Here is a 44,309-nt window from a genome sequence, read left to right as displayed (position 1 = left end):
GGGGGGGGGGCTGCCGCAAGTGACGCACCACGGCTGTGCCCAACCTGAAACGACCCCCCACCCCCACCCTCTCCCCGCAAGCGGGGAGAGGGAGGAATGCGCCATATGCGATCGCTCTGCCCGGAGGGGGAAGGAAGGGCCGGGGTGCCGGCGATGACACGCACGACACAATTCGGCTGGTGCGAGGACACGGCCACGGCATCGGGCGCTGCCATGCTGCGGCCCAGCCAAAGACATGGAGAGACCCATGGCCATCGACAACGTCCTCGACTCCCTGGCGACCAAGCTCGCCACCGTGCCCTCGGCCCAGGTCCTGCAGCCGATCATCGACCAGCTCGCGGCGGCGGCCACCGATGCGGGCATGCGCAGCCGCGTCGCCGGCATGGCGGCGGCGGCGAACCGCAGCGCGATCGAGGACCGGGTGCTCAATGTCATGGCTGCCGGCGCGCTGGGCGTGCTGCCGGGCGGCGCGAGCCTGAAGCCGGTGCTCGAGCCGATCCATGGCTGGCGCGTCAACTCGTTCCTGTCCGCGCTGCGCCACGCCATGGTCAACAGCAAGCCGCTGCAGGCGACGATGAAGCAGCGCGCCGGCCAGTTCATCTTCTATCCCGAGTTCTATCACGAGTACCCGGACTCGGTGGACGAGCGCATCGCCGCCGTGGCGCGCGCGCATTGCGGCATGGGCCCGTCGAGCCCCGACCTGCCGGCGCTCTACACCCTGGGCGGGCTGTTCGACGGCGCCGCGTCGCTGACCCAGCTCAAGGCGATGGGCCAGGGCGGCGGCGGCACCAGCTGCGTGATGACGGCGCGCGCCATCTATCACGCCGCCGGCTGCGACATGATCGACGGCAGCCCGCTGACGCTGAACACGCCCAACGGCCCGGTGATCGACCTCGGCACGCCGACGCGCAAGACGTACAAGCAGAGCGGCAAACCCTATCTGGATCCCCGTCGCATCCGCGCCGACCTGGCCGATGACGGCAAGCCCTTCAAGGACACCGACGTGACCATCCGCCCGCATCTGACGATCGGCGACATCTACTATGTCGAGGGCACCGGCGATCATCTCTACCTGGCGCGTGGCGGCGGCGCGCTCGCCGTGCATGTCGGCATCATCGTCGGCCACAGCGGCGACACGTACTACACCGTCGACGGCGGACAGGGCAGAGGCGCGGATGTCGGGCTGAGCGGGCTGCGCAAGATGACGTTCAAGCAGGGCGGCGGCTGGTGCTTCGCCGATCTGGACGACAGGGGCAACTGGACCTACACCAAGGCCACGCGCAGCTACAACAACGGCGAGATCCAGGTCATCAACAAGGCCGGCAGCGATCTCAGCGGGGACGACCAGATCCGTGCACGCCTCAACAGCGACAAGGCCTTCGCCGCGCACAAGCCGGGCTACGAGAAGGCGTACGCCGACTTCATCCGCGCCATCGGCACCAATCGCGAGAAGTTCTTTGAGGGGCAGCTGAACATCCAGCGCGAGAACGTGCGCCGGCTGGCCCGGATGATCGCCGGCGGCAGGATCGGCGAGGTGCGTACCATCCACGGCTGGTGGGAGTCGGAGTCCTACAACCAGCTGGCCTGGGCCGGGCCGAAGCAGATCGCCGAGCTGCTGCACTGATCAGTCGACATCGGGGCCGGGCGTGTACAGGGTCGCGGCCCACCGGTAACATCGCGGCGCATGCCGATCCGGTGGACCGCCTCCCCTGCCGAACGTCTGGTGACCGCCGCGGTGTCCGGCGAGGCGACGCGCGAGGAGTTCGAGCGCTACCTCGCCGAAGTCCACGCCGCCGGCGCCATGCCCTTCCGCAAGATCCTCGACCTGAGCTTCGCGCCGATGTCGCTGCGCGCGGCCGACATCAAGGCGCTGGGCCGCGTCATGGCCGAGTACGCCAAGGACGGGCCGCTGGGCCCGCTGGCCATCGTCGTCGACGCCGACTCGACCCGCGAGGCCAGCGCCCTGTACGGCCAGGCGGCCTCCGTCGACCGGCCCTTCGCCATTTTCGGCAGGCCGGCCGAGGCCCGGGAATGGCTGGACAATGTGGCGCCGCTGCCGCCCGGCTGACGACGTCCGGTTGACAGGGCGGGCCCCCATCCGTATGGTCCGCGCCGCTTCGAATTTCCCCCGGTCGCCCGGGGGTTTGTTTTTGGGAACTGGGCCATGAAGATCCGCTCGTCGCTCAAGACGATCAAGACCCGCCACAAGGCCTGCCGCGTCGTGCGCCGCAAGGGTCGGGTCTACGTCATCAACAAGACCAACCCGCGCTTCAAGGCGCGCGCCGGCTGATTTCGGCCTGAATCCGACAGTCTGACCGGGCGGCGGGAGCGCAAGCTTCCGCCGCCCGTCGTTTGTGCGCGGGCCGGGATGATTCCGTCCGATCCGGCACAGAAGCTGCGCTCGACAGCGCGCGGCCGGCGGCTTCCAACCGGCAGGTTTTTGGAGTGTAGTGGCCGGTATCATGCAGATGCCGCCGCTCGACCCCGGGATCCTCGCGCGCCGCTCGCAGATCGTCGCGGCGCTGCGCGCCATCGTGCCGGGCGAGGGCGTGATCGACGATGCCGAGGGCATGAAGCCCTACGAGTGCGACGCGCTCAGTGCCTATCGCCAGATGCCATTGGTCGTCGTGCTGCCCGAGACGGTCGAGCAGGTCGCGCGCGTCCTGCGCTACTGCCAGGATTCGGGCGTGAAGGTGGTGCCGCGCGGCGCCGGCACGTCGCTCTCGGGCGGCTCGATGCCGGTGGGCGACGCGATCCTGTTGGGCATGGCCAAGTTCAACCGCGTGCTCGAGATCGACATCGCCAATCGCTGCGCGCGCGTGCAGCCGGGTGTCACCAATCTCGGCATCAGCCAGGCGGTGGCGCATGAGGGCTTCTACTACGCGCCCGATCCCAGCTCGCAGATCGCCTGCTCGATCGGCGGCAACGTGGCGGAGAACTCCGGCGGCGTGCATTGCCTGAAGTATGGGCTGACGACCAACAACCTGCTGGGCCTCGAGATCGTGCTGATGAGCGGCGAGGTGGTGCGGCTGGGCGGCAAGCATCTCGACGCCGAGGGCTACGACCTGATGGGGCTGATGACCGGCAGCGAGGGCCTGCTCGGCGTGGTCACCGAGGTCACGGTGCGCCTGCTGCGCAAGCCGGACACCGCGCGCGCCGTGCTGCTGGGCTTCCCCACCGAGTCGGGCGCCGCCGAATGCGTCGCCGCCATCATCGCCGCGGGCATCATCCCCGGCGGCATGGAGATGATGGACAGGGACGCCGTGCAATGCGCCGAGAACTATGTCGGTGCCGGCTATCCGCTCGACGTCGAGGGCCTGCTGATCGTCGAGCTCGACGGGCCGGGTGTCGAGGTCGACTACCTGATCGAGCGTGTCGCCGGGTTGGCGCGCGAGCGCGGCGCCACCACGATCCGCGTCAGCGCGGACGAAGCCGAGCGCGTGCTGTTCTGGGCCGGGCGCAAGGCGGCCTTCCCGGCGGTCGGCCAGATCTCGCCCGACTACATGTGCCTCGACGGCTCGGTGCCGCGCGCCAAGCTGGTCGAGGTGCTGGGCCGCATGCGCGAGATGTCGAAGACGCACCGCCTGCGCGTGGTCAACGTCTTCCACGCCGGCGACGGCAACCTGCATCCGCTGATCCTGTTCGACGCCAACGACCCCGATGAGCTCAGGCGCTGCGAGGAATTCGGCGCCGATATCCTGCGGCTGTGCGTCGAGGTCGGCGGCGTGCTGACCGGCGAGCACGGCGTCGGCATCGAGAAGCGCGACCTGATGGGCGTGCAGTTCACCCAGGTCGATCTCGACCAGCAGATGCGCGTGAAGTGCGCCTTCGATCCCGACCACCTGCTCAACCCGGGCAAGGTCTTCCCGCAGCTGCGCCGCTGCGCCGAGCTCGGCCGCCTCGTCGTCCACAAGGGCCAGATCCCCTTCCCCGACCTGCCGAGGTTCTGATGGGTGCCGTGTCCCTTACCTTCCCCCGGAGGGGGAAGGTGCCCGAAGGGCGGATGGGGGATGTCGAAGACGGACTCCTCCGTTCGTCTTCGACATCCCCCATCCGTCAGCGCTGCGCGCTGCCACCTTCCCCCTCCGGGGGAAGGTAAGTGTCTTCTCTTCAACCCCGCACGCCCGACGAACTGCGCGCGGCGGTCGGGTGGGCGTTGAACGAGGGGGTGACGCTCGCCATCGAGGGACGCGGCAGCAAGCGTGCCTATGGGCCGCCGATGAAGGTCGACCACAGGCTGTCGCTGGCGAACATCAGCGGCGTCGTCGACTACCAGCCCGAGGAGCTGGTGATCACGGTGAAGGCCGGCACGCCGATCCGCGAGGTCGAGGCATTGCTGGCGCAGCGCAAGCAGATGCTGGCCTTCGAGCCGCCCGATCTCGGCGCCATGCTGGGCGGCGCTTCGGGCGAGGGCACCCTGGCCGGCGCGCTGATGTGCAACCTCGCCGGCCCGCGGCGCGTCAGCCACGGCGCGGCGCGCGATCACTTCCTCGGCTTCCAGGGCGTCAACGGCCGCGGCGAGCTCTTCAAGTCGGGCGGCCGCGTGGTGAAGAACGTCACCGGCTACGATCTTTCCAAGCTGCTTGCCGGCTCGCGCGGCTCGCTCGCGGCGCTGCACGAGATCACGGTGAAGGTCGTGCCGGCGGCCGAGAAGTTGCGCACGCTGATGCTGGTCGGCCTCGACGACGCCACCGCGGTGCAAGCGATGTGCGCCGCCATGGGCAGCCCCAACGAGGTCAGCGGCGCGGCGCATCTGCCGGCGGAAATCGCCGCGCGAAGCAGCGTCGACCTCGTCACGAAGCAGGGCGGCGCCATCACCGCGCTGCGTATTGAAGGCGTGGCACCGTCTGCCGATGCACGCATGATGGCACTGCGCCAGCAGTTCGCCGGCGTGGCACCGCAGATGGAGGAGCTGCACTCCATGCGCTCGCGCCTGTTCTGGACCGAGCTGCGCGATGCGAAGCCGCTGGCCAACGACGCCGAGCGCCTGCTGTGGAAGCTCTCCTGCCCGCCGAGCGACGGCGCCGCGGTGGTCGCCGCGATCCGCGCCCGCCTGCCCGAAGCACGCGCGCAGTACGACTGGTCCGGCGGCCTGGTCTGGCTCACCACGCGCGAGGCCACCGCCGACATCGTGCGCGATGCGCTGCGTGCGACCGGCGGCCACGCCACGCTGGTCCGCGCTCCCGACTCGATCCGCGCCGCCGTGCCGGTCTTCCACCCGCAACCCGACGCGCTCGCCGCGCTGTCGCGCCGGGTGAAGGAGAGCTTCGATCCGCGATCGATCTTCGCCGGCGGCTGACAATGCAGACCAACTTCACCCTCGCCCAGCTCGCCGATCCCGACATCGATCGCGCCAACGCGATCCTGCGCAAATGCGTGCATTGCGGCTTCTGTACCGCGACCTGCCCGACCTTCGTCACGCTGGGCGACGAGCGCGACAGCCCGCGCGGGCGCATCTACCTGATCAAGGACATGCTGGAGCGCGATGCGCCGGCCAGCCAGATCGTCGCGCGCCATATCGACCGCTGCCTGTCGTGCCTGGCCTGCATGACGACCTGCCCGTCGGGCGTGCACTACATGCACCTGGTCGATCACGCGCGCGCGCATATCGAGGAGACCTACCGGCGGCCCTTGGCCGACCGGCTGCTGCGTGGCGTGCTCAACCGGCTGATGCCGAACCCGCGCCTGTTCCGCTGGACCATGGTGCTGGGCCGCTTCGCCCGACCGGTCGCCGCGCTGTTGCCCGCGACCTCGCCCGATCCCGGCGGCGCCACGTTCTGGCGCCGCCTGCGCGCCATGCTCGATGCGGTGCCGGCGCGATTGCACCCGCCCTCGCCGGTCGACCGGCCGCAGACCTTCGCCGCCCAAGGCGCGCGCGCCCAACGTGTCGCGCTGATGAACGGCTGCGGCCAGCAGGTGCTGGCGCCCGAGGTCAACGAGGCCACGGTGCGCCTGCTGACGCGGCATGGCATCGAGGTGGTGATTGCCGAAGGCGCGGGCTGCTGCGGCTCCTCGGTGCTGCACACCGGCCAGCGCGCGGCGGCGCGCGATCTGGCGCGGGCCAACATCGCGGCCTGGATCGACCAGCTCGACGGCCCGCTCGACGCCATCGTCGCCAACGCCTCGGGCTGCGGCACGACCTTGAAGGACTACGGCCACCTGCTGGCCGAGGACGAGCAGTGGCGCGGCGGCGCCGAGGCGGTGGCAAAGCTGGCGCGCGACGTCAGCGAGGTGCTGGCGCCCGAGGCGCTGCGGCCGGTCGGCAGGCCGGTGCGCGCGGACGGTGCACCCATGGTGATCGCCTACCACGCCGCCTGCTCGATGCAGCACGGCCAGAAGCTCACCGAGCCACCGAAAGCGCTGCTGCGCGCCGCGGGCTTCGTCGTCAAGGACGTGCCCGAGGGCCATCTGTGCTGCGGCTGGGCCGGCACCTACCAGGTGCTGCAGCCGACGCTGTCGCGCCGCCTGCGCGACCGCAAGCTCGCCAATATCGAGAGCCTGCGGCCCGACGCGATCGCGGCGGGCAATTTCGGCTGCATCGGCCAGATCGGCTCGGGCAGCACTCTGCCCATCGCGCACACCGTGGAACTGCTAGACTGGGTGACGGGCGGACCGATGCCGGCGAAGTTCGAGGGCCGGTTCCGCCTGGCGTGAGGCGGCGATGAGGCGAGGCCCTGGGATCGCGATGCTGCTGCTGGCGCTCGGCGTCTCGCCGTCGCTGGCGCAGGATCGTGCCCGCGACTGGCAGCGCTGCGAGGGCGTCGAGGATGCCAGCCTGCGCGAATCGATCGAGAGCTGCACGCGGCTGATCGATGCGGGGGCCGAGAGCGAGCAGGGGCTGGCGGTCATCTTCTACAATCGCGGCGTGGCGCATCACTGGCTGGGCGACGACGATCGCGCGATCGCCGATCTGTCCGAGTCGATCCGCCTCAATCCCTGGTTCGCCGATGCCTGGCGCTGGCGCGGCCAGGCGTGGTTCGGCAAGGACGAGCACGCGCGCGCGATCGACGACTACGACCGCATGGTGGCGCTCGACCCGGCCAACGCCTTCGCCCATTTCCTGCGCGGCACGCTCCATACCTGGATGCGGCGCTGGGAGCCGGCGATCGGCGATTTCGGCGAGGCGATCCGGCTCGACGAGAGCTTCGCCCGGGCATGGTACGAGCGCGCCAAGGCCTGGGAGGCGCTGGGCGAGGAGGAGCGCGGCCGGCTCGATCGCGAGGCGGGACGGCGCATCGATCCCGATCACTGGGCGCGCGCCTGCCTGCAGGCCTCGCGCGCCGGGCGCACGGCGGAGGCACTGGCGATGTGCGACGAGGCGCTGCGCCTGCAGCCGCATTTCGCGCTCGCCGCCCGGCTGCGCGCCATCCTGCATCTTGACGCCGGCCGGCTGGACGCGGCCATCGCCGATTTCGACCTGGCGCTGCGGGTCGAGCCCGACAAGCCCGAATTGCGCCGCGACCGCGGCATCGCCCATCTGCGTACCGGCCAGCTCGACGCCGCCATCGCCGATTTCGACGCGGCGTTGCGCCAGCAACGCTACGACGCGCTCACCCTCTACGGCCGCGGCCTCGCGCGGCAGCGCAAGGGCGATGCGGGAGGCGGCGCCGACGATATCGCCGAAGCCAGGAAGCTCGACCGCCGCATCGACACGCGCCTGGCGGAGTACGGCCTGCGATGAGGCGGTGGGCAGCGCTTGTCGCTCTGCTGCTGGCGCTGCCGTGGAGCGAGGGAAGGGCGCAGGATCGGGCCGAGCAGTGGCGGCGCTGCGAGGGCTTGGCCGAGGTGGATCGCGAGATTGCCGTTGCTGCCTGCACGGCATTGATCGAGTCCGGGCACGAGGCGGAACAGAGCCTGGCCGCTGCCTTCTACCATCGCGGCCATTTGCGCGGATTTCAAGAAGCGGATCAGGCCGTCGACGACCTCACGCAGGCAATCCGGCTCAATCCCTGGTTTCCTGCTGCCTATCTCGAGCGTGGCAATGTTCGCGCGGGCAAGCGCGACTACGAGTCGGCGATTGCGGATTTCACTGCGGCGATCCGGCTGGATCCTTCGGATGCGTTCGCATTCCTGCGTCGCGGCCAGGCCTACCTCGCCAGGAACCTGCCCGCGGATGCTCTCAATGACTTCGAGGAGGCTATCCGCCTCAACCCATACAGCGCCACCGCCTATCAGGGGCGCAGCAAAGCCTATGAGGACTTGGGCCAGCATGAGAAGGCAAAGCAGAACAATCCTAATCCTTGGACCTATATCTGCGGCTATGGCGTGTTGTATCAGGAGTTCGATGAGGCAATGGCAGCCTGCAATAGGGCGCTGGCGATCGCTCCCGACTACCCGGTAGCGCTGCGATGGCGAGCGATGATGTTGCTGATGGGCGGACGGCGCGACGCGGCGCTCGCCGATCTTGATCGCGCGCTGCGAATCGAACCGTCGTCGAGTCTGGGACGCGAGTTGCGCGGTATCGCCCACTTGCTGGGTGGGAATCTGGACGCAGCAATCGCCGACCTCGACATCGCCGTGCAATGGGATACGAAGCGCCTGGGCTCTATGGCTCTCTACGCCCGCGGCCTCGCTCGCCAACGCCGGGGTGACCAGGCCGGCGGCGCAGCCGACATCGAGCGGGCGAAGTCGCGCAATTCGAGGATCGAGGCGCGCGCTGCGGAAGAGTACGGCCTGAAATAGCCCATGCTACACTCCATCGCCCGCGATGGAGGCGATGATGCCCAGGCCACGATGGTTCGCGCCGCTGCTGGCGATGTTCCTGATGAGCGCGGAGGCGGCGATGGCGACGCAGAAGGATCCGGCGCTCGACGGGCTGTTCCAGCGCCTGGCCACGATCGACGATCCGGTGGCGGCGGCGGCGCTGCAGCAGGCGATCTGGGAGACCTGGATCAAGGCCGACTCAGCCGAGCTCGACGCGCTGATGCGCCAGGGCATGCTGCAGATGGCGGCGCAGAAGCTCGACGAGGCGGTCGAGACCTTCAGCCGGCTGATCGAGAGGGCGCCGGACTTCGCCGAGGCGTGGAACAAGCGGGCCACGGTGCATTTCCTGCGCGGCGACATGGCCGCCTCGGTGGCCGACATCCAGCGCACCGTGGCCCTGGAGCCGCGGCATTTCGGCGCCTGGTCGGGGCTGGGCATGATCATGGCGGAGCTCGGACGGCCGGCCGACGCGGTGAAGGCCTACGAGGAGGCGCTGAAGCACAACCGGCACATCGAGGGCCTGCGCGAGCACATCGAGAAGCTCCGGGCGGCGTCGGGGGAGCGCAAGACCTGAGGGATCGCAGGCGCCGGTGCCTTCCCTTCCCCCGGAGGGGGAAGGTGGCAGCGCGCAGCGCTGACGGAAGGGGGATGTCGAAGACGAACACGGGCGTCCGTCTTCGACATCCCCCTTCCGCCCTTCGGGCACCTTCCCCCTCCGGGGGAAGGGACGGCAGCCGGCGAGACGCCGGCGGTCCCATGTGACAGTATGCGCGCCAACCGCATCTCCAGAGGTTTGAGAGTACCCATGCCCACGCTTTACATCGGCGGCCGCCTGTTCGACGGCGAGCGCTCCCTCGACAACCATGGCCTGCTGGAGGAGGGCGGGCGCATCAAGCGCATCGCGCCCGCGGGCGAGTTCGCCGGCTACAGCGGGCCGCGCGTCGACACCGCGGGCGGCACGGTGGTGCCCGGCCTGATCGACTGCCACATCCATTCGCTGCTCGGCGCCGAGGGCAATCCCGGCCTGGTGCAGGACCGCATGACGCCGGCCCAGCTCGCCGTGCGCGGCATGGAGTTCATGCGCGCCACGCTCGAGGGCGGCGTCACCGCGGTGCGCGACTGCGGCGGCAAGGACTACATCGAGTTCGCGCTGCGCGACGCCTACAACGCCGGCCGCTTCCTCGGGCCCACCATGCGCTGCGCCGGACGGCTGATCTGCATGACCGGCGGCCACGGCAACCGCAACGGCCGCATCGCCGACGGCGTCGACGACGTGGTGCGCGCCGTGCGCGAGCAGATCCATGCCGGCTCCGACCTGGTGAAGATCATGGCCACCGGCGGCGTCATGACGCCGGGCGTCAATCCCGAGGACGCGCATTACAGCGCCGAGGAGATGCGTGCCGGCATCGCCGAGGCCACGCGCTTCCACAAGACCACGGCGAGCCATGCCCAGGGCACCGAGGGCATCCTCAACGCCGTGCGGGGCGGCGTGACCTCGATCGAGCACGGCATCTTCATGACCGACGAGGCGATCGGCGAGATGCGCACGCGCGGCACCTGGCTGGTGCCGACGCTCGCGGCGCTGGTGCACATCCTGCGCGGCGCCGATGCCGGCGATGCCAGCATCCCGCCCTACGTGATCGAGAAGTCGCGCCGCATGGCCGAGCGTCACGTGCAGTCGGTGAAGATGTACTACGAGGCCGGCTGCAAGATCGCCATGGGCACCGACGCCGGCACACCGTACAACCGCCATGGCGACAACGCCCTGGAGCTCGAGTTCATGTGCGATATCGGCATCAGCAATCGCGACTCGATCTTCTTCGCCACCGCGAGCGCCGCCGACCTGATGCGGCTCTCCGACCACGGCCGGCTGAAGGACGGCAACGTCGCCGACCTGGTGGTCACCAACGGCGATCCGCTGGGCGACATCCGAATGGTGGCGCGAAGGGAGAACCATCGCCTGGTGATCAAGCGCGGCGAGGTCGCCCGCGACAACCGCGCGGCGTTCGACAGCGCGCTGCGCGTCGCGGCGCAGTGAGGATGTCGCGCATGCGCAACTCTTCCTTCCCCCGGAGGGGGAAGGTAGAGCGTTCCCATGGACGGCCTCTGGATCCTCCTCGTCCTGATCGTTGGCGTCGTCGCGCTCGGCACGCCGGTCATGGCGCTGATCGCCTTCCTGCGCAGCGGCGAGACGCGGCGCTCGATCGAGGCGCTGCAGGGCCAGATCCGCGAGCTGCGCGCCGAGCTCGCCCAGCGCGGGCCGAGGCCGGCGGTCGAGCCGCAGGCCGAGGCGCCGCCGGCGACGCCGGCACCGCCGCAGGATGACCTGCCGCCGGCGATCGCGCCGGCGGCGGCAGCGCCGCCGCCGGCACCGCCGTCCTGGCAGCCCGCGCCACCGCTGGTCGCGCCGGCAGCCGACTCGCTGCCGCCGCTGCTGACGCCGGGCCCTGTGCCGGCGGCTTCCGTCGCGCGCAAGCCGGCGCCGAGCCTCGAGCAGTGGCTGGGCGCGCGCGCCTTCGTCTGGGGCGGCGGCGTCGTGCTGGCGCTCGCGGCGATCTTCCTGGTGCGCTACTCGATCGAGCAGGGCTATCTCTCGCCGACGGTGCGCGTGATCCTCGCGGCGCTGTTCGGCGCCGGGCTGATCGTCGGCGGCGACCGCCTGCGCGGACGCGACGATCGCGTCGCCCAGGCGCTGACCGCCGCCGGCGCCGCCGCGCTCTACGGCGCGCTGTTCTCCGCCGTGGCGCTCTACGAGATGGTGCCGCGCTTCATGGGTGGCGTGCTGGCCCTGGCGCTGACGGCGGGCTGCATCGTGCTGTCGCTACGCCACGGCATCTTTGTCGCGGTACTCGCCTTCGTCGGCGGCTTCGTCTCGCCGCTGGTGATCGGCGGCGAGACGCCCAACATCCTCGCGCTGTTCGGCTACCTGCTGGCCACCGCCGCCGGCACCCTGGCGGTGATCCGCCATCGCGGCTGGTGGGTGCTGGGCTGGGGCGTGCTCGCCGGCACCAGCCTGTGGAGCCTGTTCTGGATGGTGCTGCGCGCAGACGATCCCGTGCGCTACGGCGCCGATGGGCAGATCTGGGTCGGCCTGTTCCTGGTCGGCGTCGCCGCGCTCTTCGTCTGGGCGACCTGGCAACGCGTGCGCGAGCAGGGACAGCCCACCGATCACGTCGTTGGGCAGGTCTGGGCCGCCACCCTGATCACCGGCGGGCTGCTGGTCGGCATCGCCGTCGGCGATCCGCTGCGCACCGCCGGCTGGCTGTGCCTGGGCCTCTACGGCGCGGGCATCTATGCCCTGGCGCGCTACGTGCCGCGCTTCCAGTACCTCGCCGGCCTGCCGCCGCTCCTGTCGCTGTCGGCGCTCGCCATCTGGTGGTTCGTGCATTTCTGGGGCGGCCCGACCGCGGAGGAGGTCGACGCCTTCGGCCCGACCCTGCTGGTCATGGGCGGCGGCTTCGCCATCGCCGCCTTCGCGCTCATGTGGAACGCCGGCCGCCCGGGCTTCTGGGCCGGCGTCACGGTGGGCGCCACGCTGCTGCACTTCCTGCTCGGCTGGTACACCTTGCGCGGCAAGTTCCCGGCGATGCCGTGGTCGCTGCTCAGCCTCGGCCTGGCGCTGCCATTCCTCGCCGCCGCCGACCGGCTGGCGCGCTGGCGCGGCAGCATGCCGGGCGCCACCGAAGCGCTGGGCGTGATGGCCGCCGGCGTGACGTTCTTCGTCGCCGCGGCGATCCCGCTGGAGCTGCGGCGCGAATGGATCACCGTCGCCTACGCCTTCCAGCTCACCGCCATCGCCTGGATCGGCTGGAAGCTCGACGTGCTGAGCCTGCGCTGGCTGTGCTGGCCGCTGCTCGGCACGGTCATGGTGCGCTTCGTGCTCAATCCCTACCTGCTCGACTACCCGCTGGGCGGCATCCCGTTCCTCAACTGGATCCTGTGGGCCTATGGCCTGACCATCGTCGCCTTCTGGCTCGGCGGGCGCTTCCTCTCGGCGGTGCGCCAGGATCCGCTGTCGGAGATGGTCAAGGCCTCGACCGTGCTGCTGGGCTTCGTGCTGCTGACCCTCGAGGTGCGCAGCATCTTCCAGCCATCCGGCCTGTCGGCCGCGGGCACGACATTCTACGAGCGCGCCACCCTGGTGCTGGCCTGGGGCGGCTTCGCGCTGGTCGCGCTGCACGTGGCGCGCAGGACGGGCTCGCAGGTCGCGCTGATGGCCTGGCGCATCGTCGGCGCGCTGAGCGCGGCGCTGGCGATCCTCGTGCAGAGCCTGGCGATGAACCCGATCGCCGAGTCGGTGCGCGTCGGCACCACGCCGCTCTTCAACGGCCTGCTGGTCGGCTACCTGCTGCCGGCGCTGCTGGCGGCGCTGGCCCTGCGCATGGCGCGCCAGGCCAACGAGACGCGCGCCGTTGCCATCGCGGCGATCACCGCGATGATCCTCGCCTTCGCCTGGGTGACGCTGGAGGTGCGCCACGTCTTCGATCCGGTGTTCGCCGGCGATCCGTTCGACGCCGAGGGCGTCGAGCTCTACACCTATTCCGCGGCCTGGCTGGTGTTCGGCCTGGGGCTGCTGGCGATCGGCATGTGGCGCCACGTGCCGGCACTGCGCCACGCCGGCATGATCATGGTGCTGCTGGTGGTGGCCAAGGTGTTCCTGATCGACATGTCGGGCCTGCAGGGGCTGCTGCGCGTGCTGTCCTTCCTCGGCCTGGGCGCGGCGCTGGTCGGGCTGGGCTACGCCTATCGCCGCTTCGTCTTCGCCGCCGACGAACGGCCCGAGCTGGCGCCGCCCGAGCCGCCGCCGGCGCCGACGACGCCATGACGATGACTCCGTTTCCCGAGACGCGCCTCTCGCGGGACGCGCTGGAAGCGCTGCAGCTTCAGCGCCTGAAGGCGACGCTCGCGCACGCATACGCCAACCAGGCGCCCTATCGCGCCAAGTGCGCGGCGGTCGGCGTGCATCCCTCGGACCTGAAGTCGCTCGCCGATCTCGCGCGCTTCCCGTTCACCGCCAAGGGCGACCTGCGCGACAACTATCCCTACGGCATGCTCGCCGTGCCGCGCGAACGCTGCGTGCGCGTGCATGCCTCGAGCGGCACGACGGGACGGCCCACCGTGGTCGGCTACACCGCCGAGGACATCGACACCTGGTCCGACCTGATGGCGCGCTCGATCTGGGCCGGCGGCGGGCGGCCGGGCGACGTCGTGCATGTCGCCTATGGCTACGGCCTGTTCACCGGCGGGCTGGGCGCGCATTACGGGGCGGAGCGGCTGGGCTGCACGGCGGTGCCGATGTCGGGCGGCAACTCAGAGCGCCAGGTGCAGCTGATCGCCGAGTTCGGCGCGCGCGTAATCATGGTGACGCCGTCCTACATGCTGGCGCTGGCCGATGAGTTCGAGCGCCAGGGCATCGACGTGCGCGACACGGCGCTGCGCATCGGCATCCACGGCGCCGAGCCGTGGACCGAGGGCATGCGCGCCGAGATCGAGCGGCGCACCGGCATCGACGCCGTCGACATCTACGGCATTTCCGAGATCATGGGCCCCGGCGTCGCCCAGGAGTTCCGCGACAGCAAGGACGGGCCGACGATCTGGGAGGACCATTTCCTGCCGGAGATCGTCGATCCCGACACCGGCCTGCCGGTGAACGAGGGCGAGATCGGCGAGCTGGTCTTCACCTCGCTCAGCAAGCAGGCGCTGCCGGTGGTGCGCTACCGTACGCGCGACCTGACGCGGCTGTTGCCCGGCACCATCACCAGCATGCGCCGCATGGCGCGCATCACCGGGCGCAGCGACGACATGCTGATCGTGCGCGGCGTCAATCTCTTCCCCAGCCAGGTCGAGGAGCAGATCCTGCGCGAGCCGGCGCTGTCGCCGCACTACGTGCTGGAGCTGTCGCGCGAGGGCCCGCTCGATGCGCTGAAGATCGTCGTCGAGGCGCGCGCAACACTGGGCGAGGACCGCCGCGCCGACGTGGCCGCCGCGCTGTCGGCGCGCGTCAAGGCGATGTGCGGCGTTACCGCAGGCGTCGAGATCGCCGCGCTCGGCACCGTCGAGCGCTCGATCGGCAAGGCCAGGCGCGTCATTGATCGGCGAAATCGTCCGTCGTCCTGAGCGCAGCGAAGGACCTCGCGGTATCGCGGTCACACGCTGGCGTCGTGTCTGCTCGCGCCACCGCAAGGTCCTTCGCTGCGCTCAGGACGACGGGCGGGCCGTCACGCCCGCGCGATCCGGAGAATGTTCGTGGCGCCGGGCGTGCCGAAGGGCACGCCGGCGGTGATCACCAGCCGGTCGTCGGGCTTGGCCAGCTCCTCCTGCAGCGCCATGACGCGGGCGCGCTGGACCATGTCGGCGAAATTGTGCGCGTCCTCGGCGAAGGCGGCGTGCACGCCCCAGACCAGCGCCATGCGCCGCGCCGTGGCCATCCTCGGCGTCAGGCAGAGAATCGGCACGTCGGGCCGCTCGCGCGCCGCGCGCAGGGTGGTCGAGCCCGACGTCGTATAGGTGACGATGGCGGCGGCAGAGAGCGTGTGCGCGCATTGCCGCGCGGCGGCGCTGATGGCGTCGGCCGCGGTCGGATCCGGCTCGTGGCGGCTGGAATCGTTGATCTCGCGGTAGACCGGATCGCGTTCAACGCGGGCGAGGATGCGGTTCATCATCTGCACCGCCTCGACCGGGTAGTTGCCCGAGGCCGACTCGGCGCTCAGCATCACCGCGTCGGCGCCGTCGTAGACCGCGGTGGCGACATCGGAGGCCTCGGCGCGGGTGGGCGTCGGCGAATGCACCATCGAGTCGAGCATCTGCGTGGCGACGATCACCGGCTTGCCGAGCTCGCGCGCGGCGCGCAGCATCATCTTCTGGATCGGCGGCACGTCCTCCGGCGGCAGCTCGACGCCGAGATCGCCGCGCGCCACCATCAGCCCGTCGGTGATCGCCAGGATGTCGTCCAGGTGTTCGATGGCGCCGGGCTTCTCCATCTTGGCCATGACCGCGGCGCGGTCGCCCACCAGCTTGCGCAATTCGGCGATGTCGTCGGCGCGCTGCACGAAGGACAGCGCCACCCAGTCGACGCCCAGCTCCAGCGCCGAGTCGAGGTCGCGGCGGTCCTTGTTGGTCAGCGGCGAGAGCGGCAGCAGCACGTCGGGGACGTTGACGCCCTTGCGGTTCGATACGTCACCGCCGACCTCGACCTCGGTGTCGATCGTATCCTCGGTGTGCTTCTTTACCCGCAGGCGAATGCGGCCGTCGTCGATCAGCAGGGTGCTGCCGACGCGGATCGCCTGGAAGATCTCGGGATGCGGCAGCGGCGCGCGCTTCGCGGTGCCCGGCTCCCTGGTCATGTCGAGCCGGAAGGCGTGGCCGGCCTTCAGGTGCACGCGATCGCCGGCGAAGGTGCCGACTCGAATCTTCGGGCCCTGCAGGTCGGCCAGGATGCCGATTGGCCGGCCGAACTCGCTCTCCAGCGCGCGGATGATGTCGACGCGGGCCTTGTGGTCCTCGACCGTGCCGTGGCTGAAGTTCAGTCGGAAGACATCGACGCCGGCGGCGAAGATGGCCCGGATGCGCTCCTCGGTCGAGGTGGCGGGACCCAGCGTGGCGACGATCTTGGTGCTGCGGCTGCGATGCATTCAGGGGGCGTCCTTTGCCCGCAGTGTAGCGCGAACCATCCCGCGGATCGCGACGGAATGATGACTTTCCCTCCTTCTCCCCGCGAAGGCGGGGAGAAGGTGCCGAGCGCAGCGACGCGGATGAGGGGCTTCATGGCCTGTCAGCATCCGCAATGCCTGTTGCACCGCCTCGAAGCCCCTCATCCGCCCTTCGGGCACCTTCTCCCCGCCTTCGCGGGGAGAAGGAATCATGACGGCTTCTTCGCCCGCTCGGCGACGCTGAAGCCGCCCATCTGCTCGTAGAGCTTGACCACCGCGGCGTCGTCGAGGCGGCCCCAGCCGGCGGCCGAGGCCATCAGGAACAGCTGGTGCGCCGTCGCCGCCAGCGGCAGCGCCTGCTTGACGTCGCGGCCGGTGTCGAGCACCAGGCCGAGATCCTTGACGAAGATGTCGACCGCCGAGAGCGGCGTGTAGTCACCCTCGATCATGTGCGGCGCGCGGTTGGCGAACATCCAGGAATTGCCGGCGCTGTTTGTGATAACGTCGTAGAGCGCGCGCGGATCGGCGCCGGCCTTGGTACCGAGCGCAATGGCCTCGGCGGTGGCCGCGATGTGCACGCCGGCCAGCAGCTGGTTCACCGTCTTGACCAGTGAACCGATGCCGGGCGCATCGCCCAGACGGTAGACCTTGCCGGCCACGGCGTCGAGGATCGGCTCGGCGCGGGCATAGGCATCGGCCGTGCCCGAGGACATGATGGTGAGCTGCCCGTCGGCGGCGCGCGCCGCACCGCCGGACATCGGCGCGTCGAGCAGGGGATGACCCGCCTGCGCCAGCCGCTCGCCGAGGCTCCTGCTGAAGCCCGCCGGCACGGTGGCGCATTGCATGACCACGGCGCCTCTGGGCAACGAGCCGACTGCGCCTCCCTCGCCGAACAGCACCGCCTCGACCTGGGCCGCGTTGACCACGACGATGACCAGCGCATCGGCCTTGGCGGCGGCGTCCTTCGGCGAGTCGGCGATCGCGCCGCCGGCCGCGACGAGACTGTCGCGCGCAGCCGGGTTCATGTCGACGCCGACCACGCGGTGGCCCTTGTCGAGCATGTTGCGCGCCATGCCCATGCCCATCGAGCCGAGGCCGACGATGGCGACGTTCAAGGTGTTGGTGCTCATGCGCTGATGCCGTAGGGCCTGGCCCAGCCGAGGCCGGCGGCCGTGGTGGTCCGGGGCTTGTACTCGAGGCCGACATAGCCGGCGTAGCCGAGGCGATCGAGCACCTCGAGGACATGGAGGTGATTGGCCTCGCCGACATCGGGCTCGTTGCGATCGGGATTGCCGGCGATCTGCACGTGGCCGATCTGCGCGAAGAGCTTCTCGGCGCGGCGCACCAGGTCGCCCTCGGTGACCTGGCAGTGATAGAGGTCGAACTGCAGCTTGAGGTTGGGCGCGCCGATCTCGGCGATGATGGTGGCGCCCTCGGTCGTGGTGTTGAGGAAGTAGCCGGGGATGTCGCGCCGGTTGATCGGCTCGATCACCACATCGCGGCCGTCCTTCGCCGCGCGCTCGGCGGCGCGCTTGAGGTTGTCGACATAGGTGCGGCGCATCGCCGAGAGATCGGCGCCCGGCGTGATCAGCCCCGACATCACGTGCACGCGCGCACAGTCGAGCGTCGCGGCGTAGCCCATCGCCGTCTCCAGCGCGGCCTTGAAGTCGGCTTCACGGCCGGGCAGCGCCGCCAGCCCGCGCTCGCCCTTGCTCCAGTCGCCCGGCGGCAGGTTGAACAGTGCCTGGGTGAGCTTGTGCTGCTTCAGCCGGGCGGCGATGTCGGCGGCGGGGAAGTCGTAGGGGAACAGGAACTCCACCGCCTTGAAGCCGTGAGCGGCGGCGGCGGCGAAGCGCTCCATGAATCCGATGTCCTGGTAAAGCCAGGACAGGTTGGCGGCGAGTTTCAGCGGCATGGCGTTTCCATCTTTTCCGTCATCCCGAGCGTAGCGAGGGATCTCCCGGCAACGAAGCCCTCGTTTCGAGGAGATTCCTCGCTGCGCTCGGAATGACAGCGGGTCACGGCAGCTTGGCGAAGGCCTTGGAGAAGAAATCGGCGGCGCCGAAATTGCCCGATTTCAGCGCCAGCGCGATGGTCGCCCCTGACTTGGTCGTCGTCGCCGTCCACGGCACGCCGGGATCGATCTCCGGCCCGATGCGCAGCGCGCGGGCGCCCAGCGCCTGCACCACGGCGCCCGAGGTCTCGCCGCCGGCGACCACGAGGCGCCGCACGCCGGCGGCGACGAGGCCGCTGGCGATGGCCGCCATCGTCGCCTCGATGCGCTTGCTCGACTCCTCGACGCCATAGCGCGCCTGGACCGCCTTGACTCGCTCGGGCGGCGCGCTGGCGTAGAGCAGGGCGGGGCCCGCCTGTTTGCCGGCCCAGTCGAGCGCCTGCTGCGCCACGTCCTGGCCGTCGCAGATCGCCTCGGTGTCGAGCTCGAGCGCCGCGCCACCGGCACCGCGATAGGTGGCGATCTGGCCCAGGGTCGCGGCTGAGCACGAGCCGGCGACGATCGCGGCCTTGCCGTCCACTTTGGGCAGCTGGTCGGCGGCGCCCTCGCGCAGCAGGCCGGCGCGGCGGAAATTCGCCGGCAGGCCCATGGCGACGCCCGAACCGCCGGTGACCAGCGCGAGATCGGCGATCGCCTCGCCGATGGTCATCAGGTCGGGATCGGTGCCGGCGTCGACGACGGCGTGGCGCACGCCCGAGGCCTTGAGTACCTCGATCTCCTCGCGGATCGCGGCGGCGCCCGCCTGCACCGTGCGCAGGCCGATCAGGCCGACCTTGTGCCTGGTCTGGCGCTGCAGGACGCGCACGAGGCTGGGATCGGTCATCGGCGTCAGTGGATGGTCGCGCATGCTCGATTCGCTCAGCAGCACCGAGCCGACGAAGAGGTAGCCGAGGAAGATCGCGCGGCCATTGGCCGGGAAGGCCGGGCAAAAGATGGTGAAGGACTCGTTGAGACTGTCGAGCAGGGCGTCGGCCACCGGGCCGATATTGCCGCGATCCGTCGAATCGAAGGTCGAGCAGTACTTGAAGAAGATCTGCCGGCAGCCACGCGCCCGCAGCGCCGCAAGGGCTTCGAGCGATTGGGCGATGGCGTCAGCCGGCGCGATGGTGCGGCTCTTGAGCGCCACGACGATGCCATCGACATCGTCGAGCGCCATGTCGGCGGCCGGCACGCCGATGGTCTGGACGGTGCGCATGCCGCCCTTGACCAGCATGCCGGCGATGTCGGTCGCGCCGGTGAAATCGTCCGCGATGATACCTAGAAGCGCCATCTGGTCCTTGCCCTTCCCCCGGAGGGGGAAGGTGGCGCGCGTAGCGCGACGGATGGGGGATGTCTCAACGAAGTCGCTGTTCGTCTTCGACATCCCCCATCCGCCCTTCGGGCACCTTCCCCCTCCGGGGGAAGGTATCAGGATTCGGCCTATCGCACGTTGCCGTAGATGACCTCGCGATCCGACGGCCACTTCACGCGGTAGGCGAGGCGGATCTCCTTCTGCTCGCCGGCGGCGTACTCGTAGGTCCAGCCCATCACGCCGCGGCGATCCTCGACGGTTTGCTCGGTCGGCTTGGTCGTGGTGTCGAGCATCTCGACGGTGATGGTGTTGACCTCGCTCACCGGGATGCGGTCGATCACGGTGATCCTGATCGGGAAGTCGTGCAGGTTCTTCACGACCGTCTTGAACTCCGCGGTGTCGGTGCGGCTGGAGCCGAGGAAGCCGGGCTCTGCCTGGCGGCGCGCCACCGGCACGCGCGTGACCTTGACCTGGTCGTCGGCGCCGAAGCTGAGCTCGACCTTGTCGCCCTGGGCCACCAGCGGCAGCGACGACTGCCCGACGAAGGTGCCGTCGCGGTGGATGTTCACCGGACCGGGCAGCAGCGGCGCCTCCTCCTCGTTGGTGAACGAGGCCTGGAGATAGGCGGTCGGGTTCAGCACCGGCACGGTCTTGATCTGCAGCTGCGGTGCCACGGTGGCGCCCGAGATGCGGAAGGTCTTGGCCGCGCCGTCCTCCGGGATCGAGACGCGGCCGGGCACGCCGAACGAGGCCTGGAAGGCGCCGCTCTGGATTTGCGCCTGTTGCTCGCGTGCGGTCTCGACGATGTCGGCCTTGTCGACTGGCTTGGGCTCGGCCAGCACCGGCGGCGGTGCCGGTGCCGGCGCGCCCGAGGCCGGCGCCGAACGGTCGCGGCGGACGTACTCCTGCGGCGGCGGGCGCAACAGGACGCGCGATGTCATCAGCTCCGGCGCACCCGCGCCGCGCGCCACGCGCACGGTCGAGACGATCAGCGTGACGTCGTTCCACGGCTCGCCGGTGCGCTGGGTCACGGCGGCGCGGCGCACCAGCTCGAGCGAGGCCTTCTTGCCCTTGCCGCCGGTGTCGAGCCGCGCGTCATAGAGCGGCCGCCAGCTGGCGCCGGCGACGCGGTAGGTGACGGCGAGCTCGGCCTTGCTCGCCGCACCCGCTTCCAGCGCGATGGTGACATCGACCACCGGTGCGCCGGGGCGCGGCGGCTGCGGCCGCGCGCGCTCGAGCGCGGCGATCTCGCCGTCGATCTCGCGCAGCTGGGCTGCGAGCACGCGAATGTCCTCGTTGACCTTGATCAGCTGCTCGTTGATCGCGGTCCAGGCGGCCGGCCAGTTGGCCGCGTCCATCGCCTTGCCGTCGGGCGAGAGCTTCTCCGGGCTGGCCTCGGAATAGCGGCGGATCATCGCGCGCGTGCGCTCGCTGGCTTCCATGCGCGCGGCGGAGATGTCGCGCTTCTCGCGCAGCGCCTTGATCTTCGCCTCCAGCGCCGCGTCGATCACCGGCCGCGGATTGCCCGGCGCGGCACGCGTCTCGACGGCGCCGATCGACAGCGGGCCCGAGGCCTTGCCGGCGACGCGCAGCGAGGCTGGGTCGATGGTCGCCGGCAGGCCCTTGAGCACGATGGTCGAGGCGCCGGTCGGCAGCTCGACGATGGCCAGCCGCGTGACGCTGGCGCCGTCGGGATAGACGGTGACGGTGTCGACCTTCGAGGCGGCTTCGATTTCGGCGGCCCAGGACGGGCCGGCCAGCGCGCACGCGACGGCGGCGGCGGCAATGACAGCTCGCATAGGAGTCTCCCCTGGCGCCCGGCGATGGAGGTGGCGCCCATCGCGAGGTTTGCCCGCCAAAATGGCGGCCTGACGGCTGCACTGTGTCACAACGATAGTGAGCAAGCGATCATTTTATGTTAAACGTCACGGCTGCTGACCCAGGAGAAAGCCGCCGTGGCAACCTATCTGAAAAGTCCACCGCCCAAGCTGGTGCAGCAGGACACCACCAAGTTCCATTGCTGGGCGGCGTCGCTGGAATCGTGGATCGATGCGCGCAAGCCGCAGACGCCTCAGGCGGCGATGACCAAGATGCAGGCCGATCTGATAACGTCATACAAGGATTTCGTCGGCGCCAAGGACGGGTTGATGGTCGGCAAGGCGCTGATCCAGCTGATGTTCGATTTCCAGATGATGGTCGACCTGCACAAGCCGCAGACCAAGGCGATCACGCTCGCCTCGATCCAGCAGCGCCTGATGATGAAGGGCTATCTGTGGCTGTTCCATCTCGGTGGTCCTGGCCTCGGCACCTTTCTCGGCCATTGCCTCGTCGTCTACGGCACGGTCGACGCTGCAGGCAAGGATCCGAACCTGAACGTCATGGATCCCTGGGCCGGGAAGCTCACCACCAAGCCGCTCGCCGAGCTCAACAAGTCGGACACGGTGTTTGTCTGCTGGTACGAGACCGGCCCCACCTGGAGCAACGACATGTTCCGGATCATGAAGGCGGTGTCGGGGGCGCAAAAGCCGTAGCCGTCACGCCTCGATCAGGCTGATCCGGCAATCGTTGACGTTGGTGCGCGTCGGCCCGGTGATGATCGAATCGCCCAGCGCCTCGAAGAAGCCGTGGCCGTCGTTGTCCTCGAGGCGCGCGCGCGCATCGAGGCCGGCGGCCTGCGCCCGCGCCAGCGTATCGGGCGAGATGCGTGCGCCGGCGATGTCCTCGATGCCGTCGACGCCGTCGGTGTCGCCGGCCAGCGACCACACGCCCGGCTGACCATCGAGCGCCAGCGCGAGCGCCAGCAGGTACTCGACATTGCGCCCGCCGCGGCCCTTGCCGCGCACCTCGACGCCGGTCTCGCCGCCGGAGATCAGCGCCACGCGCCGGCCCTTGCCGGCCAGCGCGCGGATCCGTTGGGCGTGCTCGCGTGCCACGTCGCGGGCGAGGCCTTCGATCGCGTCGCCGAGGATCAGCGGCTCATAACCCTCGCGCCGCGCCACGCCGGCGGCGGCTTCCAGCGCGCGCATCGGCGTGACGGTCATCACGATGCTCGCGTGCGAGAGGCGCGCATCGCCGGGCTTCGGCGTCTCCTCGATGCGGCCCGCGGCGCCGGCTTCGAGATGCGTCCGCACCGCGACGGGCGGATCGATGCGATACTTCGCCAGCACGGCCTGGGCGTCGGCGAAGGTCGAGGCGTCGGCCACCGTCGGGCCCGAGGCGATCACGCCCGGATCGTCGCCCGGCACGTCGGAGATCAGATAGGTCACGATGCGCGCCGGCCGCGCCGCCAGCGCCAGCCGGCCGCCCTTGATTGCCGAGAGATGCTTGCGCACCACGTTCATCTCGCCGATCGGCGCGCCGCTGGCGAGCAGCGCGCGGTTCACCGCCTGCTTGTCGGCCAGGCTCAGGCCCGGTGCCGGCGCACTCAGCAACGCCGAGCCGCCGCCGGAGATCAGCGCGATCACCAGATCCTCGGCGCTCAGCCCGCGCACCATCTCGAGCATGCGGCCTGCGGCGGCGCGGCCGCGCTCGTCGGGCACCGGGTGTTTGGCGACGACGCATTCGATGCGGTCGGTCGGCATCTCGTAGCCGTCGCGCGTCACGACCAGGCCGGCAAGCGGTCCGCGCCAGTTGTCCTCGACCGCCCTGGCCATGGAAGCGGCGGCCTTGCCGGCGCCGATCACCAGGGTGCGGCCCTTCGGCGGCTTCAGGTCGCCCAGGTATGGAGCGAGGCACACCTGCGGCGAGGCGGCGGCGATCGCCGCGTCGAACATCGTGCGCAGCTGTCTGAAGGCGGTATCGCGATCCATGAGGGGCGGGTGCGGCAAGCCTGCGATTGGTCGGGCGGCGATGGTGTCATAGAGTGCGCGCCATGTCGTCTCTTCTGGCGGCCGACGAGCCGCCCGCGTTCAGCGCGTACAATCCCGAAGGCAATTTCCCACTGTTGCTGGCGTGCGATCACGCCGGCAACACGGTGCCGCGCGCGCTCGACAATCTCGGCCTGCTGCGCACCGAGCTGTCACGTCATATCGGCTGGGATCCGGGCGGGCTCGATGTCGGGCGGCGCCTGTCGGAACTGCTCGACGCGCCGTTCGTCGCCTCGACCTATTCACGGCTGGTGATCGACTGCAACCGCTGGCCCGGCGGCGCCGGCTCGACGCCGGAGGTCAGCGACGGCACGGCGGTGCCGGCCAACCGCGCGCTCGACGAGGCGGCCATCATGGCGCGCGCCAATGCCTGCTTCTGGCCCTACCACAACGCCTTGGACGATGCGCTCGATCGCTTCGCCGCGCGCGGCGTGAGGCCGGCGCTGTTCGTGGTGCACAGCTTCACGCCGATCATGCGCGGCATCCAGCGACCCTGGCAGGTGGGCGTGCTGTGGCGCACCGATCCGCGCCTCGCCAGGCCGCTGCTGGCAGCCTTGCGTGAGATCCCCGGCATCTTCGTCGGCGACAACGAGCCGTACTCCGCGCGCGATCCGGTCGAGTACACGCTGCAGGCCCATGCCGAGCCGCGCGGCCTGCCGCATTGCTCGATCGAGATCCGCCAGGACCTGATCGGCCATCGCGCCGGCGCCATGCACTGGGCCGAGCTGATCGCGCCGGCCGTCCGTCGCGCGGTTCAAGCGTCACTTGAAGTCGCGGAAGCAGCCTGAAGGCCCGGTCGAGGCGCTGTAGCTAACTCATTAAGTCAGCGTGAGATTCTTCCGCGACTTCATGTGACGACTCATCAATCGAACGTGAATTTCCCCAGCAAAAGCAAGCACTTGACCTCGCGTTTGACGCCTCGCGCTGATCGCGGAACAATGTCTTCATTCAGTATGGTCAATAATTTCGAATGAAATTTGGGCCGGCATTTCAGACCGGTCGAATTGATGGGGAACACAATGCATTGCTCGCTCGGATCTGCCGGGCCCTAGCGGCCGTCAGCCCTTCACCCTCGCGTGCGGTTTGAATCTGGTCTGCGCTTCAGCGACCTCCGACCGATCCGTACCGCTCCTCAACGTCCAAGAGGACTCGCCCAGCCTGTGGCCAAGATGCCGAAGGCGAACGATGGCGCTTGTCCTCGCGCCAGGAAAGCGTGCGTCATCATGGGAATTCAACTGCGTCTCACGCCTCGTCTCGTGTCCGCCGGCGTCTTCCTCGGGGTCATCGCCGTGTCGGCGGTCGCCGTCAACGAATGGATGGCGTCGCGGCGGTGCACGGCCGCCTGGGATCACGCCGGCGAGCGAATCGGCGATCGACTGACCGACCGTGCCGCCACGCCCTACCTCGGCATGATGCTGGCGAGCAAGCACGAGGTGCCGGCCAGCTACCAGGTGTCGATGCGGGAGTTCGTCTCGGCCTGCCGTGCCCGCGTGATCAAGCGGGTCGTGCTCCGGGACGAGTCGGGCGCCTATCTGGAGCCGACGCCGATCGCGGCCGCCGCGGCCCGCCGCTGACAGAGGGAGGGCCGAACATGTCCGTGCTCATCGCTCCATCGTCCTACGCCGGCGGGCTGATCCTCTCGACCCGGCGCGCGCCCGTGACGACGATCATTCTCAATTCGCCCGAAACCCGCAACGCCCTGACGCCCGACGGCGCGCGCGCGCTGGCGCAGGCCCTGGCCGACGCCGATCGCGACGAGGGCATCCGCGCGATCGTGATCACCGGCGGCGGCGGCAATTTCTGCGGTGGCGCGCAACTCGACGCGCTGCCCGACTCCGAGCCGTACCTGCCGTGGGCCGGCGAGGGCGGACCGCTGCACAAGCGTCTGTCCAAGCCGTTGATCGGCGCCATCGAAGGGTACGCGTCGGCCGAGGGCTTCGGCCTGGCGCTGCTCTGCGACATCCGCGTCGTCGACTCGACCGCCGTGTTCGGCGTCTTCGGCCGCCGTCTCGGCGTCACCGGCGACGGGACGGCGGCGCGGCTGCCTGGCATCGTCGGCGCGGCGCACGCCATGGACATCATGCTGACGGGCAGCGCGATCGGCTGCGACCGCGCCATGGCGATCGGCCTGGCGACGCGAAAGGTCGCCAACACCGGGACCCGCGCCATGGCGGAGAAGCTCGCGCGCGACATCGCGGCCTTCGCGCCGACGTCGATCGCCGCCGACCGCCAGGCGGTGCAGCTGGCCGCCGATGGCGAGCTGCGACGCGCGCTGCTGGCGGAGGTCGAGTGGTCGCAGGATGTGTTCCGCGCCGAGGGCCGCCAGGCGGTTCGCGAGCTGCTGGGCGCCAGCCACGGGCTGAAGGCCTGTGGGCAGCGCGGCGCGGCTTGACGATCTTCGAGCCGCCCTCTATCGCTTTGCCATCGACGGTCCTCCCGAAAGGGAGGTGAAAAGGGAACGCCGTGCGGCCGGGCAACCGGCCCAATCGGCGGCTGTGCCCGCAGCTGTGAGCGGCGAGCGCGTTTCCAACATGCCACTGGTGATCCCTGTTGGGTGACCGGGAAGGCGGGAACGATGCTGAGACCCGTGAGCCAGAAGACCTGCCGCCGACAGCGTCATCCTTCCGACGGACGGGAATATCCGACGGAGCGGTTCACCGAGCGGTGACGCGCCCACGCGTGTCTATCGGCTCGGAGGACCGTCACCATGACGCCCGCTCGTTCTGTCCTGTATCCCATCGCCCTGGCCGCCGGCCTGGGCCTTTCCATCGCGCAGGCCCAGCAGCAGCCGCCGGCCCCCGACCCCGAACCGGTGGTGACCCTGCCCGACATGATCGTCGGCGCCGACCGCGCGCCGGTGCCGTTCAACCTGGTCAACGCCAGCGTCACGGTGGTGCGGCGCGACGAGATCGAGCGCAGGCAATGGCGCACGCTCAACGACGTGCTGGGCCAGTCACCCGGCCTCAGCACGACAAACTCCGGCGGACCGGGCAAGACGACGCAGCTCTTCATGCGTGGCATGAACGCCAATCACAGCGTCGTGCTGATCGACGGCGTGCGCGTCGGCGATCCCAGCAGCGTCAACGGCTCGCCGAACCTGGCGCATCTGCGGCTCGAAGGCGTCGAGCGCATCGAGATCGTGCGTGGGCCGATGAGCACGCTCTACGGCAGCGACGCGCTGGGCGGCGTCGTCAATATCATCACCCGCCAGGGCTCGGGCAGGCCGACGGCCTCGCTGTCGGTCGAGGCCGGCTCGTACGGCACGGTCAACGCCGACGGCCTGGCCAGCGGCTCGTACGGGCCGCTGAGCTTCGCCTTCGGCGTCTCGGCGGCGACCAGCGACGGCTTCAGCGCCGTGGCCGATGGCCGCTCGACCAACGGCGCGCCGCCCGACCACGACGGCTATCGCAACCTCTCGCTCAACGGCCGGCTGGGCTTCGACGTCGCCGATTGGCTGAAGCTGCAATGGTTCGGCCGCTACGGCCGCACGCGCACCCACTACGACGCCTTCCTCGCCGAGGATCCCAATCTCTACGAGACCACCAACAGCCTCTCGACGCGTGTGCAGGCCGATATCGAGCTGTGGGACGGCCGATCGAAGACGACGCTCGCCTGGTCGTTCCTGGAGACGAATCGGCGCGACGTCGATGAGGTCGATCCGTTCAACTTCGCCTTCGCGCCCGACAACCGCAACCGCGGCCGGCGCGTGCAGCTCGAGGCCACCACCAGCCTGACGCCGCTCGAGATGGTCAACGTCGTCGTCGGCATCGAGGCGCGCCGCGACTCGATCCTGTCGGAGAGCTTCGACGCCACCGGTCTGCGCACCTCGAGCGTCGGCGCCGCGGCCTGGACGCGCGGCGCCTTCATCAACGCGCGCTTCACGCCGGTCGAGGATCTGTCCTTCACTGCCGGCACGCGTATCGAGAACCACGACGCTTTCGGCACTGCCGTGACCTGGCGGCTGGGCGCGTCCTACCTGGTGCGCGAATCGGACACCAAGATCCGCGGCTCGGTCGGCACGGCGTTCAAGGCGCCCAGCCTCGACCAGCTCTACGTCGACTTCGCCGCCTTCGGCTTCTTCGCGAACCGCAATCTGCGACCCGAGCGCAGCACCGGCTTCGAGGTCGGCATCGACCAGAAGCTGTTCGGCGGCAAGCTGGCCCTCGGCGCCACGGTCTTCCACAACGAGGTCAGCGACCTCATCCAGCTCACCAGCTGCGGCGCCTTCTGCAGCACGCTCAGCAACGTCGCCCAGGCGCGCGTCACCGGCGTCGAGCTGTCGCTCGACGTGCGGCCGTCGGAGACTCTCAACTTCCATGCCGACTACACATTCACCAACGCCCACAACCTGCTGACCGGCGCGCCGCTGCTGAACCGTCCCCGGCACCAGATCAACCTGCACGCCAACTGGCAGCCGCTGGCGGGCTGGTGGGTGGGCGCGGGCCTGGCCTATCGCCGCGGCCGCTACGAGACCGATTTCAGCACCTTCCCGTCGCAGACCGTGGAGATGGCGAGCTACACCGTCGTGCGCCTGACCACGAGCTACGACGTGACCCGCTGGCTGCAGGTCTTCGGCCGCGTCGAGAACGTCACCGACACCTACTACGAGGAGCCGCTGGGCTTCCGCACGCCGCGGCTCAGCGCCTATGCTGGCGCGCGCGTGCGGTACTGAGGCGGGACGCGCCGGGCCTTCATGTCATCCCGAGCACCGCGAGGGATCTTTCGTCGGCGCGAGGATCCCTCGCTGCGCCCGGGATGACAGTGTGATTCAATCCCATCCGACATTGCCCCGGGAGCCGGTCACGTCGGTCCGCATCTCGCGTCTGATCAGCTGCCTCGTCGCTGCGTGCCTGCTCGGCGCGGCGACGTGCGCGCAGGGGGCCGACCTACCGAAGCGAGTCGTTTCGCTCAACCTCTGCCTCGACCAGCTTGTCCTGGCGATGGCCGCGCCCGGCCAACTCGTCGGCGTCAGCGACCTCTCGCACGACCCGCGCATCTCGCCGCGCTGGCGCGAGGCGCGGGCCCTGCCGCCGGTGCGCAAGCGCGCGGAGGAGATCCTCGCGCTGCGGCCGGATCTGCTGATCATCGACGATTTGATCACGCCGTCGCTGCGCAAGACGCTGCGGCTGGCCGGCGTGCCGACCCTGGAACTGTCCGAGGCGGGCAATGTCGAGGCCACGCTCGATCACATCGCCAGGATCGGCGAGGCGCTGGGCCGGCCGGAGGCCGCGCGCGACCTCGCCGCCTCGCTACGCGAGAGCATCGCCCGGCTGACAAGGAGCGTCGGACCGACCAGCCCGGTGGCCGCGATCTACCAGGCAAACGGCATGACGCTGGGCCGCGGCACCAACGCCGACGGCCTGCTGCGTATCGCCGGCTGGCGCAACCTTGCGGCCGAGCGGGGCCTGTCGCTCTTCGTCCCGATCGCGATGGAAGAGCTGGTCCTGGCTGCGCCCGACTTGCTGATCCTCGACGGGAAGACCAGCGACCGCCCGTCGCTCGCCGAGCAGATGATGACCCATCGCGCCGCGCGCCGCGCCTTCGCCGGCGCGCGCACCCTGGTGATGCCGCACAGCCTGTGGCTCTGCGGCGGGCCGCAAAACCTGGAGGCGCTGCGACGCCTGACCGCCGCGCGCGAGACGCTGAAGCGATGAGGGCGGGGCTCTTGGATTTGGCGTTGATTCCTTCTCCACGCGAAGGCGGGGAGAAGGTGCCGAGCGCTAGCGAGGCGGATGAGGGGCTTCCTCGCACAACAACCGATGTCGTCGTTGTTGAGACTCCGCGAAGCCCCTCATCCGCCCTTCGGGCACCTTCTCCCCGCCTTCGCGGGGAGAAGGAGGCCTGGCGATGAGGGGCGTCATCGCCGGCCTGGGCGCCTTCGTCCTTGTGCTGTTCGCGGTCTCGATCGCCGTCGGCCCGACGGGCTTCGCGCCGCTCGCCGCGATCGCCGACGCGCTGGCCGGTCGCGATTCGCCGATGGCGCTGATCCTGATCGAGCTGCGCCTGCCGCGCGCCGTGCTCGGTGTCATCATCGGCGGCGCGCTGGGCCTTGCCGGCGCGGCGATGCAGGGCCTGCTGCGCAACCCGCTGGCCGAGCCGGGCATCACCGGCATCTCGGCGACGGCGGCGCTCGGTGCGGTGCTGACCTTCTATGGCGGCTATGCCGGCGCCACGCCTCTGGCCCTGCCGCTCGCCGGGATCGTCGGCGCCGCGGCGGGAGCCGTCCTGCTGCTGGCGATCGCCGGCCGCGACGCCACGGTTGCGACGCTGATCCTGATCGGCGCGGCGCTCAACGCGCTGGCCGGCGCCGCGACGGCCCTGGTGCTGGGCCTGTCGCCCAACCCCTATGCCTACTACGAGATCGGCACCTGGCTGATGGGCTCGATCGCCGATCGCGGCCTCGACCACGTCGCATTGGCGCTGCCCTGCGTCGTGCTCGGTTGCCTGCCGCTGATGCTGTCGCGCCGCGGGCTCGACGCGCTGGCGCTGGGCGAGGAGACGGCGCGCGGCCTGGGCGTCGATCCGCGCCGCATGGCCTGGCTGGTGATCGCGGGCGCGGCGCTGGCGGTTGGCGGTGCCGTGGCGGTGTCGGGCGTGGTCGGCTTCGTCGGCCTGATGGCGCCGCACGCCGTGCGGCCATTGGTGCGCTACAGGCCGGGTGCCAGCCTGGTGCCTTCGGCGCTGGCCGGCGCGGCGCTGGTACTGGTCGCCGACATCGCCCTGCGCCTGCTGCCCACCGGCCGCGAATTGCCGCTCGGCGTGATGACGGCGTTGTTCGGCGCGCCGGTGCTCTGGCAGCTCGCATGGCGCGCGCGCCGCAGTGGACAGACGCCATGGCTCTGATTGCCGCCGCGCTCGGTCATCAGCTGGGCGCGCACATGATCCTCCAGGGGATCGAGCTGACGCTCGAGCCGGGCCGGCTCTGCGTCGTCATCGGTCCCAACGGCGCGGGCAAGTCGACCCTGCTGCGCATGCTGGCTGGTATCGAGCGGCCTGACAGTGGCGCGGTGAGCCTGACAGGCACGATGCTGGAGAGCATGGCGCCCCGCGAGCGCGCCCGGCGTATCGCCCATCTGCCGCAGGCCACCGCCGCGCACTGGCCACTCAGCGGCCGCGACATGGTCGCGCTCGGTCGTCTGCCTCACGGCGCGGGCCTGGAAACGCCGCGCGCTGCCGACGCGGCGGCGATCACCAAGGCAATGGCACGCACCGACACCGCTTCATTCGCCGACCGGCGCATCGACATGCTGTCCTCGGGCGAGCGGGCGCGGCTGGCCCTGGCACGGATCCTGGCGACCGAGGCCGAGGTGCTGCTGGCCGACGAGCCGGTGGCCAGCCTCGATCCGGCACAGCAGCTCGCGGCGATGGACGCGCTGCGCGAGGAGGCGGGGCGGGGTGCGATCGTCGTCGTGGTGCTGCACGACCTCGCTCTGGTATCGCGCTATGCCGACCGCGTCGTGGTGCTGGCGAACGGGCGCGTCGTGGGCGACGGCCCGCCCGGGTCGGCATTGGCGCCCGACACGCTCGAACGGGTCTATGGCGCTCGCTTCGAGATGGCGTCGATCCCGGTCGCGATCAGTGATCGGAGCCCAGCAGAATGACGTCGCGCAGGCCGGTGTCGTAGCCCAGCCCCTCCGGCGTGAGAGTCGGGGTTTCGATGCCACCGGCCGGCGCCACCAGCCCCTTGCGGGCCAGCGCGAGATAGACCGAGGGGTTGTGCAGGCCGGTGGCGTTGGCGCTCATCACCACGCGCGGGCCGATATGGAAATGGTTGCCGTGGGGGCGCGGCAATTCGTCGATGGTGACCTGGCCGGACGCCTCGTCCTTGCGCGTGATCTCGGGATGGCGGGCCAGCTCCTGCAGCAGGGTGAGCGTCTTGAGCTGCAGATTGTTGAGGTTCAACGGGTTCTTCTTCGCCGGCATGGGCCCTCTATCGCATTCGCGGGCGCGCTATACTATCTCCAGGGCGAACGGCGCAACCGGACGGGAGTTGCCATCATGGACGACAAGACCAGGACCGAGCTCGAGGCGGCGGCATTCCGCCGGCTGGTCGAGCATCTCAAGGGCCGCACCGACGTGCAGAACATCGACCTGATGAACCTCGCCGGCTTCTGCCGCAACTGCCTGTCGCGCTGGTACCGCGAGGAGGCGACGTCGCGCGGCATCGACATGCCCGACCCCAGGGCGCGCGAGGTGGTCTACGGCATGCCCTACGAGGAGTGGAAGGCGAAGTACCAGAAGGAAGCCTCCGCGGACCAGCAGAAGGGCTTCGAAAAGCACAAGCACTGATCGCGGGCTCTTACCCCCGTTATCCCCGTCATTCGCAGGCCGCGTTTCGTTGAAGCGTGGGGCGGGGCTCCGTACGGTCGCTGTCATCGAACCGCAGCCCAGACGAGGAGCGCCATGCCCGACGGCAGCCGTCCCATCAAGACCAAGCCCGGCAACATCTCCGCCGAGCGCCTGAAGAGCTTCATCGAGCGCATCGAGAAGCTGGAGGAGGAACGCAAGGCGATCGGCGGCGATATCCGCGACGTCTACAGCGAGGCCAAGGGCGGCGGCTTCGACGTCAAGGTCATGCGCAAGGTCGTCAGCCTGCGGAAGATGGACGCCGCCGACCGCGACGAGGAGGAGGCGATCCTCGACGTCTACAAGCAGGCGCTGGGGATGATCTGACGACCGTGATGCGCGAGCGTCAGTAGCGCACCGCCATCTCGATGCCGCGGGAATCGCGGTCAGGCTTCGAGGGCAGGACGATGTCGTTGCGCTCGGCGATGTGCCGCGCGGTGACGCATACCGCCAGCGCATCATAGGCATCGTCGTCGGCGATTTCGGTACGCCGCAGCTTCCATGTGGCGCGGTATTCCGCCCAGCGCGCATCGACGCGCTTGAAGCCGGCGGCGGCCAGCAGCGCAAGCCGGCTATGCCGTCCTTCCTCGGTTTTCTTCGAGGCGAGGACGGGTGCGCCTTTGTTGAGGCGCGCGAAAGCGAGCTCCGGATGCGCTTCGAAAACGCGTTCGTGCAAGGACGAACGACTCCCCAGCAGCGCGTCGAGTTCGCACATCTTGGGCACGAGATGCCAGGCCTGCTTGCTCAGGCCCAGGCCGTGATCGGAGCTGGCACGGTTGGCGGCCAGCGCGTGGATGTAGGTGGGCGAGTCGAGCACGGCGCGCACCGGCACGGCGAATACGGAGCTGCTCTTGCCCTTCAACAGCCGCCGCGCTTCGCGCTCGCAGGCCCGGCCGCCGGGCTCGGCCTGCTCGAGGAAGCCCATCGGCATGTCGATGGCGATGACCTTCGGCTGCGGCGGGCTGTCGGCGATGTCCGCGAGGGACGCCACGTACTGGAAGCACCACTCGCCGCTCTTGAGATTCAGCCGTGCGGCGATCCAGCCGCCACGACAGCCGTCGACACCGGCAACCCAGACACCCTTACCTTCCCCCGCATGGCGGGGGAAGGTGGCTGCCAAGCTCATTCCGCTGCCTGGCGAAGCGAGGCGGGGTTGCGGAAGGCGGCGAGCAGCGTGTCCCAGGCCTTGCGCGCCTTGGCGACGTTGGCCTCCTTGATGTGGCCGTAGCCGCGGATCTCGTCCGGCAGATTGGCCAGGCGCAGCGCCGTGGCGTGATTGGCGGGCGACAGCTTGTTGAGGATCTCCTCCAGCGTCGCCTCGTAGTCGGCGATCAGCTGGCGCTCCATGCGCCGCTCGGCCGTCCAGCCGAAGACATCGAGCTTCGTGCCGCGCAGGAACTTCAGGTGCCTGAGCACGCGGAACGCCGACATCATCCACGAGCCGAACTGCTGCTTGATCAGATGGCCGGTCTTGTCGTCGCGGTCGGCGATCATCGGCGGCGCGAGGTGGAACTTGATCCGGTAGTCGCCCTCGAACTGCTGGGCGATGGCGCGGGCGAAGGCCGGGTCGGCGTGCATGCGCGCGACCTCGTATTCGTCCTTGTAGGCCAGCAGCCGGGCGTAGTTGCGCGCCACGGCCTCCGGCAGGCCGCTCATGCCGGGCGCACGCGAAGCCTCCGCGGCCCGCACCTTGTCGATCATGGCGCTGTAGCGTTGGGCGTAGGCGGCGTCCTGGTAGGCGCTCAGCAGCTTCACCCGGGCCTCGACGATCTCGGCCAGACTGGTCGAGGTCTGCCGCAGGCGCGCGATGGACGCCGGCGGTGCGATCAGCTTCTCGACCGCGGCGAGGTCGTGCGCGGCGCGGCGGCCCCACAGGAAGGCCTGCTTGTTCATCTCGATCGCCGCCCCGTTGAGCTCGATGGCGCGCTCGATCGCCTCCGCCGACATCGGCACCAGGCCCTTCTGCCAGGCGTAGCCCAGCATGAAGAGGTTCGATGCGATCGAATCACCCATCAGCGCCGTGGCGATGCGATTGGCGTCGACGAAGGAGCATGCCTCGGCACCGGCCGCCGCCTCGATCGACATCCGCAGCAGCCTGCCCGGGAACTCCATGTTGGGGTTGCGGGTGAAGTCGCCGGTGATGGTCTCGTGCGTGTTGATGACGGCGTGGGTCACGCCTTTCTCGACCTTGCTCAGCGCGTCCTGCGCGGCGGCGACGACGACGTCGCAGCCCAGCAACAGGTCGGCGCCGCCGGCGGCGATGCGCACGGCGTGGATGTCCTCGGGCCTCCCGGCGATGCGCACATGGCTGATCACCGCACCGCCCTTCTGCGCCAGGCCCGCCATGTCGAGCACGGCGCAGCCCTTGCCCTCCAGGTGCGCGGCCATGCCCAGCAGCGCGCCGATGGTGACGACGCCGGTGCCGCCGATGCCGGTCACCAGCATGCTGAAGGGCCGCTCGCCGATCTCCGGCAGGTTCGGCTGCGGCAGCCCGGGCCAGTCACCGGCCGTCGGCTTCGCCTCCGAGCCCTTGCCCTTGCGCAGGCGGCCGCCCTCGATGGTCACGAAGCTTGGGCAGAAGCCGTTGAGGCAGGAGAAATCCTTGTTGCAGCTCGACTGGTCGATGGCGCGCTTGCGGCCGAACTCTGTCTCGATCGGCACGACGGAAACGCAGTTCGACTTCGCCGAGCAGTCGCCGCAGCCCTCGCATACCGCCTCGTTGATGAACACGCGCTTCTGCGGATCGGGGAAGGTGCCGCGCTTGCGCCGGCGGCGCTTCTCGGCGGCGCAGGTCTGGTCGTAGATCAGCGCCGAGACGCCCGGCCACTGCCTGAGCTCCTGCTGCACGGCGTCGAGATCGGCGCGCGGATGGAATGTGGTGATCGGCGCCCAGTCGAGGCCCGGCGGATACTTGTCCGGATCGTCGGTGACCAGCGCGATACGGCCGACACCTTCCGAATGGACCTGGCGGCTGATCTTCCACGGCGAGAGATCGCCGTCGTGGCGCTGGCCGCCGGTCATGGCGACGGCGTCGTTGTAGAGGATCTTGTAGGTGATGTTGGTCCTGGTCGCGACGGCGTGGCGGATCGCGAGATAGCCGGAGTGGAAGTAGGTGCCGTCGCCGATGTTCTGGAAGATATGCGGCGTGCTGGTGAACTTCGACAGGCCGACCCACGAGGCGCCTTCGCCGCCCATCTGGGTGAAGCCGGTGGTCTGGCGGTCCATCCACAGCGCCATGTAGTGGCAGCCGATGCCGGCCATGGCGATCGAGCCCTCGGGCACCTTGGTCGAGGTGTTGTGCGGGCAGCCCGAGCAGAAATAGGGCACGCGCGACATCGCCGGCGTGTTGCGCGCCGGCGCGCCGCGGCGGCGGGCCAGCGCCTCGAGCTTCTGGCTCAGGCGTTCGCCGCGCGCCTCGATGCCGAGGCGGTCGGCGATCACCTGCGCGAGGTGCAGCGGCACGATCTCGCCGCAGGTCGGCATCAGCGGCGCGCCGCTCTCGTCGGTCTTGCCGACGACGCGCGGGCGCTGGGCGGCCGGCAGGTTGAACAGCAGGTCCTTGATCTGCTGCTCCATCAGCGAGCGCTTTTCCTCGACGACCAGCAGCTCGCGCTTGCCCTCGGCGAAGCGCATGAGGTTCTGCGGCTCGATCGGCCAGGTCAGGCCGACCTTGTAGATCGCAAGCCCGAGTCTTCGCGCCTCGCTCTCGTCGATGCCCAGCTCGTCGAGCGCCTGGCGCACGTCGAGATAGGCCTTGCCCGTGGTGACGATGCCGAGTTTGGCATCGGGCGCACCGACCATGACGCGATCGAGCCTGTTGGCGCGCCAATAGGCGTGCGCCGCCGGCAGCTTGAACAGATGCAGACGACGCTCCTGCTCGAGGAAATCGTCGGGGAAGCGCAGGTTCAGCCCACCCGGGGGCATTTCGAAGTCGCCGGGCATGACAATGTCGACGCGCTGCGGATCGACATGGACCGAGGCCGAGGTGTCGGCGGTCTCGCCGATCACCTTGAAGCCCACCCAGCAGCCGCTGTAGCGCGACATCGCCCAGCCGTGCAGGCCCAGGTCGAGGAAGTCCTGCACGCCGGCCGGATTGATCACCGGCATCATGGCGTCGACGAAGGCGAACTCGCTCTGGTGCGCGATGGTCGACGACTTGGCCATATGGTCGTCGCCGGCCAGCGCCAGCACGCCGCCGTGCTTCGACGTGCCGTTGATGTTGGCGTGCTTGAAGACGTCGCCGCTGCGATCGACGCCCGGGCCCTTGCCGTACCACATGGCGAAGACGCCGTCGTATTTCGGGTCGGGCACCAGATGGATCTGCTGCGTGCCCCAGATCGCCGTGGCGGCGAGGTCCTCGTTGGTGCCGGGGTCGAACTGGATGTGGTTCCGCTCGACGAACTTCCTGGCCTGCCACAGCGCCTGGTCGAGCCCGCCCAGCGGCGAGCCGCGATAGCCGGAGATGTACCCGGCAGTGTTCAAGCCCGCGGCAACGTCGCGCTGGCGCTGCATCATCGGCAGGCGCACCAGCGCCTGCGTGCCGGTGAGGAAGACCCGGCCCCGTTCGAGGGCGTATTTGTCGTCGAGGCTAACCGCGGCGATGGGCATTCCGTGCCTCCAGAACCCGGCTTAGGTCAGCACAGCTAACCTTTCGTTCGGCCAGATTCAATGCGCAGTGCACTGCACCAGGGAACAAAGACCGAAATCGCCGGCAGGGGGCGCCGACACGACATCAGCTTGCGGCGATCGCGGCCATCAGGAAAGAAAAGATTCGGGCTATCATCGCCGCCATGACGATTCTGGTGACCGGCGCCGGCGGCTTCATCGGCTTTCATGTCGCCCGGGCGCTCTTGGCGCGCGGCGATCGGGTGCTGGGCATCGACAACCTCAATGCCTATTACGAGGTCAGCCTCAAGCAGGCGCGGCTGGCCGAGCTCGAGGGCCGCAACGGCTTCACCTTCCGCAAGGCCGACATCGCCGAGCCGCAGCTCGTCGAAGACGTGCTCGCCGCGTATCCCGACGTCTCCGGCATCATCCACCTCGCTGCCCAGGCCGGCGTGCGCTACTCGCTGGTCGATCCCTACGCCTATATCCGCAGCAACGTCATGGGCCAGACCGTGATGCTGGAGCTGGCCCGCCGCCTGCCGAAGCCAGGGCATTTCGTCTACGCCTCGTCGTCCTCGGTCTATGGCGGCAACACCAAGCTGCCGTTTTCCGTTGGCGATCCGGTCGAGACGCCGGTTTCGCTCTATGCCGCCACCAAGCGCGCCGACGAATTGCTGAGCCAGTCCTACGTCCATCTCTACGGGCTGCGGATGACCGGTCTGCGCTTCTTCACGGTCTATGGCCCGTGGGGGCGGCCCGACATGTCGCCCTACATCTTCGCGCGCGCGATCTTCGCCGGAAAGCCGATCGAGGTGTTCAGCCACGGCAGGATAAGGCGCGATTTCAGCTATATCGACGACATCGTCGCCGGCGTTCTCGCGGCCTACGACAGGCCGCCGCCGGCGCCGGTCAACCGGCTCTACAATCTCGGCGCCTCCAGCAGCGAGGAGCTGATGCGCTTCATCGCGCTGCTCGAGCAGGCGATCGGCAGGAAGGCGACCATCGAGCTGAAGCCTGCCGTGCCGGGCGACGTGCCGGAGACCTACGCCGACGTGGCGGCGACGCAGCGCGAGCTCGACTGGCGGCCGCAATTCGCCATCGAGCAGGGCATCCCGCGCTTCATCGACTGGTTCCGCGCCTACCACAAGCTGTGACTTGGCGTAGCTGCCGTCGCTTGCCATATGTTGGCGCTGACAGTCCTGCCGGAGTTCCCCCGATGACCAAGACCTTCGCGCCCGACGGCGCCGCCGCCGCGCAGCTCGGCGACCTGCCGACCTGGGATCTGTCGGACCTCTATCCGGCGATGGACGCGCCGGTGCTCGAGGCCGACCTGCAGCAGGCGGCGTCGGACGCCAAGGCGTTCGCGGCCCGCTACCAGGGCAAGCTCGGCGAGCTGTCGGGCGACGCTTTCGCTGCCGCGATCAAGGGCTACGAGGCGCTGCAGGAGAAGCTGGCGCGCATGGCCTCCTACGCCTCGCTGCTCTACGCCGGCAACATGAGCGATCCGAAGATCGGCCAGTTCCAGCAGAACATCCAGGAGCGCGTCACCGACATCACCGCCGACCTGCTGTTCTTCTCCCTGGAGATCAACCGGCTGGAGGACGCGGTTCTCGACGCCAGGAAGGCGGAGTCCGCCGCGCTGCGTGCCTATGCGCCGTGGCTGCGCGACGCGCGCGCCTTCCGTCCGCATCAGCTATCCGACGACCTGGAGAAGCTGCTGCACGAGAAGTATCCCAGCGGCAAGGGCGCCTGGAGCCGGCTGTTCGACGAGACGATGGCGCGGCTGCGCTTTCCCTTCGACGACGAACGGCTGACCTCGGCGCAGATCCTGCACAAGCTTTCCGACCGCGACGGCAAGGTGCGCGAGCGCGCCGCGCGCTCGTTCGGCTCGGTGATGGGCGAGAACATCGGCGTCTTCGCGCTGATCACCAACACGCTGGCCAAGGACAAGGAGATCGACGACAAGTGGCGGCGCTATCCCCGCCCACCCTCGCAGCGCAACCTCTACAACGCCGTCGAGGACGAGGTCGTCGACGCGCTGGTTTCCGCGGTGAAGAGCGCCTATCCGCGCCTGTCGCACCGCTACTACAAGCTCAAGGCCAGATGGTTCGGCGTGGACCAGCTCGACTACTGGGACCGCAACGCGCCGCTGCCCGACGCCGACGACCGTGTCGTTCCATGGACCGACGCCACGCGCATCGTCATGGACGCCTACCAGGCCTTCTCGCCACAGCTCGCGGCGGTGGGCAAGCGCTTCTTCGACAACCGCTGGATCGACGTGCCGACGCGGCCGGGCAAGTCGCCGGGCGCCTTCGCGCACCCCACCGTGCCGTCGGCGCACCCCTATCTGCTGCTGAACTACCAGGGAAAGGTGCGCGACGTGATGACCTTGGCGCACGAACTCGGCCATGGCGTGCACCAGGTGCTGGCCGGCCCGCAGGGCTACCTGCAGGCCGACACGCCGCTGACCTTGGCCGAGACCGCCTCGGTGTTCGGCGAGATGCTGACCTTCCGCTCGCTGCTCAAGGGCGCGCCCGATGCCAGGACACGGCGCGCCATGCTGGCGGGCAAGGTCGAGGACATGCTGAACACCGTGGTGCGCCAGATCGCGTTCTACGACTTCGAGCTGCGCCTGCACAACGAGCGGCGCAAGGGTGAGGTCACCGCCGAGCGCATGGGCGAGATCTGGTTCGCGGTGCAGAGCGAGAGCCTCGGGCCGGCATTGCGCTTCCACCCCGAGTACGCGCACTACTGGGCCTACATCCCGCACTTCATCCACACGCCGTTCTACGTCTACGCCTACGCTTTCGGCGACTGCCTGGTGAACTCGCTTTACGCGGTGTTCCAGTCGGGCGCGGTTCAGGACTTCCAGTCCAAGTACCTCGCCATGCTGGGCGCCGGCGGCACGTTACGGCACAAGGAGCTGCTGGCGCCGTTCGGGCTTGATGCCTCGGATCCGGCCTTCTGGAGCCGCGGGCTGGATATCATCAGCGGCTTCATCGACGAGATCGAAGCGGCGACCTAAGGCGCATCTGTCATCCCGAGCAACGCGAGAGATCTAGGCGCTGTTTACAAAGCTATTGACGGCTGAATCGCGGATTGATTCAAGGATTCCCTCTGAAGGAGGGAAGCGTGAGCCGTGGCGATCTGAGCGAAGGTGAGTGGCGGATCTTGCAGGCGACGCTGCCAAAGCGGCGAACCGGCCGACCGCCCGAGGATTTGCGCGGAACGATCAACGGCATCCTGTGGCGCATCCGCACTGGCACGCCGTGGCGCGACGTGCCGGAGAAGTACGGCAAGTGGATGAAGGTCTACCAGCGCTTCCGACGCTGGAGCCAGACCGGCGTGTGGGAGGCGATCGCCACCACGCTGGCCCAGGCGATGGCCGATAACCGCCATCACAGCATCGACAGCACGACGGTTCGGGGGCATGTGTCGGCCGCCGGCGCAAAAGGGGGACTCGCGAACAGGCTTTTGGCCAGTCGCGGGGCGGGTTCACCAGTAAGGTTCACTGTATCTGTGACGCTGGCGGCATCCCGCTCGGCTTCCACCTCACGCCCGGCGAAGCGGCCGACTGCAAGGCGTACGAGGTCCTGATCGAGTTGCCTGAGCGAGCGCCCGAGGCACTGCTCGCCGACAAGGGCTACGACACCAATGCCATCCGCGATGACCTCAAGCGCCGCGACATCCGTGCCGTCATACCGCCGCGCTCGAACCGGACTGGCAACATCCGCTGGAACAAGCGCGACTACAAACAGCGCAATCGCATCGAGCGCAGCTTCGGCCATCTCAAGATCAACCGCGCCGTCGCCACCCGCTACGACAAGCTCGCCCGATCCTTCCTCGACACGCTACACTTGGCACTCATCCGCCGCTTGTTGCGGTTTGTAAACAGCGCCTAGTGCCGACCTGGATCCCTCGCTACGCTCGGGATGACAGACAAAGGAAACGCCGCCATGCCCGAGCAACGTCCCGCCATCTGCCTGATCGCCATGCCGGGGCGGCGCCGGCGTACCGTCGAGCTCTGCCAGGAAGCGGAGAAGCGCGGCTTCGCCGGCATCTACGTACCCAGCCCGACCGGCAACATGTCGCTGTGCGAGGCGATGTCGTGGAACACTAGCTCGATCATCTTCGGCACCTCGATCGCGCCGATCTATCAGCGCACCATCGTCGACTTCGCGCAGAGCGCGGCGATGATGCACGAGGTCTCCGGCGGCCGCTTCCGCCTGGGCATCGGCATCGCGCACGGGCCGTCCTACGTGCGCATGGGCGTGACACCGGGCAAGCCGCTGGCCGACACGCGCGCCTTCATCGAGAAGTTCCGCGCCGAGACCGCCTTCGGCCCGCTGCCGCCGATCATCGTCGCGGCGCTGCGCAGGAAGATGGTGGCGCTGTCGGGCGAGCTGGCCGAAGGCGTGGTCTTCGCCAACGCCTCACGCTCGCACATGGGCCAGTCGCTGGCGGCGCTGCCGGCGGCCAGGCGCAACGATCCCGCCTTCTTTATCGGCAACATGATCCCGACCTGCGTCAGCGACGATGTCGAGGCCGCCAAGGCGGTGAACCGGCGCACGCTCACCAACTACGCCTTCCTGCCGAACTACCGGAACTACTGGAAGGAGGCCGGCTACGTCGAGGAGATGGACGGCATCGAAAAGGCGATCACCGAAGGCCGCCGCGACGACGTGCCGAAATTCCTCACCGACAGGTGGCTCGCCGACAACACGCTGTTCGGACCGGCGGCCAGGGTGCGCGAGGGCGTCGCTGCCTGGCGCGAAGCGGGCGTGCACACGCCGATCATCGTGCCGTCCTCGGCGGCCGGCAACCAGCTGAAGGCGATCGAGGAGACCTTCGCGACGTTCAGCTGATCTTCTGGGACCGCCGGCGGTCCCAGCTCTACAGCTTCGGCACGACCTCCTCGGCCAGCAGCCGGAACGTCTCGCGGCTGAGTGGGGCGCACATCAGGTAGTTGAGGTTCATCGTCTCCTTGAGCTCGGCGATGCGCTCGCGCACCGACTCCGGGGTGCCGTGGATGATCACGTCATCGACGTAGTACTGCGCCGGCTCCTTGCCGCGGTAGTCCCTGGCCTTCTGCAGCGATTTCTGGTGCTGTGGCCCGGCATAGGCGTCGACCAGCCATTGCGCGCCGCGCCGCGCCACCTCCTCGGCCTCGGCCATCGTCGGCGCCAGCGCCATCAGCCGCGCCATCGGGATGTCGCGGCCGGCGTCACAGTGGCCGGCGGCGGCGAGACCCTCGGCGTAGCGTCGCCGCTTGCCACCGATATCGGCGAAGGTGCTGTGCGGGTCCATCATGATCGAGAAGCCCTGGCTCGCCGCCCAGTCGACCGCGCTCTCCGAGCTTGCCGCGAGCCACACCGGCGGGTGCGGCTTCTGCAGCGGCTTGGGCAGCACTTCGACATCGTCGAAGCGGAAATGCGCGCTCTCGTGATTCAGCCGTTCCTGCGTCCAAGCCTTGAGCACGATTTCCACGGCCTCGCGGAAACGGTCGGCGCTCTCCACCGGCGGCACGCCGAAGGCCTGGAACTCGGTGGGCGCGAAGCCGCGGCCGGCGCCCCAGCAGACGCGGCCGCCCGACAGCACGTCGAGCAGCGCCACCTCCTCGGCCAGGCGCAGCGGATGGTAGAGCGCCGCCAGCGACACCGCGGTGCCGATCTTCAGCCGTTTGGTGCGCGACGCCGCGGCGACTCCCAGCATGTGCACCGAGGGGCAGACGCTGAAGGTGGTGAAATGATGCTCGGCGAGCCACACCGCGTCGAAGCCGGTGCGGTCCATGATCTCGATGCGCTCGAGCGCGCGGCTATACACTTCCTCCAGCGGCCCGTGCCGCCCGGGCCAGCTGAAGAACTGCAATACGCCGACCTTCATCCGATGTTCCCCCGGTTCTTGCGGCACCCGGAGGGCAGTAGATCACGCCTCGCACGCCCTGTCTCAGCTCGCGCCAGCCGGCAGGTCGATGATGTAGCGCCAGGTGCCGTCGGCCTGTCGGCGCAGCACCTCGATGGTCTTGCCGGCGAAGCCCGGCGGCGCGCCGCCGCCGGTCAGCGTCCAGGAATTGCTGATCGAGGCGAGGTCGCCCTGCACGTGACAGCTGCGCAGCTCGATCATCATCGTCGCCTTCATGGCGAGGAAGCCCTCGATCACCGGCTTGATGCCGGCGATGCCGCGCACCTCCTGGCCATCGGGCGTCACGAACAGCGCGTCGTCCTCGTAGAGCGCCAGCAGGCCGGCCGCGTCGCCGGCGTTGAACAGGCGGCCGAAGACGGCCGCGGTCTGCCTGGGGTCGGTGATCATGGCGTCTCTCCCTCTCGACGCGGCGTCGCGCCGCCCTTGACGCTGTCGCATCATCCTAACATGTACGTTTGCAGGCGGCCGGCAGATGCGCCCCCCGCAGGAGTTCGATGGCCGATTCCGACGAGGACAATTCGCTGCTCGGCCGCGTGGGGCGCTATGCCCGCGTCGGCACCTCGGTCGGCGGCGTGGCGGCCAAGCTGGCGGGCCAGCGCTATCTCGGTCTCTCGGTCGACCGCGAGCGCAATGCGGCCGACCTGAAGGCGGCGCTGGGCGGGCTGAAGGGTCCGCTGATGAAGGCGGCACAGCTCATCTCGACCATTCCCGACGCGCTGCCGGCCGAATACTCGCGCGAACTCTCGCAACTGCAGGCCAACGCGCCGGCGATGGGCTGGTCCTTCGTGCGACGGCGCATGGCGAGCGAGCTGGGGCCAAGCTGGCAGGCACGCTTCGGCAGCTTCGAGAAGGAGGCGGCGGCGGCGGCGTCGCTCGGCCAGGTGCATCGTGCAACGCTGCCCGACGGCTCGCCGGTGGCCTGCAAGCTGCAGTATCCCGACATGGCCTCGACGCTGGAGGCCGACCTCAACCAGCTCAAGATCATCTTCGCCATCGGCCGGCGCATGGACATCGCGCTGCGCACCGAGGAGGTCTTCAAGGAGATCGCCGAGCGCCTGCGCGAGGAGCTCGACTACAGGCGCGAGGCGCTGCACGCCAGGCTCTACGCCCATATGCTCCGCGACGAACCCACCGTGCACGTGCCCGATATCGTCGAGGAGCTGTCGACCGGCCGGCTGCTGACCATGCGGTGGCTCGAGGGTGCGCCGCTGCTTTTGTGGAAGGAGCGGCCGCAGGAGGAGCGCGACCGGCTGGCACTCAACATGTTCCACGCCTGGTACAAGCCATTCTATTTCCACGGCGTGATCCACGGCGATCCGCATCTCGGCAACTACTCGGTGCGCGACAACGGCGACGTCAATCTGATGGATTTCGGCTGCGTGCGCGTCTTCCCGCCGGACTTCGTCAAGGGCTCGATCGACCTCTACCGCGCACTGCTTGCCGACGACGAGGAACTGGCCGTCGAGGCGTACAGGCTGTGGGGCTTCAAGGACGTCTCGCGCGACATCATCCGCGCGCTCAATCGCTGGGCGGCGTTCCTCTATGGCCCGCTGATGGACGACCGTCCCCGGCGCATCGCCGAGGGCTCCGCCGGCCAGTATGGCCGCGAGACCGCCAACACGGTGTTCTCCGAGGTACGCCGCCTGGGCGGCGTGACGGTGCCGCGCGAGTTCGTGTTCATGGACCGCGCCGCGATCGGGCTGGGCTCGGTGTTCATTCACCTGCGTGCCGAGATCAATTGGTACCAGCTGTTCCAGGACATGATCGGCGCGTTCGACGTCGAGGCACTGGCGGCGCGCCAGAAGGCGGCGCTGGAGGCGGTGGGGCTTTCATCCAACGTGTCATCCCGAGCGCAGCGAGGGATCCAGGAAGGCCCATAGATCCCTCGCCGCGCTCGGGATGATGGGGTGGAC

General features: G+C 69.4%; 37 protein-coding genes, 1 pseudogene and 1 riboswitch. Of the genes and pseudogenes, 27 read left to right on the top strand and 11 right to left on the bottom strand.

All coding sequences use genetic code 11. From position 1 onward, the window contains the following. Window positions 1–247: 247 nt before the first annotated feature. From KF889_30655 to KF889_30600, 12 genes are all read left to right on the top strand, one after another. Window positions 248–1,624 carry a hypothetical protein gene (locus tag KF889_30655; protein MBX3503826.1) on the top strand — a complete coding sequence of 459 codons (1,377 nt, stop codon included), beginning with the start codon at window positions 248–250 and terminating at the stop codon, window positions 1,622–1,624. Between the two features lie 60 nt (window positions 1,625–1,684). Then, entirely contained in the window at window positions 1,685–2,068 is a 384-nt protein-coding gene (locus tag KF889_30650; GenBank protein MBX3503825.1) for a hypothetical protein, read from the top strand. Window positions 2,069–2,164: 96 nt separating this feature from the next. Beyond that, entirely contained in the window at window positions 2,165–2,290 is a 126-nt protein-coding gene (gene ykgO, locus KF889_30645; protein MBX3503824.1) for a type B 50S ribosomal protein L36, read from the top strand. A 160-nt stretch (window positions 2,291–2,450) separates the two neighbouring features. Continuing rightward, on the top strand, window positions 2,451–3,950 hold the full coding sequence (locus KF889_30640; GenBank protein ID MBX3503823.1) for an FAD-binding protein: 1,500 nt from the start codon (window positions 2,451–2,453) through the stop codon (window positions 3,948–3,950). A 149-nt stretch (window positions 3,951–4,099) separates the two neighbouring features. Further along, complete coding sequence (locus tag KF889_30635; protein ID MBX3503822.1) at window positions 4,100–5,299, top strand: FAD-binding protein; 1,200 nt, start codon at window positions 4,100–4,102, stop codon at window positions 5,297–5,299. A gap of 2 nt (window positions 5,300–5,301) precedes the next feature. Next, window positions 5,302–6,654: a 4Fe-4S dicluster domain-containing protein gene (locus KF889_30630; protein ID MBX3503821.1), complete on the top strand. Its 1,353-nt coding sequence runs from the start codon at window positions 5,302–5,304 to the stop codon at window positions 6,652–6,654. Window positions 6,655–6,661: 7 nt separating this feature from the next. Beyond that, on the top strand, window positions 6,662–7,681 hold the full coding sequence (locus KF889_30625) for a tetratricopeptide repeat protein (protein ID MBX3503820.1): 1,020 nt from the start codon (window positions 6,662–6,664) through the stop codon (window positions 7,679–7,681). Further along, window positions 7,678–8,682: a tetratricopeptide repeat protein gene (locus tag KF889_30620; protein ID MBX3503819.1), complete on the top strand. Its 1,005-nt coding sequence runs from the start codon at window positions 7,678–7,680 to the stop codon at window positions 8,680–8,682. Before KF889_30625 ends, KF889_30620 begins: the two co-directional genes overlap by 4 nt. A 37-nt stretch (window positions 8,683–8,719) precedes the next feature. Further along, window positions 8,720–9,277 (top strand): tetratricopeptide repeat protein, encoded by a 558-nt coding sequence (locus KF889_30615; GenBank protein ID MBX3503818.1) that lies wholly within the window; start codon window positions 8,720–8,722, stop codon window positions 9,275–9,277. A gap of 231 nt (window positions 9,278–9,508) precedes the next feature. Further along, the gene (locus tag KF889_30610) at window positions 9,509–10,741 is read left to right on the top strand and encodes an amidohydrolase family protein (GenBank protein ID MBX3503817.1); all 1,233 of its coding nucleotides are present in this window, start codon (window positions 9,509–9,511) and stop codon (window positions 10,739–10,741) included. A 57-nt stretch (window positions 10,742–10,798) separates the two neighbouring features. After that, window positions 10,799–13,528: a DUF2339 domain-containing protein gene (locus KF889_30605; GenBank protein ID MBX3503816.1), complete on the top strand. Its 2,730-nt coding sequence runs from the start codon at window positions 10,799–10,801 to the stop codon at window positions 13,526–13,528. Next, a complete protein-coding gene (locus KF889_30600; protein MBX3503815.1) occupies window positions 13,525–14,820 on the top strand; it encodes an AMP-binding protein in 1,296 nt (431 codons plus the stop codon). Before KF889_30605 ends, KF889_30600 begins: the two co-directional genes overlap by 4 nt. A 101-nt stretch (window positions 14,821–14,921) precedes the next feature. Here KF889_30600 and pyk read toward each other — a convergent pair whose 3' ends face one another. The 5 genes from pyk to KF889_30575 all read right to left on the bottom strand — a co-directional run bounded on the left by pyk (window position 14,922) and on the right by KF889_30575 (window position 21,456). Then, window positions 14,922–16,334 (bottom strand): pyruvate kinase, encoded by a 1,413-nt coding sequence (pyk, locus tag KF889_30595; GenBank protein MBX3503814.1) that lies wholly within the window; start codon window positions 16,332–16,334, stop codon window positions 14,922–14,924. A gap of 227 nt (window positions 16,335–16,561) precedes the next feature. Then, a complete protein-coding gene (locus KF889_30590) occupies window positions 16,562–17,482 on the bottom strand; it encodes an NAD-binding protein (GenBank protein ID MBX3503813.1) in 921 nt (306 codons plus the stop codon). Then, window positions 17,479–18,267 (bottom strand): hydroxypyruvate isomerase family protein, encoded by a 789-nt coding sequence (locus KF889_30585; protein ID MBX3503812.1) that lies wholly within the window; start codon window positions 18,265–18,267, stop codon window positions 17,479–17,481. Before KF889_30585 ends, KF889_30590 begins: the two co-directional genes overlap by 4 nt. Before the next feature lie 103 nt (window positions 18,268–18,370). Next, complete coding sequence (locus KF889_30580; protein ID MBX3503811.1) at window positions 18,371–19,636, bottom strand: four-carbon acid sugar kinase family protein; 1,266 nt, start codon at window positions 19,634–19,636, stop codon at window positions 18,371–18,373. Between the two features lie 149 nt (window positions 19,637–19,785). After that, complete coding sequence (locus tag KF889_30575) at window positions 19,786–21,456, bottom strand: mucoidy inhibitor MuiA family protein (GenBank protein MBX3503810.1); 1,671 nt, start codon at window positions 21,454–21,456, stop codon at window positions 19,786–19,788. A 156-nt stretch (window positions 21,457–21,612) separates the two neighbouring features. Here KF889_30575 and KF889_30570 point away from each other — a divergent pair, with 156 nt between their 5' ends. Then, complete coding sequence (locus KF889_30570; GenBank protein MBX3503809.1) at window positions 21,613–22,188, top strand: hypothetical protein; 576 nt, start codon at window positions 21,613–21,615, stop codon at window positions 22,186–22,188. Between the two features lie 3 nt (window positions 22,189–22,191). On the opposite strand, the gene KF889_30565 is transcribed toward KF889_30570, so the two are convergent. Then, complete coding sequence (locus KF889_30565; protein ID MBX3503808.1) at window positions 22,192–23,466, bottom strand: glycerate kinase; 1,275 nt, start codon at window positions 23,464–23,466, stop codon at window positions 22,192–22,194. Between the two features lie 62 nt (window positions 23,467–23,528). On the opposite strand from KF889_30565, the gene KF889_30560 reads away from it, so the two are divergent. The 7 genes from KF889_30560 (at window position 23,529) to KF889_30530 (ending at window position 31,124) form a co-directional block, all read left to right on the top strand. After that, entirely contained in the window at window positions 23,529–24,311 is a 783-nt protein-coding gene (locus KF889_30560; GenBank protein MBX3503807.1) for an N-formylglutamate amidohydrolase, read from the top strand. Window positions 24,312–24,746: 435 nt separating this feature from the next. Beyond that, window positions 24,747–25,097: a hypothetical protein gene (locus tag KF889_30555; GenBank protein ID MBX3503806.1), complete on the top strand. Its 351-nt coding sequence runs from the start codon at window positions 24,747–24,749 to the stop codon at window positions 25,095–25,097. A gap of 17 nt (window positions 25,098–25,114) precedes the next feature. After that, a complete protein-coding gene (locus KF889_30550) occupies window positions 25,115–25,915 on the top strand; it encodes an enoyl-CoA hydratase/isomerase family protein (GenBank protein ID MBX3503805.1) in 801 nt (266 codons plus the stop codon). A 19-nt stretch (window positions 25,916–25,934) separates the two neighbouring features. Continuing rightward, a riboswitch (cobalamin riboswitch) is annotated at window positions 25,935–26,147 on the top strand. Between the two features lie 83 nt (window positions 26,148–26,230). Continuing rightward, window positions 26,231–28,195 carry a TonB-dependent receptor gene (locus KF889_30545; GenBank protein MBX3503804.1) on the top strand — a complete coding sequence of 655 codons (1,965 nt, stop codon included), beginning with the start codon at window positions 26,231–26,233 and terminating at the stop codon, window positions 28,193–28,195. 91 nt (window positions 28,196–28,286) lie between these two features. Next, window positions 28,287–29,177: an ABC transporter substrate-binding protein gene (locus KF889_30540; GenBank protein ID MBX3503803.1), complete on the top strand. Its 891-nt coding sequence runs from the start codon at window positions 28,287–28,289 to the stop codon at window positions 29,175–29,177. Window positions 29,178–29,370: 193 nt separating this feature from the next. Further along, window positions 29,371–30,366, top strand: a complete 996-nt coding sequence (locus KF889_30535; protein ID MBX3503802.1) for an iron ABC transporter permease — start codon at window positions 29,371–29,373, stop codon at window positions 30,364–30,366. Next, the gene (locus KF889_30530; protein ID MBX3503801.1) at window positions 30,357–31,124 is read left to right on the top strand and encodes an ABC transporter ATP-binding protein; all 768 of its coding nucleotides are present in this window, start codon (window positions 30,357–30,359) and stop codon (window positions 31,122–31,124) included. Before KF889_30535 ends, KF889_30530 begins: the two co-directional genes overlap by 10 nt. Here KF889_30530 and KF889_30525 read toward each other — a convergent pair. After that, window positions 31,099–31,446, bottom strand: coding sequence for a hypothetical protein (locus KF889_30525; protein ID MBX3503800.1), 348 nt, complete (start codon window positions 31,444–31,446; stop codon window positions 31,099–31,101). The genes KF889_30530 and KF889_30525 overlap by 26 nt on opposite strands. Window positions 31,447–31,521: 75 nt before the next feature. On the opposite strand from KF889_30525, the gene KF889_30520 reads away from it, so the two are divergent. After that, window positions 31,522–31,812, top strand: coding sequence for a DUF1244 domain-containing protein (locus KF889_30520; protein ID MBX3503799.1), 291 nt, complete (start codon window positions 31,522–31,524; stop codon window positions 31,810–31,812). Window positions 31,813–31,926: 114 nt separating this feature from the next. After that, entirely contained in the window at window positions 31,927–32,196 is a 270-nt protein-coding gene (locus KF889_30515) for a DUF2312 domain-containing protein (GenBank protein ID MBX3503798.1), read from the top strand. 19 nt (window positions 32,197–32,215) lie between these two features. On the opposite strand, the gene KF889_30510 is transcribed toward KF889_30515, so the two are convergent. Both KF889_30510 and KF889_30505 read right to left on the bottom strand, forming a co-directional pair. Further along, window positions 32,216–32,989, bottom strand: a complete 774-nt coding sequence (locus KF889_30510; GenBank protein ID MBX3503797.1) for a DUF429 domain-containing protein — start codon at window positions 32,987–32,989, stop codon at window positions 32,216–32,218. 2 nt (window positions 32,990–32,991) lie between these two features. Continuing rightward, a complete protein-coding gene (locus KF889_30505; GenBank protein MBX3503796.1) occupies window positions 32,992–36,477 on the bottom strand; it encodes an indolepyruvate ferredoxin oxidoreductase family protein in 3,486 nt (1,161 codons plus the stop codon). A 182-nt stretch (window positions 36,478–36,659) separates the two neighbouring features. On the opposite strand from KF889_30505, the gene KF889_30500 reads away from it, so the two are divergent. The 4 genes and pseudogenes from KF889_30500 to KF889_30485 all read left to right on the top strand — a co-directional run bounded on the left by KF889_30500 (window position 36,660) and on the right by KF889_30485 (window position 41,339). Beyond that, window positions 36,660–37,628, top strand: a complete 969-nt coding sequence (locus KF889_30500; protein ID MBX3503795.1) for an NAD-dependent epimerase/dehydratase family protein — start codon at window positions 36,660–36,662, stop codon at window positions 37,626–37,628. A gap of 62 nt (window positions 37,629–37,690) precedes the next feature. Further along, window positions 37,691–39,499 (top strand): M3 family oligoendopeptidase, encoded by a 1,809-nt coding sequence (locus KF889_30495; protein ID MBX3503794.1) that lies wholly within the window; start codon window positions 37,691–37,693, stop codon window positions 39,497–39,499. Between the two features lie 107 nt (window positions 39,500–39,606). Beyond that, window positions 39,607–40,376, top strand: a pseudogene (locus tag KF889_30490) (IS5 family transposase). A 54-nt stretch (window positions 40,377–40,430) separates the two neighbouring features. Continuing rightward, window positions 40,431–41,339, top strand: a complete 909-nt coding sequence (locus KF889_30485) for an LLM class flavin-dependent oxidoreductase (protein ID MBX3503793.1) — start codon at window positions 40,431–40,433, stop codon at window positions 41,337–41,339. A 28-nt stretch (window positions 41,340–41,367) separates the two neighbouring features. On the opposite strand, the gene KF889_30480 is transcribed toward KF889_30485, so the two are convergent. After that, window positions 41,368–42,357, bottom strand: coding sequence for an LLM class flavin-dependent oxidoreductase (locus KF889_30480; protein MBX3503792.1), 990 nt, complete (start codon window positions 42,355–42,357; stop codon window positions 41,368–41,370). A gap of 63 nt (window positions 42,358–42,420) precedes the next feature. Further along, the gene (locus KF889_30475; protein ID MBX3503791.1) at window positions 42,421–42,783 is read right to left on the bottom strand and encodes a nuclear transport factor 2 family protein; all 363 of its coding nucleotides are present in this window, start codon (window positions 42,781–42,783) and stop codon (window positions 42,421–42,423) included. A 107-nt stretch (window positions 42,784–42,890) separates the two neighbouring features. Between KF889_30475 and KF889_30470 the strand changes: the two genes are divergently transcribed. Continuing rightward, entirely contained in the window at window positions 42,891–44,276 is a 1,386-nt protein-coding gene (locus KF889_30470) for an AarF/ABC1/UbiB kinase family protein (GenBank protein MBX3503790.1), read from the top strand. Window positions 44,277–44,309: the final 33 nt, after the last annotated feature.

This window comes from Alphaproteobacteria bacterium (assembly GCA_019635875.1).
In the GTDB taxonomy this organism is placed as follows: Bacteria; Pseudomonadota; Alphaproteobacteria; order Reyranellales; family Reyranellaceae; genus JAFAZJ01.
This window is presented reverse-complemented; position numbering and strand designations above follow the sequence as displayed.

Bases quoted from the DNA above. Each gene is read 5' to 3' on its own strand.
- KF889_30655 (MBX3503826.1), top strand. From the start codon at position 248: ATGGCCATCGACAACGTCCTCGACTCCCTGGCGACCAAGCTCGCCACC.
- KF889_30650 (MBX3503825.1), top strand. From the start codon at position 1,685: ATGCCGATCCGGTGGACCGCCTCCCCTGCCGAACGTCTGGTGACCGCC.
- ykgO (MBX3503824.1), top strand. From the start codon at position 2,165: ATGAAGATCCGCTCGTCGCTCAAGACGATCAAGACCCGCCACAAGGCC.
- KF889_30630 (MBX3503821.1), top strand. From the start codon at position 5,302: ATGCAGACCAACTTCACCCTCGCCCAGCTCGCCGATCCCGACATCGAT.
- KF889_30625 (MBX3503820.1), top strand. From the start codon at position 6,662: ATGAGGCGAGGCCCTGGGATCGCGATGCTGCTGCTGGCGCTCGGCGTC.
- KF889_30620 (MBX3503819.1), top strand. From the start codon at position 7,678: ATGAGGCGGTGGGCAGCGCTTGTCGCTCTGCTGCTGGCGCTGCCGTGG.
- KF889_30615 (MBX3503818.1), top strand. From the start codon at position 8,720: ATGCCCAGGCCACGATGGTTCGCGCCGCTGCTGGCGATGTTCCTGATG.
- KF889_30610 (MBX3503817.1), top strand. From the start codon at position 9,509: ATGCCCACGCTTTACATCGGCGGCCGCCTGTTCGACGGCGAGCGCTCC.
- KF889_30605 (MBX3503816.1), top strand. From the start codon at position 10,799: ATGGACGGCCTCTGGATCCTCCTCGTCCTGATCGTTGGCGTCGTCGCG.
- KF889_30600 (MBX3503815.1), top strand. From the start codon at position 13,525: ATGACGATGACTCCGTTTCCCGAGACGCGCCTCTCGCGGGACGCGCTG.
- pyk (MBX3503814.1), bottom strand. From the start codon at position 16,334: ATGCATCGCAGCCGCAGCACCAAGATCGTCGCCACGCTGGGTCCCGCC.
- KF889_30590 (MBX3503813.1), bottom strand. From the start codon at position 17,482: ATGAGCACCAACACCTTGAACGTCGCCATCGTCGGCCTCGGCTCGATG.
- KF889_30585 (MBX3503812.1), bottom strand. From the start codon at position 18,267: ATGCCGCTGAAACTCGCCGCCAACCTGTCCTGGCTTTACCAGGACATC.
- KF889_30580 (MBX3503811.1), bottom strand. From the start codon at position 19,636: ATGGCGCTTCTAGGTATCATCGCGGACGATTTCACCGGCGCGACCGAC.
- KF889_30575 (MBX3503810.1), bottom strand. From the start codon at position 21,456: ATGCGAGCTGTCATTGCCGCCGCCGCCGTCGCGTGCGCGCTGGCCGGC.
- KF889_30565 (MBX3503808.1), bottom strand. From the start codon at position 23,466: ATGGATCGCGATACCGCCTTCAGACAGCTGCGCACGATGTTCGACGCG.
- KF889_30560 (MBX3503807.1), top strand. From the start codon at position 23,529: ATGTCGTCTCTTCTGGCGGCCGACGAGCCGCCCGCGTTCAGCGCGTAC.
- KF889_30555 (MBX3503806.1), top strand. From the start codon at position 24,747: ATGGGAATTCAACTGCGTCTCACGCCTCGTCTCGTGTCCGCCGGCGTC.
- KF889_30550 (MBX3503805.1), top strand. From the start codon at position 25,115: ATGTCCGTGCTCATCGCTCCATCGTCCTACGCCGGCGGGCTGATCCTC.
- KF889_30545 (MBX3503804.1), top strand. From the start codon at position 26,231: ATGACGCCCGCTCGTTCTGTCCTGTATCCCATCGCCCTGGCCGCCGGC.
- KF889_30535 (MBX3503802.1), top strand. From the start codon at position 29,371: ATGAGGGGCGTCATCGCCGGCCTGGGCGCCTTCGTCCTTGTGCTGTTC.
- KF889_30530 (MBX3503801.1), top strand. From the start codon at position 30,357: ATGGCTCTGATTGCCGCCGCGCTCGGTCATCAGCTGGGCGCGCACATG.
- KF889_30525 (MBX3503800.1), bottom strand. From the start codon at position 31,446: ATGCCGGCGAAGAAGAACCCGTTGAACCTCAACAATCTGCAGCTCAAG.
- KF889_30520 (MBX3503799.1), top strand. From the start codon at position 31,522: ATGGACGACAAGACCAGGACCGAGCTCGAGGCGGCGGCATTCCGCCGG.
- KF889_30515 (MBX3503798.1), top strand. From the start codon at position 31,927: ATGCCCGACGGCAGCCGTCCCATCAAGACCAAGCCCGGCAACATCTCC.
- KF889_30505 (MBX3503796.1), bottom strand. From the start codon at position 36,477: ATGCCCATCGCCGCGGTTAGCCTCGACGACAAATACGCCCTCGAACGG.
- KF889_30500 (MBX3503795.1), top strand. From the start codon at position 36,660: ATGACGATTCTGGTGACCGGCGCCGGCGGCTTCATCGGCTTTCATGTC.
- KF889_30495 (MBX3503794.1), top strand. From the start codon at position 37,691: ATGACCAAGACCTTCGCGCCCGACGGCGCCGCCGCCGCGCAGCTCGGC.
- KF889_30485 (MBX3503793.1), top strand. From the start codon at position 40,431: ATGCCCGAGCAACGTCCCGCCATCTGCCTGATCGCCATGCCGGGGCGG.
- KF889_30480 (MBX3503792.1), bottom strand. From the start codon at position 42,357: ATGAAGGTCGGCGTATTGCAGTTCTTCAGCTGGCCCGGGCGGCACGGG.
- KF889_30475 (MBX3503791.1), bottom strand. From the start codon at position 42,783: ATGATCACCGACCCCAGGCAGACCGCGGCCGTCTTCGGCCGCCTGTTC.
- KF889_30470 (MBX3503790.1), top strand. From the start codon at position 42,891: ATGGCCGATTCCGACGAGGACAATTCGCTGCTCGGCCGCGTGGGGCGC.